Source organism: Pseudoalteromonas sp. bablab_jr011 (genome assembly GCF_016464045.1).
GTDB classification, from domain to species: Bacteria; Pseudomonadota; Gammaproteobacteria; order Enterobacterales; family Alteromonadaceae; genus Pseudoalteromonas; species Pseudoalteromonas lipolytica.
The window spans coordinates 1-57,395 of record NZ_JACDWU010000303.1; the positions used below are offsets into that span (position 1 = coordinate 1).

Sequence of the window (57,395 nt, forward strand, 5' to 3'; positions counted from 1 at the left end):
TCATATCGCCTTTTTCTACAGCGTCGACAACTTGTAATTTAAAGCCTAATGAATAATCTCGTTGTGTTCGTTTGATCGGTGTATTATTTGACTTGGTCATAATAAGTCCTAAATGTGTAAACACATTTCAGGACGAGACAATTTATAAAAACAAAGCGCTAGCTCCTAACTAGCGCTTTTATTACCTTTGTTCTTGCTCCCCCAAAATGCCCTAAACAATCGCATTAACCCAAGAGTTGAAACGGCAATACCAACAATCACAAATTCAAAGTACCAGGGCGCGCCGTTATAGCCCATGGCTTGCCAGCCTTTTTGCATATACGGTTGCATGTCAGGTATAAAATGGCACACAAACAACCCCAAAAAGAATAGAATGATCACTTCATCCATCATTGTTTTGTCGCGGTTCTTCAGCACAAGCAAGTCATAGTCCGCGTCGTTTTGCTCGGCTTGCATGCAGCGTTTTGCTTTAGCATTGAACTGAGCAATTTTAAAGTTGTTCTCAGCACGTGCTACATCGGCGGCCATTTCTGCCGCGATGCGTTTACGCTCAACATAGCCGCCGGTTAAATCGGCTATTGGGTCTGTGATGAATGGAACCAGTGTTTTTAACCATCCCATTATTTTATCCCTCTGATCAATTTAATAAACGCTTTTGGGTCTTTACTAAATGCTTTTATTAGTTTGTCGAACCCTTCAAGCAAGTGCGGGGCCGCGTAGGCGGTTACCCCAATCACGCCTGTTTTTAGGTTTTCATCAAACCCGCGCCATTCACAAAACATGGCTGATAGGTAGGCTGCAAATATGGCAATGAGCACACTCATAAAATAATGAAAAAACGTAAACTGCCGTTTGCTCAAATACATTTGGATTGCGGCAGCTAAAAAACTCAACATAAGTAATCGCCCCCATTGTTTTATAAATTCGATAACATCAATCCAGCTCATGCGCTTTCCTTAGGTGTTGGGTTTAGGTCTGAATACTCAGGCTCTTTAAAATCAATATGCTGTGCAGTAGGCAAGTAATTGTTGATCCCTAAAACATCTTGCTGCAGGGGCACAACTTCGTTGTTGTAATAGGCGCGGGTGATTTTGTCTAAATCACCAAAGCCGGGGCTGTCGCCAGATGATTGGCCGCTCAGTGCTTCTTGAGCACGGTGCATGCTGAGCATGTCGTTAAGGGTAATTTTCTTAATACGCTCAAATTCGTCTTTGGTTGATATGTCGCCCACAGGGGTTATTTTTAACGACTTTTCAGCATCGGCTTTTTGCCCCCTAAAGTTTAAAAATAAACTCCTAAAGTTGCCCGCTGCTTTACTGTCTTGAATGGCTTTTTTAAGTGCGTTTTCATCTTCTAGGCTCATGAACGGGTCGGCCATTGAAAATATAAACCCCATGTGCGCGCCGTTCTTGTAATAGCGGCGGCGAAATAGCGTGGCATCTTCATTGAGTAAAGCTGATTGAATACCACCGTAATATTGCGGTATGCCATAAATGCCTTGGGCAGGGTCATACTCTTTTACGTGTATAACTTCACCGGCATTAAAATAAATAGGCTCGTGGCTGCGGTTACTTAATTGCGCATACACACCGCGCGTATCGGTATAACGCATAGTGAGGGCGGGTAAATGGCGCAGTTTAATGACTTGCCCAAATGCGTTTTTAATAATCTGTAAATAGGCGTTGCCGCTCCACAGTAAATCAAAGGCAAACTTGCTAAGGGCTTGATGGCTCAATAACGGGTTAGGCTTATACCACTTTAAGATCATGTTGCGCTTAAAGTAGAGTATTGGCCCATGCTGGGCATTAACGCGCAGAAGCTTTACTAAACCTTGCAAACTAATGGGCGGTGCATAAATGCCGTTACTGTCACTAAATACACCAACGTAATCAGTCAGCCGGTTGTCTAAACATGGCTCAGGATCACCAAAGCTAAATGAATCGGTCATTGCGGTACGTTGATTGTAGTTAGGCACTTGGCCGTTACTTACTTGTAATCGTGGTTTGGTCATTAAGCTGCAATTCCTACAGAGGTTTGACGGTTAAGGGCGTTGCCGTCGAGTGGTTCAAATAACATGGCGTGCATAATTGCCCATGCAATATCGGCATGGCCTGTGGTGGCGGTGCGGTTTGTGGCATAGGTAATTTGATCGCCAACCACTTTGCGGCGAATATTAATAAACGAGCTGGCAATATTTACCGCGTCCTGGTCAAACTCAAAACGGCGGTTTTGAATAACGTTGATTGCCTTGATCACCATGCGGTTTTTAATAATCGGGTTGTAATGGATAGGCTCTGCATTAGGGTAAAACTTAGTGATAAGTTCCCACACGCCGTAACCAATGCCTGTGGTATCTACGCCAATATGTACCACGTTGTATTTTTCGATGAGGAGCTTTATTTCGTTCGCCATGGCTTCAAAGTCATTACCGCTTAAATCAAGTGCTTCAAGAAGGCGGAATTTTTCGCCGGGTTTCATGGGGGCACTGAGTACGGCAACACTGGCTTTATCGCCAAAGCGGGCAGGGTCAAACCCAATAACGACAGGTTTTAAACCATAGGGGCGCTCATCGTCTAAATCAAAGTCAGTCCATTTGGTTGAATCGCCTACACAGTTCATTAATTGTTTTAAGTTAAACGCGCTGTGTGCATCATCAATAAACTTACACATAAACAAGTTATTAAACTCATCTAGCGAGTATTCGTTTTCAAGTACGCCAATATCAATGCGGTCAAAGCCTGAATTCACCACATCGTGCACAGTGAGCATTTGGCGCCAAATGCCGTCGTCACACAGCAGGCCATGCTTTAAGTTTTTATGGCTAACATCAATGGCAAATTCAGGATCGTTACAGGCTTTGGTTTTACGAAACCATTTACCATTCCAGTGATCATACGCTTCGTGGCTGGTAACACTTGGTGTACTAAAGTAGGTAATACGTAAATGCTTATGCGTGGCCATGGCTTGTGCAAGGCCGCGTAACGTTTTGTATTTAGGTATCCAAAACACTTCATCTATATATAAGTCGCCTGACTCAGATTGCGCAGTTCGTGCATTGGTTGACTTAAATATCAGCTTAACCGTTTTTCCGCCGGCTAAATTAAGCACCATCGGCGAGCCGGTTAATTCAATATTAAAATGCTCACGGCACAGCGCTACAATATTGGCTTTAAATACTTCGGCTTGGTCGCGGCTCGCGGATATAAATATTTTATTGCGGCCATTCACCACAGCATCGTAAAACGCCTCAAATGCAAAGTAGAATGTAGCGCCAATTTGGCGGGGTTTTAATATAAAGCGGGCGCGGTGGTCTTGGTTATCAAACCAATGTTTTTGGTGCGGGTAAAGTAGTTTGTCTTTAAGCGCGTTGAGCATTTCAATGGTAATGCCTGAGCAATCGTTCTTCTTTTTCTTCTTCGATTTTTTATCATTACTGTTATGACTGCCGCCGCTATTATTGTTGGCGGGGTCGTCATTACTTGCGCGTTGTTTAGGAGCGGGTGCCAGTTTGCTTTTATTAAGCGCGCACAACTGGCGCGTGCAAAAATCTAACTCTTTATAGTCGGCATCGGTTTTATTGTCTTTATCGGCCAGTACATTTATGCGTTTGCTATACGCCATTTCGGCATTATAGCTTGGGCACATATCCTCCCACTTACCAGCTTCAGACCAGCGGCGAACGCTACGCGCACTTGGCATATCGTCAAGCTCGGCTATTTCATCCACCGTATAGCCTTCAACAACATACAAGTCTTGTGCTTTTTTGCGTATCTCTGGTCCGTAGTTCGCCTTCATATTGCACCGCTTTTATTAATCCATAGCGGCAGTGTATTCGTTATAAAGCGCTTAATCTGTCAGTCAAAAACCTAGTCATTCCTAAAAGCTTAATATAGGAATTTCAAAAGGTTAAACCGTTGGAAAGGAATAAAAAGAGGGTGCAAACTGCAACTACTTTAAAGCAATACGCTTAATTTGCACATATTTAAAAAGGGTTGTTTATGCCAGGTCAACTACGTACAAAACCGCTATCAATCGCTGCCGTTGGCATGACCGTTGATGGCCGTGAAATATCAGAGCAAGACGTAGCCGACATAGTAGAAACCTACAACCCACGCAAATACGGCGCCCGCATTAATATTGATCACGAATTTAATTGGTCAGGCTGGGCCGCTAAAAACCTGCATAACGTGGATATACCCGGCATGTTGGGCGATGTAGTAAGCGTTGAAGCCTATGAAAACGAAGAAGGCGTTGTGTGTTTATACGCCGTACTTGCCCCCAATCAAGGGTTTGTTGAGCTGAACAAAGCAGACCAAGCGGTTTACTTTAGTATCGAAATTAGCCTTGATTTTATGGGCTCTGGCAAAACCTACCTAACAGGCTTAGCAGTGACCGACTACCCAGCAAGCTGCTACACAGACCGAATCCATTTCAGTAGTAAGAGTAAACCAGACGACAAGGACGTCGCCTTATTAACCGTTGATTTAGGGTCATGTGAGCCAATCGACACATCACCTAAAAAACCCTTTTTTAAACGACTATTCGCAAAGGAAGATCCCGACATGAACGAAACACAATTAGCCAATGCATTAAAAGATGCACTCGGCACACCGCTTAGTGAATTTGGCCAAAAGCTAGATGGGCTTGCCACAAAGCTTGATTCGTTTTCAACCAACAAAGTGGAAGACGAAGAAGCGCCGCCAGAAGGCGAACAAAGCACAGAGCTAAGCCAAGTTAAAGAGGAATTATCTTCAACTAAGCAGCTGCTTACTGAGCTAACCGATAAGTTTGAAAAAGTATTAAAAGCACCTGCGGGTGGTACGACCGACGCCGACGACGAACACGAAGGCGAAGAAGGCAAATACAGCCAATTGCTGTAAGTGAATCACCTTAACATTACTTAGCAACACGCAGGAAAGCAGATGAAGACAAGAACAAGAGATTTATTCGTCGCCATTATGGCAGGCATGGCCGTTAACTACGGTGTTACCTCAATGAGCGAGCAATTTAATGTAGAGCCTACAGTTGAGCAGCGTTTATATGACGCCGTTTATGAGTCAGCTGAATTTTTACAGATGATCAACACCGCACCAGTTGACGACCTTGTTGGTCAGTCAGTGATCATGAGTGTTGACGGTGGCATCACAGGCCGCGCAGGCGTAGAAACCGACGACACCAAAGAGCGTAAAACCCGCGACGTATCAAAGCTCGCTAAGCGTGAATACCGTTGTTACCCGGTTGAATGTGACATTCATATCACATGGGTAAAAATGGATCAGTGGTCTAAGTTCCCTGATTTTCATAATCGCTATCGTAACCACGTTCGCCAAGCAATCGCACTCGACATTATTAAAATTGGTTGGAATGGTACACACGTAGCCGATACAACCGACATTACAGCCTACCCAATGATGAACGATGTAAACATTGGTTGGTTGCAGTTGATCCGCCGCGATGCTCCAGAGCGTGCAATTAGTGAAGGTGCAACCGCTGGCGAAATTCGCATTGGTGCCGGTGGCGATTACGAAAACTTAGACCAAGCGGTGCACGACGCATTGCAAGGTATTCCTGAGCATAAGCGTGCAAACATGGTAGCTATTATTGGCGACGAGTTATTAGCGCACGACAAAAATAAGCTGTATGCCAAACAAGCCCATACCCCAAGCGAAAAAACCAAGATTGAATTGCAACAGGTGATTGATACCTATGGCGGTTTGATGACTTACAAAATCCCGTTTTTCCCCGCTCGCGGCATTTTAGTAACCAGTTTTGACAACTTAAGTCACTACGTACAAACGGGCTCAACGCGTACCAGTGTAGAAAACAACGCCAAGAAAAAGCGCGTTGAGGACTACCTATCACGCAACGATTGCTACTACATCGAAGACCTTGAAAAAGTCATGTACTTCGAGTCTACCAGCATCAAGTTACCAAATGCCGCCGGCGACGCGTGGGCATAGCAGCCTGATTATTTAGCAGCAGTTAGCCGCCCTATATCCCTTATTTCGGGGCGGCTTTTTTTCACCAAATTAAAGAGTGTTTTTAAATGAGCTTAGTCAAAAAATCATTAGCCAAAGCAGCAAGCAGCGTACCAACAAGCACTGACAAAAAAGCGCCAACGGTCGCGGCAACAGCCACGAACACCCATGCGCCAACCACTATCACTACGCAAACTGAGTACCAGCTTTATGCAGCGGCCATCGAATCTGACTTAGCTCAACTAAAAACATTTACAGATATTGCAGATAAAGCGACATACAAATCAGAAGCGTTAGAGCGCCAAGATTATCTAGGTTACATCAATCAATATCGACTCAGCGGCCAGTGTCACCCGAACACGGTTTTAGCATGGGTGTTTATTTGGTTGGTTGATCTTAAACGCTGGGATGCAGTACTGGAATTATTGCCATTTATGGTTGAGCAAAAGCAACCACTGCCAACGGTATTTAATACCAAGCATTGGCCTACGTTCGTTATCGACCAACTCTATGACGATGCAAATTACTACCTAACAGAATCAAAGCAGCAAGGATTATTTGATATTAGCTACGTACTGCGCGGCCTGATCAATACCGTAAAAAATCAAGATTGGAACGGCCTTGAAGTAGTGGGCGGTAAATTGTACGCCATTGCTGCCAAGGTTGATGCAGCCCAGCACAACTATGGTAATGCACTGTTATTTGCAGAGCACGCCCAAGCGATTAACGACAAAGCAGGGGTTAAAGGTTTAGTCGATAAGCTAACGAAACAGTTAAAAGGGATCGTTAGCGAATAACAGCTCCAACGCCGGTGGGCAACTTAGCACTTCGTCAGCATTCGTTGTTTGACGCCCTGTGACTAAGTGGCGCCCACACCCAATTTAACGTGTGTTTTACAGGTGCAATATGAACTTAAGCGGTATGCCACAAGCAGATTTACAAAGCATCAATGTTGATGTGCAAGGTAATGGCTATTACCCAGCACTGAGCACCGCGTATTTTATTGAGCACTACGCAGTTGCTCAAGACTACGCCAGCAAAAGTGAGCTGCTTGTTGAAAAGCTAAAGCGTGCACAGGGTGAAATTAATCAAGAATTAGAAGATGTTCAGCTTACTAATGGCGAACCACTGAACGCGCAACAAGTCATGTTTTATCACGATGCGGTGTATAGCAAAGCTAAGGCGCATTTACTGGTATCAAAACTAGGCAGTACGCACCGTGACAGCGCAACAGCACAAAGCCAAACGGCCATTGATAATTATGATCATTGGCAACGCGAAAGCCTAAACGCCATGCGTTTACTGCAAGCACTGAGCCCTAACTTATCGGTAGCGCTGTTATGAGCCAGAGCAAAATAGCAACGCTTAAACAGCATTTAGCCAGCGCCGAATATCAAGGGCATAAGCTTGCGCTCGATACCCAGTTTGATAGCTGGATAGAAGGCGGGCGCATAGAGCCAAGCAGCAAAACCATTAACGGCAATGGCGTATTAGCCGCGCGGTTTTATTACTCAGGGGTGATCAGTATCAACCCATGCTTTGCACCGGCTGAGCTCATTTGTGCCTTTGCCTCGTTTTGGTTGCAAAACAATGGTGGGCGTTATGACAGCACCGATATTGAATTTAGCGCTGACGTAAACGACGACAACAGCAACGAAGTAGAGCTAACGATTGCCCAGCTTTGTGAAGACATAGAGCTAATACACACACCCAACGGCCCATTTGAATTAAACGGCAACCGTTACGACTTTGGTGAGCAAAGTCTATGGATAGCTGAAGCGTTCACACTTGAGGGTCAAGTAAGCAGTGCTTAACGTCAAATTTGACGAAGGGCGCAGTAAAGAACAATTAGCGTTTTTACAGCTTAAGCCCAATAAACGCCGCAACATATTACGCAGTGCAATACGTGCAGCAAACAAAAGCAGTAAAGAGCGCACTACTGGGCAGCGTGATCTGGTAGGTAAAACATGGCAAGGCAGAGCCAACGGCAAAAAAAAGAAAATGCTCACCAAGCTAAAGCGCAACATGAAAGTACGTTACGGCGCCAATAGCGCAGGAGTTTATTTTACCGGGGGTAACAGCGGCAAAATTGCTCGCGCTCATCAAGAGGGCGTAAGCCTAGATGCAGGCAAACCCAAAGGTCTAGCCGCACAGAATAAAGAAGGGCCAGCCACGCGTAATTTAGCCCGGGCACTAATAGCCGAGGGTTACACAATTCCACGCGGCAAAGGCAAGGGCAGTAAACGCCCAAGCATTAAATGGATAACTGAGCATTTAAGTATTAACCAAGCAGGGTTTTTACTGCGTGATTTAAAGGGCAGCTCAGGCAAGAGCTCATGGCAAATTGATTTGCCTGCCCGCTCTTTTTTAGGGCAAACCGTTGCAGAGCAAAAACAGCAACACAGTTTTATTTTAAACAAAGCTATGCAAGTGGCGTAGCGCAAGCAAAAAAGGAACGACCATGGCACAAGGTAAAGTATCCGTTGCCGCCATTCAAACAGGCAGTGGCGCTACAAAACAAGTAGAGCGCAGCGTATTATTTTTAGGCCAAGCGCCCGAAAGTAATGGCAGCATTTTACCAATCAACGCACAAAGTGATTTTGATGATTTGTTTGGCGCTGCCGACTCACCATTAAAAACCCAAGTAAAAGCATGGCAACGCAACGGCGACGACCTAGTCAGTGGTTATGCCATCCCGCATGGCGCCGGTGATGATGTAATGGGCTTAATTGATGAAGCAATGGATCAAGACATCAGTCCTGAAATCATTGTTATTTGTACGCCCGTCACTGGTAAAGCCGAAATTGAAAGCTACCAAGCAAAAGCGCTTGAAATCCTGTCAGGCCAATCGCGTTACGTGCGCTTTTTATTAGCGGCACCAGGTTTAACGCCTGAGCAAAATTGGTCAGATTTAGTCACTGCATTGCAGCCATTAACTGATGGTGTAGTAGGCGAACGCGTTGCAGTGATCCCGCTTTTATTTGGTGATGAACTCGGCGGCGTAACAGGGCGTTTATGTAAAAGCTCAGTCACGATTGCTGATAGCCCAATGCGTGTACTCACTGGGGCATTGTCACTTATGCCACACCCAACTGATGCAGCAGGCAAACCGCTTACTAATTCAACCACTGCGGCACTGGATGCACAGCGTTTTAGTTGTACGCAATTTTACCCTGATTTTGACGGCGTGTATTTTGGCGACGTAAACATGCTGGATGCTGAAGGCGGTGATTTTCAAAAAATTGAAATAGGCCGCATTGTCGATAAAGCCGCGCGTGCCGTTCGCAACATCGGTATTCAAAACGTTAAAAACCGCCGCTTAAACAATAGCAGCACCGGTATTGAATTTGGTAAACGCATTATGGGTAAACCACTGCGTGATATGGCGCGATCAGTCAACATCGGCGCCGACAAATTCCCCGGTTTAATTGACGCCCCAAAAGACGACAGTATTAACCTCACATTTATGGATGCGACCACGTTGCAAGTTGTGCTTAAGGTTAAGCCAATCGATTCACCCAGCACCATTATTGTTGGGATCATGTTAGATAACGCAGAGTAGGAGCGCGAACATGCAAAAGGTATTAGGCGGTAAAGACTTCGATATTTTTATCGGGGGCTCGATGGTTCACGTTATGGAAGCTACTTGCAAAATTACGGATGGGCGCACCGTTAAAAAAGTGCGTGGTATTCCAAAAGGATTTATTGATGGCGACGTTGAAGGCGAAGTAACGCTAAAACTCGATCACGAAAACTGGTTATTAGTGCAAGCGCAAGCCGAAAAAGCAGGCAGCTGGAAAGGCATTGAACCGTTTGATGTGGCATTTAATGCAGAAGTAGCCGCCGGTAAAAAGAACGTTGAAGCGTTTGGTTGCTTGCCGCAGCTAGACGAGATTTTAAACATTAAAGCCGATGGCGGCGAAGAAGACACCACAACAATCAAGTGTCCGATCACCAGCCCTGATTTTGTAAAAATTAACGGCGTGTCTTATCTAACCGCTGATGAAGTGAGAGATCTGTAATGACTAAAGCCATTCGCACACTGACTGCCACAACATTACTAAGCACCCTGCAAGCATGTGGGCATAAAGTATTTGAGGGTGAATTAAACCTAAACATTATAGGTATTCGCCATGCAAACACCCGCGCCAACACGTTTAACGATGCAATTTGTGTGTTGTATCAGCAAAACAGCGAATGGCAGTTAAAGCAGTTCAAAGCCACAACTGATGCCGGTATTTACTGGCGTAACCACCCAATGAATGTAGATGGTACTGCCGTGCTAATTGCAGGGCAGCATAAAAGCCTGTGGACATTGGGTTATCACCAAGGCAAATACCGTGCCCTTGTACAACATAAACCGGTTGTTGTTCTTCGTGACAACAACCACGACACCGAGCTAGACACGGATGTCACACCCCAAGCAGTACTACAACAAGGTTACTTTGGCATTAATTGCCACCGCGCTAACAGCAAGGTCACATCAACTCAAGTTGATAGATGGTCAGCCGGTTGCCAGGTGTTTGCAAACCCAAATGACTTTGATGAATTTATTGCTTTGTGTGAGCAATCAGCAGCCAAGTATGGCCCTTATTTTACCTACACACTGCTAGAGCAAGCAGATATTAAAGAGAGTATTGATCATGGCGTTTGAGAAACACATCACATTAGAAACCCCCGTTGGCGACATTACATTTAACGTCAATGGCGCTGACTATAACAAATACATTAACTCGACTCAGCCGAATAACAAGGTGCAGCCGGCAACTAACTTTTTGCTAAACACAGTGGTTGAAGCCGATGCTAAAAAGCTCAAAGAGCTGGTACAGCAACCAGGTGCCGCATTGTTTTTAGTGGGTGCCATTGTTGAAGAATATCAACCCGAGTTTAATTTTACGGTAAAAAAATCGAAAGCCGAGCCAAGCAAATAGGCAAAAGCAGGCTTGATCAGTTACTGGCATACCACGCTAAATATTTTGGCAATTTACCAGTAACTGACGAGAGCTTGGCACAGGCGCTTTACCTTGAAACATCACAGCAAGAAAACTTTGTAACCGCCGTAAATAACGGCATTTGCACAGCATTAGGCGGCGAGTAATTAATGGCAACACTCAGCAAATTAGACAAGCTTACTTATTCAATCAGCATCATTGACAAAGTCACTGGGCCGGTTAATAAAGTCATGGCTAAAATTAATCAGCTGAGCCAGCAAACCGCCGCCGCCCAAGATCAAATGATGCGCGGCGCAGCCACAGCCGTCGGTGGTGGTTACGCCCTTGCAAAATCACTTGCGCCCGCTATTGATCACGTTGCCGCTTTAGGTGAAGTGCAATCACTGGGCGTTACTGACGACGCCTTGCAACAACTGACTAAAACCTCCTATAAGTTTGGTTTTCAATTTGGTGGTAACTCTGCCGAGTTTGTTCGCAGTGCTTACGATATTCAATCAGCCATTGCCGGCTTAAATGGGTTTGAGCTATCCGAGTTCACCAAAACATCAAACATATTAGCCGTAGCGACCAAAGCGGATGCGGCCACCATCACCAGTTATATGGGAACCATGTATGGCATCTTTGAAAAAACCGCTAATAAGATGGGCAAAGCGAATTGGGTAAACCAAATAGCAGGGCAAACCGCCACCGCCGTACAGCTATACAAAACCACCGGTGCAGAAATGCAAGCCGCGTTTTCAAACCTTGGGGCGACCGCGACAAACATTGGCTTAAGCTCGGCTCAACAATTCGCGTTAGTGGGCGAACTGCAACTGGTTGCTAAATCAGGATCAGTGGCTGGTACACAAGCGGCTTCATTATTACAAGGGATTGGTAAAGCGCAAGATGCATTAGGCATAAAATTAACCGCTGATAACGGCGACATGCTCGCGATTGATGTGGTGCTAGGGCGTATTAATAACCGCTTATCCTCACTGGGTTCTGTAGCGCGAGGCGATGTACTTACCCAAATATTTGGTAAACAAGGTGCAAAAGCTGTTGATGTACTCAGTACTAAGGTAGACAAATTAAAAGACGGCATCACTGTTTTTGAAAACGTGCAAGACAATTCCAAAGCCTTGGAGATGGCAAACATCATTGCCAGCCCATGGGATCGTTTAGGCGGTTCATTTAATGCAGCGGCTACCGCAATGGGTAACCGCTTATTGCCTGTGGTTGAGCCGTTCGTTGAAATGCTCGCCGCCGGCTTTGCGGGCATTGTGTCACTGACTGAGCGATTCCCATTTTTATCAAGCGTGATCGCAACGCTGGTTGTGGTTATCGTCGCGTTGATCACTGTGCATGGCATCATTATTTTTACGATGGGCCTGTATAAAATGGCGCTCGTTTCAACTGCTGCACTGACCGGTGGTTTAACCGTTCTAACAAAACTATGGCAGGGGGCGTTAATCGCACTGCGTGTACTGGGCTTTTTATCACTCATTGCAACGATGGGCGCGGCGGCCATTGCTATTGGCACATTTAAAGCGGTTATGCTCGCAGGTCAAGCGGCTACGTGGTTATTTAATGCGGCGCTTTGGGCAAACCCAATTACGTGGGTGGTAGCAGGTGTTATTGCGCTCATCGCAGCCGTTGGGGCGCTTATTTATTACTGGGATGATTTAGTCGCTGCGTTTCAAAATACCGCCTGGGGCAAAGTATTAATGGCGGTGTTTGATAGTGTAAAAGCGGCCTTTAATGGGGTAATTGATAGCGTTAAATGGGTGCTTGAAAAACTCGGCCTGATTGACGATACAGAGGCAAAAATAAAAACAGAGGCAACCTCAACACACGAAAACATTAACCGTGCTCAGCCTAGCAATTTAGTCATGCAAAATGCAGATCAAGCATTCAGCCGCGACTACGGCCAAGCCGTGATCAACAAAGCCGCGCAAGTACCAGGCAACAAAGTCAGCGCCAACCATGCTGCAGTGAATGATGTTACATATTCAAATCGAACGCAGTTAAACGCAGGCCAAACGAATAATGCTATTAACTCAGCATTACAAAGTAGTCATGCCATTGAGCAAACAAATAACGCGCTGACACAAATCAACGCGTTAAATAACAGTGCTGTAGATTCAGTTGTAGCAAATGCACACTCCAACCCAGTAACCACAGCCACGAACGATAGCGTAAAATCAACAAGCGCTAAAACGGCCAACATCAATAACAGCGCTATTTACTCGGCTGTTAGCGATGCTGTGTATTCAACAAGCACAGCAATGAATAGTGTAATTAACCCAACATTACAAAACAGTATTGCTACAAACCAAACAAATAGCGCGTTTACTCAAACCAGCGCATTAAATAACAGTGCCATAAATTCAGTTGTAGCGAATGCACAAACCAACGCAGTAACCACAGCCGCGAACGATGGCGCAAAATCAATGAGCGCAACAACGGGCAACATCAAGAACAGCGCTATTAACTCGGCTGTTAACGATGCTGTGTATTCAACAAGCACAGCAATGAATAGTGTAATTAACCCAACATTACAAAACAGTATTGCTACAAACCAAACAAATAGCGCGCTTACTCAAACCAGCGCGTTAAATAACAGTGCCATAAATTCAGTTGTAGCAAAGACACAAACTAACGCAGTAACCACAGCTACGAACGGTGTCGCAAACTCAACTAGTGCAACAACGGCCAACAAAAATAACAGCGCTATTAACTCAGCATTACAAAACAGCTCAGCTACACATAACTATGCTGGTTATATTGCACAATCAACGCCGTTCGCACCGCAATCAGCGCTACAAAATACCGTTGTTAGCACAGCTAACAATTTTACTAACGCTGCCAATTCACCTGTTTCTAGTAGTAAACACGTACAACTTTCCCTTGTTAATCAAGGCGCAGCGCCATTACAGCCATTGCCCGTGGTCAAAACAGATCAGGCAATTACCAACGTAGCCAATGCCAGTGCTTACAAAGTTGATCAACTAAGCACTGAGCAACAACAGCAAAGCAATAGTTATAAAGCCAAAGTGCAAAAATCAGCGTTTTTACAAAACCTAACGAGCAATACACATAACAGCAGTAGTTCAAGCGACAGCGATAACCGTAAGAGCGTGCACATTGAAACCGTGAACTTTAAATCTGACGACTTAGCGCAAAGCTTTGAGCAAATGATGGAGTTAGCCGGCTAATGAATTTTGATATAGCGCTGCATATAGATTTAGAAATACAAGATAACGATTTTGTTCTAAACGACTCGTTAAGCCCAAGCACATTAAAAAAATCCGATGTAATAGGCCAAGACATAAAGCACCGAATTTTAGAAAGTGGCTTATTGGTAAAGCTTATTGGCCTGCGTAATAAAAACGGCATAGCGCCGATTTTAACTGAGATTGAATTACTCACTGAGCAAGACGATCGCATTAAGCCGGGCACAATAAACGTGTACCGCAATGACGACGGTACATTAAGCATCACCGCGCAAACACGTCAATACGGGGGTATAACGAGTGGACTTTAAAACACTGATGCAAAAAGCGGGGTTGCCACTGGATGAGCAAACTGCGCAAACGCATTGGCAAGCACAGCTGAAAGAGCAAAATATCCAAGTTGCTAACAACTCACCGTTTGGCCCGTTCTGGCGAACTGTTGAAGCGCTGATCACTAAGCCTGTTGTACAGCTATTTAACTGGATAGCGACGCAGATAATGCCTGACTTATTTATTATGACCGCCAGCCGAACTGCACTCATTGAGCGTCACGGCCCCGGGCGTAATGTATTTATTCAAGCAGGCGTAAAAGCACAAGGCATACTCACGTTTACGCGACTCAATACCGAAGGAGAAAGCTCTGTTGTTGCCGGCACGCAAGTTGTGACTGATATGCTCGGCGATACAGCGTACACGCTTATATTGCTGCAAGATGTTTATTTTAGCGACGGCCAAAGCACCGCGTATGCACAGGCTGAAGCTACAGAAACAGGCGCAGCTTTTAACTTACCCGCGCATGCTTATCGTTATTTTACAGAAGAACAAGATGGGATCACCGTAACAAACCATCACGATTGGTTAATTAATCCAGGTTCTGACGATGAAAGCACCGAGCATTATCGTTTGCGTATTCGCAATGTATTTGGCACCGCCGCGCGCTGGCATATTAACGCGGTATACAAGCAAATTATTGCCAGCTTTGCAGTTCCAATCGATAACATTGTTATTGAAGTAAACGCCCCACGGGGTCCAGGTACTGCAAATGCCTATATTTATCTAGACGTTGGCCCCGTACCAACGGCATTACTCAGTGCCATTAATCAGCATATTCGCACCGCAGGCCATCATGGCTTAGGGGATGACTTTATGGTCTACGCCATGGCTACCACTGGGTTTAATATTACCGCAACGTATAAATTACATGATAATAGTCCTGCTATTCAAAGCGATTTAACTACGTTTATACAAGCCGCATTTCGTCAAAATGCAGCGTATGCACTCACACGCGTCGCGCATCAAACGGTATTCAGCATTAGCCAATTAATTACAGAGTGCCATGAGCAATTTAGCGAACTTAAATCAATCAAGTTTGATATTGACGACATAACCGCTGCTAACTGGCTACCGGTACTTACATCATTAACCATTAACGAGGTGGCAAATGGCTAATGAAATCGCCACCTGGTTAAATAAAGGCTACGCCGAAAAACTGGTAAAAGCGGCAACCAGCTATTGGGAACAATCACGCGACTATGTTATGTGGGCTGTTAACCAAAAAGACGAGTCGAAAAACGAAGAGCCAGTTCTAGGCTTTTTAGCTTGGGAGCGGTTAACAAATCGCTTAGATGATGAGCCAATCGAGCTATACCGTAAGCGCGTACAGCATGCATTGGTGAATACCATTGATGCCGGTGAAGTTGCATCCGTTAAAAGTATTTTTGAGCGCCTAGGGTTAGAGGTGCTCAATGTACGCGAAAGGCTCGACGGCCGAGACTGGGACATTATCGCTATTCATATGACCGACTCAACACTCGCAGGCAATACCGATTTACTCCCAGAGCTAATACAGCTCTATGGCCGAACATGCCGCCGCTACGAATTAACCGTGAATAACAAAGCCGATGTGTCGCTAAGTGTAGGATTAACGCACGTGCAGTGGGATAGCTGCCACATTGATCACACATTGCATTTAACCGCGAAAAATAAAGCGCAGCAGCAATACAGCCATGGTTTTATTGACTTACAAAACGAAAGTAGCCACGCGCCAATGCATGCAATAACGCACAACGTAAAGCACACACTGCCTACAGAGTTGCTATATCAATTTTTAGGGCTCGATAACTTAGTGAGTAACACCGCACATCAAGCAATAAACACCGATGTACAGCATGTTATTGCCGCACATCATCACTATGGATTTTTAAGTAAAGAGGGCGGTGTCAGTATCGCCAAGGAGATACTATGAGCGAAGCCATCACCGGCATTATGACCAACGCCGGTAAAAACTACATAACAACCCGCGTGCTAGAAAACAAAGGGCTCGACGTAAAAGAGCTGGTATTAGCAAAAATACCAAACCTAAACGAGCAGGCAGAGCGTAATCCAAACGAGCCTATGCCTAGTGATTTGCAAATTGTGCATCGCAGAAATATTGATGTGTCTGGCTATGTTGACGCAAACACAGTTGCATGGGCCGTGGTGCTAGAGCAAGAGATTGGCGACTTTGACTACAACTGGATTGGTCTTGTAACAAACGATGGCACATTATTAGCCGTCGATTACTTACCATTGCAGCGTAAACGCCAAGGCGTGAATAACGTACATAACCGATCGTTTGTACTCAAGTTTGCAGCGGCTGCGGCACTAGCTCGCATTACCATCCCTGCACAATCGTGGATGTTTGATTACAGCCCGCAAATAGATGCGCTAAACGCGCTATCACTAACCACAGCAACCGCGCAGGTAAACAACATGTACCGTACGTTGCGTAACTTTTTCTTAATGTCAGATTTTACAGTATTTACTAAGGAACTATGATGAGCATTGAACAAATCAACGAAATCGTAACAGCGGCAGACCGTGTCGTCACAGCGGTAGAAAACAAAGCTGCCGAAATCGATACCAAAACAGCCGCGCTAAATAGCGATTACAACAGCAAGAAAGCTGCACTTGATCAGCAAGTTGCAGCAAATTCGGCGCAACTTGCAATCGTTGCATCAAGCGGTTACCGCAAGGCAATCGAAGACGCATCTGGCGGGCGCAACACGGTAGTTATTGACGAGCAAGGAAACCCAAATGTCATGGTACGCATCCCGCGCTTTAATTACGAAGATATCAACCAAGCAATACTTGATCGTCTTGGCGTTGACTTAATGCTAGGCACAGGCACGCCTACTATGTTCCAACGCAACGGCGAGCAAATGGGTGAGGTCTTAATTGCAAAATACCTAGCATCATCAGGCGCTAATGGCGGCTGTAGCGTAATTGGTGGTGTCCAGCCGAAAACATCAGTGAACTATGATACCGCCAAAGCACTTTGCAATAATAAAGGTGCAGGGTGGCATATGATGAGCATTCATGAATGGGCAGCAATTGCACTATGGTCACTAGCTAACGACACAGTGCCGCGCGGCAACACTAACAATGGCTGCAGTCACGAAAAAAAATTAGAGACAGCGCGCCGTAGCGATAATGGCATCCCAGGAGATGCGTCAGGGCTTGCAAGAACCGACACAGGTAAAGGCCCTGCAACATGGTCGCACGACCACACAGAATGGGGCATTCAAGACCTAGTAGGTAACGTGTGGGAGTGGCTAGGCCAAATGATGCTTAGCGAAGGACAAGTGAGCACCACGCTAGATAACAACCCAGAAATCGTAGAAGAAAACTGGATCAAGCATTCAGCTTACTTTGATTCACCAGTCGCAAACACGGAAGGAGCCGGCAGCGCTGGATCTCCAGTGCTTAACAGCGCAATCACAAACCGTAACGGCCAAGTCGGCGAAGATGGTAACGACAATCCGTATTTAACAAACAGCCATTTTGCAGCAATTACAAAATCAGAAACGTATCAGAAAGTCGAGATTTTACGCCGCTTGCTTATTGAGTCTGAATCAACCTCTACTGTGCCTGGTGCAATCTACTGCCGAAATTATGGCAGTCGATTCCCGCGACGTGGAGGCATCTGGAACTATGGCTCGGACGCTGGCTTGGGCGCGCTCAGCCTCAGCCTTGGCCGTTCGGATGCGACCATTAGTATCGGTTTTCGTCCCGCTTTCTTTGCGTAATTGATTATTGAAATTTGAACCATTTGTAGGCGCGATTTTATATCGCGCTTTCCAAAAATTTAAAAGGTATTTTTATGTTTACATATATCTACAAAGGTGCAAGCCATAGCAACACAAGCGCTGAGTACATGCAAAACTTAGGCATGGACCAAGAACAAATAGACTCAGTATTAAATCAGCAGCAATTTGAGCTAAGCCAAAATGTTGAAAAGCGCCAAGCGGCATACAAAGCCGAGTCAGACCCTTTGTATATGGAAGCGCAATACGACGGCACACCCGAGTCACTGCAAAAGTGGCAAGACAAAGTAGCCGAAATCAAAGCGCGTTACCCGCTGACTGAAAATGCATAACCTAGCGCTTTGTTACCATCAAACTGCCGCCTCCTGCTCAATGCAAGTGGGCGCGCAGTTGCTTGCATCTGCCATTCAAGACGATTCGCGCACAGATAAACCAACAAGCTATGGTGGTTTATTGTTATCAGTGAGTGCAACCGATCCCGCAACACTTGCCAGTAAGCTGGAATTGATAAACGAATATTGTCCAATTCCTGAGTTTATAGCCTGCACGCAATACGCCAAAAGTCACAGCACGTTAGAGCAAAGCAAACTCTCAACGTATGACGGCCAAAGCTTAGAGTGGCAAATAAACACCCTGCAAAACCTATTACCAATTCGTGAGCAGCTAATAGCGGATGAACTCGCGATGGTTGATGATAGTGGCAAGCAATTAATCACCACCATTGACGATGCATTAACCCAAGCAGCAGAGCTAAAAACAGCCCGAGACGAGCGGATAAATCAAGCACAATTCACCGCTCAAAGTAGCGGGGTAGATGTGCAATTAATTACAGCCGGCACAGCAAAGCAGCTAGCCGACTCAGTTGCTAGCAAAGGCAGTGATCATAGCTACTGGGCACTCTGTTTATTTGTTGGTGAGCAGAGCGAGCTTAATCAAATGAAAGAGGTGTTATGAGCTTAGCAATAGACGGCTGGAACATACCAGGTTTTGAAACCCGTGTTGATGCATCAGTAAAACTCGCCGGTGGTGACATGTCGGGGTTTGGTAGCTTTGCGCTTAGTAGTGACCAAGGCGTTAAGCCAGGTTTAATAACTGTAAAAACAAAAATACCCATGCTGGATGAAAGCGAGCTAGCAGCCCTTATCGCCAAAGCAAAAGCGCTAGACGAAAACGGCGCCCGTGTTGTTTACACAATTACCAATGCACTGGCCGAGGCGTATAAAATTCGTAAAGCAAAGTTTGACGGTGAAGTAAAAGCAACCGAGCTTGAAGAAAAACGCGCATGGCAAGTAACATTTAAACTCGTAGAGGTGCAATCAGTCTCAGAACGTGAGCAACAGCAACTAGACGAACAAGCCAGCACCAACGCCGAGCCACAAGCAACAACTAGTAACGACGATGTGCAAAACAAATTTAACGAGGTAGAAGGGCCATGAGCACCCGCCTATCTAACACCTTAAAAATAGCAGGCCAGCCAGTTACTAGCACAGTAGCTAAAACCGTACAGCTAGACATAGCCAGCACAGGCCGCGCAAAATTTGAAGTAGTCGCAGAGCAGGAACCAAGTGGATTGGTTGAGCTGCATTTAGGCTATACGTTAGATAATATGATCCCGTATTTTCTCGGCGTCATAGAGTCAAAACAACAAGCCAATGGCCGCTGGTATTTAACCTGCCGCGAATTGCTCGGCGCGTTAAGTTTTCCCGCGCCGCTGGCTGTTCGCCACCCAACAATTAAAGTGGTTCTTGATGAACTAACAAAACTGGGTGTTGAATTCGTAACACCTGAAAACGCCGAATATTTAAATAAAATCACACCCGCTTTTTATCACAGCGGCACAGGCATTGAAGCGCTAAGGCAAATAGGCAAAGTATGGGGCATTAATGATTTTATATTTCAGCAACGCCCGGACGGCAAAATATTTGTCGGCAGCTGGCACGACTCGCGCTGGCCACTCGCAGCAATAAACGACTTTCCAGAGCACACAATAACAGCCAAAAGCTCAACCACCGGCGAGCTAATAGCCATTCCAAAATTAAGACCAGGCATACAAATAAACGGCCGGCACATAACCGAAACAACCCTAATCAACGACAGGATGCACATACGATGGTCAAACAAGCCATTAAACGCCTAATACAACGCTACTTTCCAGAGTTGAGCGATCGTAAACACCTGCCGCAATTGGCACGCATTGAAAAAATATATGACCTACCAAGTGACGCCGCAGCCATCAGCACCCCATTCAGGTCGTTAAAAGCAGCCGACGTACAGCTATTAAACCCGCTAACAGGCGAGCCATTAGCCGTGCCCGTATTTCAGCAAGTAACACTCGGCACAGGCCAAGCGTCAGATCACGGATTATTAAACGAACCAGCGCCAGGCATGCACTGTTTAATACAATATATCGACGGCCTAAACAGTCATGCCGTGATCACCAGCTTATTGCCATGGCAAAGCCTTGTGCCCGAGCACAAGCGCACCGACGTAACCTTGCAACAAAATAACCGCAGCAAACTACAAGGCCGCGACGGCAATTGGCACTTAACCACAGATGGCGATATAACCCAAACCAGTGACAAGAGCAAAACAACAGCACGCAAAAACGAACAAAACTACCACGCACGCAGCACCAATATAACTAGCCATGACACAATAAAAATAGACGGGAACCAAATCACCGAAGTCATGGGCGCATTAAAAACAGTGGTCGGCGAAAAAGCCTTAATCGTTGCACTTGAAGGGTTATTACTCGGTAGTAAAAAACAGGTCGATATTGAAGCCACCGAAAACATGAACTTAAAAACACTAAAAGAGTTCAGCGTCCATGCTACCGAAAATATGAATTTAGAAACCTTAAAAACCCTGCATGCAAAAGCGACAGAACTAGCAAAGGTAGAAGGCGCAACAGTGTGGCTAGGTAATAATTCAGTAAACGTGGCTCAAGTACTCCTTGATTTAATAAGCCTGGTAAAAGACATAAACCAAAGCTTAGAAACTCACGGTCATGGGAGTATGGGGGCAGGGCCTCCGATAACAAAAGCAGAATTTACAGAGCATAAATCAACAGCGAGCAGCTTGAAAAGTACACTGGAGCCAGTAGTAGAATAGGTAAATGGATTATGAAACAGAGAAAAGGTGGTGTGTATAAATATGTGTATAAATTGTTTTTTATTTTTTATTGCGGCATTATAAAACAGTTGGTTAGTGTTTTAATCTCATAATCATGCCAGTAAATTGTTGGTTGCTGTTGTTCTTGATATGCCATGCATTAAACCTTGCTAAGCGTATGTGCGCTTACCATTAAATTTATTAGTTAACAGAATTATGGCATAGAGCCTTATTAGTTTATAGAGCAAAGCGTAAAGGTGTTAGGGAATGTCTATTTTACCAACAAGGGTAGAACAAAAAATAGCCTATTGATTGTTTTTTATGCTTATATAGAGATTAAGAGTGTTGTGTTACTAAAATAGCAATATAAGTGGCGCAGTACTTGCTAAGAAACAGCATCTTTAACAATGAAGGAACAAAAAAATGACTTTATCAGCCCTATTACTATCTACTTTAGCATTCGACGCAGCACCAGCAACAAGTTTTGATACTACAAAGCTACAGGGTACTGGCGGTATTGTGATTATTCGTGAAAAGAAAAAAGAAGAACAACAATTAAACGGAACTGGTGGGATTGTTATTATTAGAGAGAAAAAGAAAGAAAACTAAAAATACATAGCTTTAGAGACTGGTTTTTTTCTCCATTACATCTTACCCTTGTGTCTCAGCATAAGGGTAAGAAATGTTTGAATATATTCAAAATTTATATAAAGAATTGATGGTCGCAACGGAGAGCCATCAAGTAATTTCTCTTCAAGCAATCATTGCTGTTATGTATGTTTTAGCTTTTGCTTTGTCACTGTATCGTGCTTTAAAAAATAGTGAACATTTTAGTGATTTTTTATCAATAGCAACAGTGGTGGTAAAGTATGCGCTCACGTCCTTACTTATGGAATATGTATTAATCTTTATCGCTGAGAATCAAAATATTGGTAATACACAGAATATTTACTTAGTAGCAAGCTTGATCAATCTCCTCAGCATATATTTTCTTTACTATTTACACACGAAGTTAAGTTTCAATTTTGGACAATTGTTTCTTTGTGTTGTTAAGCTAACCATTGTTTTATCAATGAGCCATTTTATTTTATGGTTTAAATTTGTTGTCTTGGATATCCAAGCCGAGCACGCCTATATTCATTACATTTACAGTTTTGTCGTCCTTTACATTAGTATTGCCTTAGCTGTGGTGATGCTTTTCCCCAGTTTGCTTAAAACGAAGTTAAAATTTTTGGTGAGTCCAAGTTGGCCACACTAGAGATTGGGCGCGAATCAGATATTTCTTATATATCAGCCTCGTACTATCATTTATAATGCTTTTTCCTGATGTATAACGAACCAAGTTTGGGTGTATAGTAACATTTAGTTTACCGAGGGAACGTGATGCTTGAACTAATTTACAGTGCAATTGCCGTTTTAGCTATCTTGCTTATAGCGAGTACATGGCTAATTGCGCGTAAAAACATATTTGAAGATCAAATAAGAAGCAAATCGGTTGAAGTCGTTTGGTGTACCATTCAGGCTGAAAATGAAACCGATATAAATAAAGCGCTCAAATTATTTAATAAAGCCGAAGCTTTAAAAAGTGAAATTGCGGCTTTACTAGGCGAGTCGCCAAATGTAGCCAACTTTAAATTTGCCGAACCAATCGATTTTACTGATGATACGTTAAAAGATTTATCGCTGGGCGAATTGCAGCGCTACTATGATAAACAAAATAATATTGCCGATATCTATAATGAGTTATACAAAGGCAAGAATTAAAAAAGCCAAGTTATTTAACTTGGCTTTGTATTTTTAACTCGTTTTCAATCTGTTCTACATGAATTTCTGCCAGCTCACCCAGTGTTTCTTGATTGTGATTTTCACCCTTAATTAAGCCAGCCATAGACATTTTTTTGATACTTTTGATAATGCCGTTCTTAATCGCTTTTAATTGGTCATTACTTAATTGCACCGTGTGTTGATTTTGACCATTAAGTAAATAGTCAAAACTCACGTGTGTTGCTTTACTCGTTTTATCAATTAATGAATAAGGGATGGTGGCACTGAAAATACAGTGCTCACTAAATCCGCTTTGTAATGATAAATGGTGCTCAAGTTCTGCATTATTTTGCACATTGTATTCAGCACATAAGCGCTTAAAAATGTTACTCACATGCTGTTGCTCTGTGCTGAGAGATTGATCAAACATATAGCAAGTCCTTGCACATTTTTTCTTTATATTAAACGACTTTAGTCCAAATCGCATTCATAAAGTGATGTTTAAATTCACTTTTTTATGAGATTAGTAATGCCATATGATGATACAAACCTATACCGACTAATACATTAAACGGAAAGGTTATCCCAAGCGAGCTTAACATAGCTAAGCCAATATCTGCATCGGGGATTGCTGCTTTAATCGCAGCAGGTGCTGCAATGTAAGATGCGCTAGCAACTAAGCTTCCTAAAATTACGATTGAGCCAAGCTCAAGCTGCAATGCGGTGCCAACCCCAACACCAATCGCACCTAATAAGTTGGGTGTAATAAGTGCAAACAACGCTAAGCGCCAATGATGCCATGGAATAGGGCGTAATGTTTGTGCTGCCATAAGACCCATTTCAAGTAAAAATAAGGCTAATACAACTTTAAAACTATTGGTTAGTAAGCTCGTAACTTGGCTGCCTTGTTGTGTACCATACATCATGCCGATAATAACGCCACCCACAAGCAGAATAACACTTTTGTTTGTTAAGGTTTCATGCCACAGCGCCTTAAGCGATAGGTTACCTGCAGAGGCTTTATTTCCTAGTCGGCGATAAAGCAATAAGCCAACAATAATGGCCGGCAGCTCAAGCATGACGAGATACAGGGTTACTTCGGCACCTACCACAAGTGAATTTGATTCGGCGTACGCCAAAGCAACAGCAAATGTACCTGCACTCACCGAGCCATAATGTGCTGCAATACTTGCACTGTTTGCGACCGATAAATTAAGTAAGCGTTTGAGCACGGGGTAAAGTAGAAGAGGGATACACGCTCCGAGTAACAATACCGATCCCATTTCAGGTAATAATTGCCAATGTATATTTCCGTGTAGCACCATGCCACCTTTTAAACCAATTGTTAGCATTAACAATAGGCTGAGAGTTTCATAAGTTGCTTGCGGAATTTTTAGATCAGATCGTAATAAACCTGCGGCTAACCCTAAAACAAAAAACATGACAACAATATCAGGCACTTTTTTCTCCTCTTAGTTAAAAGCGCCGCTATTCTAAATAAAAAAGCACATAGTAAATAATTAAATAAATGCTACCATCATATAGGTTTTTATCTATGGGTTGGGTTGTGGACTTACGACATATTTCTTTTCGGCTATTAGAAGTGTTTATGTGTGTAGTTAAAACACGTTCAATTAGTGAAACGGCAAGGCAATTACATTTAACGCAGCCAACAGTATCGCAGCAAATAAAGCGACTGCAAGAAACTGTAAACGAGCCCCTTATTGTGGTTAACCAGCAGCGTATTCATATTACCGAAGCCGGGTTTGCTTTATTTCAAACTTGTCAGCAAGTGTTTGGTCATTTTGACGATTATCAAGATTATTTGGTTGAATTGAGAGGCGGTGAGCGGGGACGTTGCAAAATAGCGATTGTAAATACAGCGCAATACATCCTGCCAAAACTATTAGGGCCATACAGTAATTTACATCCGCATGTAGAGCTTCCGTTAGAAATAGGAAACAGGGCCGAAGTATTGGCTCGGTTTGAAAGAGGTGAAGATGATATTTATGTATTTAGTCATCCACCGTCGCTTGAGCACGCGAAAGCAGGGCGTTTTTTACAAAATCCCTTAGTGTTTATCGCGCCGATGAATCACCCACTGGCTAAATCTTCACACGTAACACTGCATGATTTAATGACTGAGCGCTTTTTATTGCGTGAGCCAGGTTCGGCGACACGCATGTTATTCGAAAGTGAGTTACAAAGCCGTGGCTTTGTACTTAGTGACACCGTGCAAATGGCAAGTAATGAGGCTATTAGGGTTGCCGTCGGTTCTGGAATGGGATTAGGTGTTGTGTCTCGTCATGTATTGCCAGCACACGATAAAAGCTTTTGTATGCTTAATGTTGTTGATGTTCAGCTGGCAAGTCATTGGTATTTTGTTGTTCGGACAGATCGGCATTTGTCTCATGCTGCACGTAATTTTTTAAGATTTGCAGAACTTAATTTAGAACAGTGCTTAGACAAAGAATGGGTTACAAATGAGCTTCATACGCTAAACCACAGTTTAACTATGAAGACGTAGCTACATGTATATTTTGGTACATCACTGGTTTGCCATGATAGTTAGAAAACCTTTACTGCATAACAGCATACAGTAAAGGTTTATACAAATTTAATTTTACTTATCAATGTATTACAGTTTTAAACTTTCCAGCGCAGGTTTTAGCTCAGGGTAATGAAAGCGATAGTTATGCGCGAGTAATTTATTCGGGATGACGAACTGACCATGGATAAGTAAGTCTGACATTTCACCCATCATCAGCTTAAGTAACCAACTAGGCATTCTGAGCATGGCGGGGCGCGAAAGTACCGTCCCTAATGTTTGGCTAAACTCATTATTGTCAACTGGGTTTGGAGCTGTGGCATTAATTGGCCCATGCAAGTCGTCGTGGGTCAGTACAAATAATATCAGCTGAATCATATCGTCAATATGGATCCAAGACATGCCTTGGTGACCATGCCCTAAAGGCCCACCAAAACCAAACTTGAATGCAGGTAACATTTTACTCAGTGCGCCACCTTGTTTGGCAAGAACAACACCCGTTCTCAGCAAGCAAACACGGGTTTTGCTTGATTGCGCTTTGGTGGCAGCATGCTCCCAATCTCGACAAAGAACATGGCTGAATTCTGGGTATATATCATTAAATTCCTCATCTATATGTTTGTCGCCTTGACGACCATAAAAACCAATGGCGCTACCAGAAATAAAGGTATGAGGAGGCGTTTCACACCGGCTAATCGCTTTAGATATTTGCAATGTTAGGTTTATTCGACTGTCGAGCAAACGGCGTTTTTGTGACTCGCTCCAACGTTTGTTAACAATAGGCTCGCCAGCCAAATTTATCACTGCATCTATATCTTCAAAATCAACCTCATCCAACGACTTTACAGCATGCACTTGATGAGTCAGTAATACATTGGCTTGAATAGGATTTCGGCTCAGTACTGTGACTTTGTGATGGTTTAAAAGAAATGGGCACAAATGCTTTCCAATGAGGCCTGTTCCACCTGTTAATAAAATATGCATAGGGCACCTTAATTAAATGAGTGTATGTTTTTTATACATAGCGACTGAGCTTTTTGCAAATTTGTACGTAATTAGCATTGAATAAGTTCAGTTATCTCCCTCAATTCCTTGAAAAATTTTATATGTGTGTAACTGGCTTTGCTTGGCTTCGTACATTGCCTGATCAGCAAATTTTAATAATTGTGTATGGTCAGTTGTGTGATCGGGTGAGACAGCAATACCAATACTTAAAGTGACTTTTAAGTTATGCTGCTCTATCTCAAAGGGGCTGTTGAACTTATCGAGTAAGTGCTTGATCATCGCATCAATATAACTTAGTTTTCTGAGGTGGTGAGCCACAATAATAAATTCATCACCGCCATAACGATATACATCATCATCAGCACGCACAGCGCCAGTTATTCTTTTAGCAGCTTCAACAAGCACTTTATCACCAACGACATGACCGTATTGATCGTTTAATTGTTTAAACTGATTAATATCGATAAATATAACAGCCATCTTATTGTTCTTTGAGCTTGCACTAATGGCGAATTTTAATTGACGGTCAAGCTCTGTTCGGTTCAACACACCTGTAAGGTGGTCATGACTTACCAAAAAACTTAATTTGTTGGTGCGTCTGTAAATAATATTGCTCATACGATGAAAACGTCGAAGTAAATAGCCAATTTCATTGGTGTCACATTTTTCAATAAGATCAGGTATTTCGCCTTTTTCTAGCTTTTCGGTATTTTTAAGTAATCTCTTAAGCGGTTTAAACAGCTTATTGTTAATGTAAAAAGCACAAAAAATGGATAGGAAAATAAATAACGGAATTTGCACAGATACGACTTGCGTAATAAGTAATCGATTCTTCTGAAAATCTGCGTTTCGCTCAGCCAACCTTGTACGCTCAACATTTTGAAATTGTTTTATTAACGCCTCAATTTGCTCCATTAACGCTTTACCTTCGTTGGTGTAAACAATGCTTTTTGCCTCTTCGGCTGCATGGGGCGTATTTTGTTTTATTAAATTAATCGTTAAGTTCAGTTCGGCGAATTTTTTCTCAATCAATGCATCAAGTTGTGCAAGGTTTTGTTGCTGTTTTTTGTCATTCAGAGTCAGCTTATTGAGTATTAGGAATTGTTCTTTCGTTTTTTCTAAACCACGGTAGTAGGGATCAAGATAATTGAGGTTTTCTGTTAAAAGATAACCTCTTTGGCCCGTTTCAGCATTAATAATATGATTATAGAGTCGTTCAGATTGATCAATAATTTCATGAGTATGATTAAGTACATCAAATTTTAAACGGCCTTCTCTGTCGAGAATAAAGACAATAAAAGTGTTTATCAAAACGACAATAAACAAAGTGCTCAATAATAATATTAATTGTGTTCTAAGAGACATTGAGAGGCCAGAGCTGAGAAATGAGTGATTTATAATAATAAAGTATTGTCGATACTTAGGAATTTTCCAATTTTCGCCTCAATTTAGTGGCTTAAAATGACGTAGTTTGCGTGATAAATGACGAAATCACTTTTTATCTTCACTACAAGTTAATTGATTTTTATAGCGTGTATTGTGTCGTGTTTAAAATTACATACATTGTTAAAGCTCAATACAAAGGGGATCTAAAGTGCTTTCATTTACGTATTTATAGGATGATATATAAAATACATGACACGCTATGACTATTAAACAAAGTGCAGTGCCTACATCAAGGTTTTCAAGGGCTGCAAGCCTTGGAGCCTTAGCCTCAAAAGTAGCGGGAAATATGCTGTTTTCAGGCGCAAAAGCATGGGTCGCTGGCAAGGAAACCTCTCGTCAAGAATTATTATTACAGCCTAAGAATATTCAGCGTCTTACCGAGCAGCTTGCCCATTTACGTGGTGCAGCAATGAAATTAGGCCAACTGTTGTCGATGGACAGTGGTGAGTTACTTACGCCCGAATTGTCGGCTATTCTCGCTCGATTACGTGCTGAGGCGACACCTATGCCACACAAACAGCTCGTACAGGTAATGCGCAACCATTGGGGGGATGCGTGGCTAGAGCACTTATCACACTTTGAATTACGGCCGTTCGCTGCTGCGTCGATAGGGCAAGTGCATATTTCCTACACTGAAATGGGGATAAAACTGGCGGTGAAAGTTCAATACCCAGGCATTGCAAAAGGGATTGCCAGTGATGTTGATAACCTTGCTTATCTACTCAAAATAAGTGGCCTGCTCCCAAAAAATGTGGACCTGCAACCCCTTATTGATGAAGCTAAACAGCAATTGATAAATGAAGCAGACTACGAACTTGAAGCACGATACCTAACACGTTATCGCGCTTGCTTAGCCGATGATGAAAACTACGTTATTCCAAAAGTGGTTGATGAGCTCAGCTCAAAGCAGATACTAGTCATGCATTTTGTTGAAGGGCAAGAGATAGAGGCACTTGTAGATGCACAGCAAGCGTTAAGAAACAAAGCGGTAGAACAGTTACTGCGTTTGTTTTTGAATGAGCTATTTACCTTTAAGCTGATACAAACAGACCCGAACTTTGCCAACTATCAGTATCAAATGGACCAGCAGCGTTTAGTGTTATTAGACTTTGGCGCAACGCGTGAATTACCTCAACATATAAGCAATGGTTATTTGCAATTATTATCTGCAGCCGCCAAAAATGACAGAGCAGAAGTTGCAGCAGCAGCCAAGCGTATCGGGTATTTTGGGCAAGAACTAGCGCAAGAATACATTGATAACGTTGTCGATATTTTTCTACTCGCGTGTGAGCCACTTAGCTGCCAAGGCGAGTACGATTTCGCTAAAAGCGATTTACCAAAACGCATCAAAGAACTCGGTCTTGAAATGAGCACTGCATCGCAATACTGGCATGCACCACCAGTTGACGCACTATTCGTACACAGGAAGTTAGCAGGGTTGTTTTTAATCGCTGCAAAGTTAGGCGCAAAAGTAGATGTGAACCAAATATTCACTAAGTTTAAACTGCAACGCAATAAAGAAAGCGATTAGAGATACAGTGGGGGAGGAAAATGGTCGGCATAGCAGGATTTGAACCTGCGACCCCTGACACCCCATGACAGCTAAGAGCATTGTTTTGTAAGCTCTAAAAATAATAAGTTATTGTTTAGTATTATTTTTAGTTTTCACAAGGTTTCAGCAAATTTCTAAAAATTAAGTTATACTGGCTACACATTGGCTACACGCTCGGTTTCAATATGGCAGATTTAACTTCAATTACTCAGGCTAAATTATCAGCATTTAAAAAAGCAGCTTCACCACGACAGCAGTTAGGGTGCGATAAAATAGCTGGTTTCTTTTATCTTAAACTTTCCAGTGGTGGCGCGTGGCGATTGCGTTATACAGATTTACTTGGTAAACGAAGAACTGCAACAATTGCAGACGCAAACATAAAACCAAACCAAGCGGCACAAGAAGCTATTTCTTGGAAAGCTAAACTTAGGGATGGAATAGATCCACTTTCGCATAAAGAAGAACTAGCACAAATACAACGTGAAGAAGAACAATTAAAAGCGGCAAATGTTTACTTAACTGTGGGGGCTTTTTTTGATGCTATTTATTCACCCCATAAATTAGATAACTACAGATACGGTTCTGGCACTTTAAAAGTGATTAAGCATAACTTTGAGCACTTGTTTGGCCGAGATATGGATAAACTAAATAGTGCTGATATTTTACAGTGGTACAACAAACGCAGAGCTAAAGGCATAAAGCGCTCTACGCTAGTAAGAGATTTTGGCGCATTTAAAGCCATGCTTAATTATGCCGCCCAGCCATTAAAGGGTATAAGTGAGCCTATTCTAAAAGTGAACCCAATTAAGAGCCTTACTTTGCCAGCACTAACAATTAAAGAGCAAGACGAGTTAGAAGCCCATAACGAAAAGCTAAGCCACCAGCGCGATATATTCAGTAGTGAAGTTAAACAGCAAATACATAAAGGGTTAACGCTCTATGCTGATAAGTTGAAAGAGCAAAGGCGTTCAAGCATAGCCCACGGCAAAAGCCATTTAGTAAATTTAGATAACTTAAATTACCCACATTGGTTTATTCCTTTTTGCCATATAGCTCGTTTAACAGGTATGCGCCCAGCCGACATTTATAATCTGAAATGGGAAAACTTACTATTTAATCAATTCAATGATCAGACGACATTAACCTTTACACCTAGCAAAACTAAAAAGGCAGAAAACAGCCGAAAGGTAAAGTTTCCTGTTACAGGTGAATTAAAGTTTGTATTCGATAGCTGGGCAGCACAACAAGAACAGGCTAAACATGGCTTAATATTCAAATCAGAACGCACTAATAATAGTTTAGAGCGCAAAGCCCATCTGAGACACTGGAAGCATGTTAAAGCGCTTGGTGGTGTGCCTGAGAGTTTAGATTTTTATTCATTTAGACATAATTTTATATCTGAGCTGGTGGCTCGTGGTGTGCCTGTATTAACAATTGCAGGCTTAGTCGGGCATAAAGATGGTTCGATGATCGCGGCTAACTATTTAAGGCACGATGAACAAGATATGGCAAGTCACTTAGTGAGCTTGGAGCAAGGCTGGAATGATATCGACAAGGATTACAAAATTGGATCGAAATAACATGACGATTAAACAAGACTTATTAAAAAAGTTTTTAGAAGATTGTGTTTTATTGCCGATAGCTAGTAAAAATCACAGTTTCATTTTTAGAGAGAGGCAAATTTTAATTGATTACCTTTCAATAATTGCTTATCCAAATTTTGATCAGCAAGGAGCTAAAAAAAGAAAGGACTTTGTTGATGCGATTTACACTGCAATATTAAGAGAATATGGGCTAACTAACAAAACTGGCCTAAAGAAATATACCAATGGTAAATCATGGACATCTATAGATAAGTCAATAGCTGCGGCGATGAAGAAAATTTATAGAGCGTTTGTTTTATTTCAGTGCTTTGAGCACTTTACAACGCATAAGGAACATAATCCTGATTCTTATTATTCATGGAATGATTATCTGATTCGGGGGCTAGCATTCTATCAAAGTTACGAGGGAGGGTATGTTTTTGATCGGACAGAAATTAATTTTCAAGAATTGAAAGACGATATAATCATGTATCCAAAATCTAAAGACAAAAGATTTGATGATTACACATGTGGACTGAGATCAATTAAAGGGCATTGGAAAGAAGTAAGAAAAGTCCTTCACTTGATAGAAGGGATAGTTAGTTGCTATCGAGTAAAGGGAATCTATTCACTGCCACATATAAAAAGCATGATCGATAAACCTTTATGGATTTACGATGCGATTGAAAAGAGCAAAGAAGTAGCAGTCAAGTATAGCTTTGCTAGTAAAGAGAAAAGTCACAGAATAAACATAGACTATTCCGATTTTATTTTGATTGATTCAAGCTATTAGCTGGAATGCCTCTAAAGATAAATTAGAAGTCGCAACTTTTAACTCACCATTCAATCATCACATCTCGAATATTATGAAACTTCTATTAACAACAGAGGTTTCATTCATGAACTTTACTAACACAAATGACAACTTACGCTTAAAAGATGCGGCTGCTTATATAGGTGTGAGCAAGCCGACATTGTGGCGTTTGGCTGAACAAGATCCAACTTTCCCTAAAAAAATCCGCATAAGTAGCCGTTGCTGTATCTATAGGCGTTCTGACCTTCAATCTTGGTTAGCGAGTAAGGAGATATAGCAATGAGAAAACTTAACGATTTTAACCCTTGTTATATACCTAAAGAAAATACACAAGCTTACCAATTGCTTTTATTACTTTTAGATGATGATGAAGTATCAGAAGCCGAATTAACCCGCATCTTTAATGGTCGCCAGCGAAGCCCAATACAAATTTTAGGAGGCGATAAGTATTGCTGGAACATCATTAACCATACAAATGATAGAGGTGTTATTTTTGCGCGTAGTTTAGACCCAAGACATAAATCAGGTTCAAAGCTTGAAGATGCAAAAGCAAGAGCTGAGCGGAAAAGCGAATATAAACAAGATTCGCACAAACAGGCTAAGCGAGGTCGAATTAGAGAATCTAAAGCCTTTATTGAATCTATCAGAGCAAAGTCAGAGCTTGCCGACTTAGTAAGTGATGCTGCAAATGATGATCACTTCAATCAACAAACCGAAAATGAAAAAGCCCCTACAGCGCCAACTGTACAGGCTTCTAATTCAAATGCTGGTGGAGAAAGTTTGACGACTAGCCACCAGAAAAATAAGGAGTCAAAAGAATGAGCCCTTTTAAAAGTTACAAACAATTAAAGCTTGCAGTTGATAAGTTACTCAACTCAGAGGTAAGTGTAAAGCTTAGTGATGTTTTATTTTTACTATTATGTTTAGTTTTGCAGTTAATAGTATTAGTCACACTATCGATCACTTTGTTCAAATCGGGGGCTTTATGATTTTACAAAAAAAAGCCCTCTTAAAAGGGCTGATTACATTAGCAGATTGCACGTTTAATTATACTCGATATGAACAGCAATTGCTCGCTGATATTACAGATAGAAACTCAGTAATAAATAGTGCTCTTTCAGATCGAGGTGACAACTATGCTTAATTTTTTACACGCTAAAAGCCACAATGTAACCGCTGATTTTACGTATATAAATTGGCATGAGTTAAAGCTAAAGGTTAAAAGCCCTCAAGACTTGGGCGCATTAACACCTAAAGAAGCTAAAGCTAAATCGGCCGTTATAGCGGCTACCGATGCGCCTAACAAAACAAAAGAGTCGATTCTATTACATGATAACTTTACGTTACTTAGGCTTGATTTAGACGATACCAATTTAGAGTTAGCTACTATTGCCGATATGCTAGAGAGCATATGTATAGAGTCATACATAATTCATACCACTGCAAGCCACCAGCAACAGGCCATAACAAACCGTTATAGAGTTTATATAGAACTAGCCGCTTCTGTTACTTATGAGGTATGGGCTGTAATGGAAAGCTATTTGAGCTATGTTTTTATGGCTGATGATTGCGCTAAGCGCCCACAGCAAATAATGTATTTACCTGTACGTTTAAAAGGTGATAGTTACCAATTTAAAATTGCAGAGGGAAGGGCGCTTGATGTTGAAAGCTCTCAGCTATACAAAGACGCATTGCTATTTGAAACTGAGCAAAAGAAACAGCTAGAAAAGGCTACTAGTCTGCCCATAAAGCCAACTTATCAAACTCAGTTAATAGGTAATCAGGTTTCTATTATAGATGCTGTAAACAGTGCTTACGTATGGCATGAGCTACTTTTAAGTTATGGCTATAAAGCACAAGGTAAAGCTTATTTGCCGCCAGAGTCCACCAGCAAACAAGCAGGGGCTTACATATTAACAAGTCATACCGATGGTAAAGAGCGTTATTATTCGCACCATGAAAATGACCCCTGCGCTAATGGCCTGTGTATAGATAAGTTTGATTTTATGGTAATGCGTTCATATCAGGGGGATTATAAAAGAGCGTTAAAGCAAATTGCAGAAACGTACTTTCCTGACTTGCATAAACACAACCTAAAAGAGTACAAAATTAATAAGCAAAACCAACGTAGCCAGACATTGTTTTTAGGTGAAGGGGGTAAGCTATGATTGATACTATACCAGCACCACATAACAAGTACGAAATAGATTTACCTCAAAATACAGTACTAGACAGGCCACGTTTTACTGACCTAAAAGAAGATAACAAAGGCAATGTGAGAGTTTTGAATACTAACCAAAACTTAGCCGATTTAGGTAACTTTTGCGGTTTAGGATTTAGGCTTAATATGATGACGTTTAATAATGAAGTGTGTGATATTTTTGGCGACTTGATAGCCGATTCTTATGACAGCATTAATAGTAAATTAATTTCTGCTGCAAACATTTATGGCTTACCTGAAAAAGCTGTGAATACACATTTAGTCGCTTTATGTGAAGAAAGTAAGTATCACCCTATAAAATTATATCTTGATGATGGACAATGGGACGGTAAAGAGCGCGTAAGTGCGGTTATTAGCTGTTTAAATGCTAAACATGAAACGTTAGCTGACACTATACTAAAACATTGGCTGGTGGGCTGTGTGGCTTCTCTTTATGAAGGTAATTTTAACAGTAAACTTGTGCCAGTGTTGCAAGGTGATCAATCTTTTAGAAAAACAGCGTTTGTTTCTCGCTTTGCTGAAATAATCCCATATGCTTTTTTAGAAGGAGCGGCATTAAATCCCGATGATAAAGACAGTGTTTTATCGTGTATTCGCTCTTTCATAGTTGAACTAGGGGAGCTAGAGCGTACCAGTAAAAACTCGCAAGGTAGTTTAAAAGCGTTTATCACTAATAAAGTCGATACAGTAAGGCCACCTTATGCAAGGCTCGATATTAAAAAGCCAAGGCAAACACATTTTATTGCTACTGTTAACGGTAACGAGTTTTTAAAGGATGAAACAGGCTCAAGTCGATTTGCAGTTATTGAAATGGAAAAAGCCGCTAATATGGATAAGCTAAACGAGTTGTTAGGCTGGCACTATGACGGTACAGGCTCACTTAAACAGGTTGATGAGTCACAGCTAAAACAGTTTTGGCTTGAGGTTAAACAGCTTTATTTAGATGGTCATGGCTGGATGTTGAAAGATCAGTATCTAGAGCAAATTGCTCTAGTAAATGATAGCTATCAAGATAAGGGCTTTGCTTATGGATATATATACGATAATTACATAGCACCAGCCAGTAAGATCGATTTTGCAAACGAAATTGATAGGCCACAATGTATTAATGGCTGGTTTACGGCTGGTGAGTTAAGTTATGAAGATAAAAAGCTTAGCTCTTATGCAAACGGTACTATTGGTAAAGCGCTAAAGCAGTTATACCGAGAAGGTTATCTACAAGCTAAAAAAGCAGGGGGGAATCGAACGCGATATAAGTTAAGCGTTTAATAGCCGCTTCTTTTTTTATTAGTGGTTAGGTGGTTAAGTGTGGTTAAGTAGATTTTATTTTTACTTAACCACACTACACCCCTTTATATACAAGGGCTTTAAGTGTTTTTGGTTAAGTGGTTAAGTAAAAACGCTAACTTTAAATTTTTATACGATAAATAGTAATAGGGTATAACCCACAAAAAGCAGCGGCTAAATTCCTAAAGGTGGGCAAAGTTACTTAACCACCTAACCACTTTTAGCGCAAAGCCCCACCAGCAAAGGGCTGTAGGCTGGTTAAGTGGATTTTTTTCACTTAACCACACTTAACCACACTTAACCACTTAGTTTGTATTTTATTCACGCCATTAGTATGTTGCACCAACTACCGTCCGCTTAACTGCAATCGAGTATGCTGGAATATCGTACAGATTCACATTTTTTAATTCAAATAAGTTACCGTACTGATACAACTTAACATTATTTGATTCAATGTTTTTCCTCTTAAATGTCTCAAATACTATGACTTCACCCAATTCTTTCAGGGTTTCATCCGTTATTACAGGAGTGCTTGTTATACCAGATGTAGATCCTTTGATAACACGGAGTGAGTTATTGTGCGAACAATAAATTACGTTTTTTTCACCATATTCAGATGAACTCATGAAAAATAAGCAGGCATCACTATTAAGAGCAATGTCCTTTGCTCGACTTTTGATAGAGCTATCAGTGAAGTAATAACTAATTACGCTGATAACAATAACAATAGCAATAAAAAAGCCCAATAGAATTTTTTTCATTTACAATACCTTATGGTTTTAGAAAACCAGTTTAATCCATTAAATATTCGCTTTTTAGCGATGAGTTTCAAGTCGTTAACAATAGTGTTTGTAACACCTTTTTAGTTAACTTTAAAATAATTTCTTTGTACAGTTTTAATTTTTAGCTCTTAACCCTCCAAAATTCATTTATGTAACCATCAGATAACCTAATTCTTCAATGCCATTGCAAACAGAAACTCAACGTTTAATTTCAAGATAAAAATCGACTTAAAAAGGGTATAATTGAAACTCATAGCAGGGGGATTTATGAAACGAACAGATAGGCTTAACAACGATAGGAAAATTTTTAAAGCGTTAACGGTAGCGCTTAGTGAGTCACATAGATACAGTAATCCAAGCTATAAGAGCTTGGTTAATTACTTAAATAGCAAAGGCTTAAAAACTAGCTGGGGAAACACTTGGACTCGTAAAAGCCTATTTAGATATCTACAAAGAAACGGCTTTTCTGGTGTGTGGGGCTTACGGAATAGCTTAGAGCAATATACAAAGCTAGCTAAGTTTATTTAGGGTATTTTCAGACATCGTAAAAAGGGAGTTTCGCAACCAGTACGTTATAAAGCACTACGCTTACATATGTGTAACGGCATTCACTTTGATCATTCGATCGAGTTGTTGTATAGCATTGTGACGCGTTTTAAAATTGAACCTACAATACTGCAAGCTATCCAAGATATCAGTACAGCGAGAATTCCAGCAGGGTTAATCATGAATTCCCAAGATGTTGAGGTCGTCGTAAAATAAGTGCCCATCGTCTTGGTTTGTTGATGAAGGTTGACTCCAAAAAGCGCTAAAAAGTGAATGATGTGAAGTAATACCATGCGAGAGCTAGACTCACTCAATTTTACTTTTTCACTATTTATTTGTACTTTTTTTGGGTTATTGTCGTTATTCTTTTGACTGGCGAGTTTTGTTGTTAGGTGCTTATTCAAAGCTTCCTGCGAATTATCGGCCTCATATGTTCCATAAACAATCCTATTACCTGCCTTACTCGATTCAATAGCTATTGTTTCGCCAACATTGTTTTGAACAATTACGAATTTCATTAAAAATCATCCCTAATTACTGTATATGTATTTAGTTTCAGCCTAGAAGATAACATAACTAATTTATGTTGGAACTGCAAATTAATAGATACTTGCTATTTTTGATGTATCTAAGGGGAAGTCTTTAGTGGCTACAGATTGGCTACACGATAAGTTTTAAAAGAAAATTAATTATATTTAAATGGGGGTAAGTTATTGAATTAAATGGTCGGCATAGCAGGATTTGAACCTGCGACCCCTGACACCCCATGACAGTGCGCTACCAAGCTGCGCTATATGCCGACATTTGAGGCAATAGTACGTCTTTTTTTATAAAAATCAATACACCTGTGGTCTGATTGCTTGTTTATTGTTCATTTTAAGCAATAAAACAGAGGCTAGGTGTTAATCTAGCCAATCATTGATCGTTTTATACATGAAATCACGTATTAATGGTTGGGCATCAGCGTTTGGGTGTAAATTGTCGTTTTGCATGAGCTCCGGGCGACCTGCTATGTCTAACATAAAGAATGGCATAAGTTCGCTGTCGGTTTCATTGGCAATACTTTCAAAGCTGTCGGTAAATAACTTAGTGTAGCGGGGGCCATAATTTGGTGGAATCTGTACTTCCATCACGGCAGTTTTGGCACCTGCTTGTTGGCTTTTGTTAATTAAATCACGTAAGTTAGCGTGTAAACGTTTGATTGGAAAACCACGTAAACCGTCATTTCCACCAAGCTCAATAAGTACATGAGTGGGTTCAAATTCGGCTAGCAGGGTATCGAGTCGTCTAAGTGCTCCGCCAGTTGTTTCACCGCTAATGCTTGCATTAACTAAGTTAACAGGTTGGCTTTTTTCATCGTACTTATCTTGTAACAATTTAACCCAACCTTGCTCTTGTTTGAGGCCGTAAGCGGCGCTTAAACTGTCACCTAAAATTAAAATTGTGTTGTCAGCTGCTGCCGTAAGTGGTTTGATTACTAACAGTAAAACGAATATAAAACGTAGGATTGGATGCATCATATGTCAGCGCTTTCTCAATTAAACATCATTCAAGTTAATGGACTTACTAAAACAGTCACCACAGTGGAGGGTGACCTAACCATCCTCAGTGACATCAGCTTTAATGTCAAGTCGGGCGATTCTGTTGCCGTTGTTGGCACATCGGGCTCGGGTAAGTCTACGTTACTGAGTTTATTAGCAGGTCTTGACCAGTCAACCAGTGGCAGCATTCATTTAGACGGCGCTGCATTGCACGATTTAGATGAAGAAGCCCGCGCGGCATTACGCGCTGATAAAGTGGGGTTTGTGTTTCAGTCTTTTATGCTTGTGCAAAGTTTAACCGCGCTTGAAAATGTGATGCTACCGGCAGAGCTTGCAGGTAGTAAAAATGCAAAACAACAAGCCCTAGAGTTACTCGAAAAAGTGGGTCTTAGCCACCGTGTGGGGCATTATCCTTCGCAACTTTCTGGTGGTGAGCAACAGCGTGTTGCAATTGCGCGTGCATTCATTGGTACGCCTAAAATTTTGTTTGCGGATGAGCCCTCAGCAAACCTTGATAGCAAAAACGGTAGATTGATCGAATCTTTGCTTTTTGAACTGAATAAAGAACACGGTACCACGCTTATTTTAGTAACTCATGATGAACAGCTTGCTGAAAAATGCCAACAAATTTTACACATTGAAGCAGGTCAATTAGTAACAGTAAAAGAGAGCGAAGAGGTGCAAGCGAATGTGGGCTAAGTTAGCACTTAAACTGTTTTCACGTGAGTTTAAACGGGGTGAATTAACGGTGATCAGTGCGGCTATTGCTTTGGCTGTGCTCACCGTATTAACGCTTTCTATGGTAACAGACCGAATTGGTCAAAGTATTGCGCAAAAAAGTAGTGCCTTTATCGCTGCGGATCGTGTGTTGGCCAGTAATCATCAGCTACCAACAGAGTATATGCAAAAAGCGCAGGAACAGAGCTTACGCACTGCAAAAATTACGTATTTCGATACCATGCTATTTGCAGGTGACGAAATGCAACTTGGCTCAGTAAAGGCGGTTTCTGATAGTTATCCATTAAAAGGCGAGCTTAAAGTAAAAACACGCTTAACTTCAGATGCTATTGTTACTGACGAAGTGCCAAAAATGGGTGAAGTATGGCTTAGTGAGTCGGTGTTTTATGCGCTTAATATTCAGGTTGGTAGTCAAGTTGAGCTGGGCGCTGCAACGTTTACAGCAAGTCGAGTGGTTGCCGAAGAACCCGATGCTCCTTTTAATGTTTTTTCCAGTAGTCAACGCATTTTAATTAATGAACGTGACATAGACGCGACACAGGTGATCCAGCCGGGGAGTCGTGTGTTTTATCGTCAATTGTATGCCGGTGAGCAAAGTGACTTAGACACCTTTTATGCATGGCTTAAACCCCAAATGAAAGAAAACCAACAGTGGTATGGTGTTAAAGACAGGCAATCACCTATTGCGAACAGCTTAAATAGAGCGGAGAGCTTTTTATTACTGGCAGGTTTGTTAGGTATCATTTTAGCGGCAGTGGCAATTGCGGTATCGGCAAAACGCTACTGTGAAAGGCAATATGACCCAGTCGCAATGATGAAAACTCTTGGTGGCAGTAGGGCAACTATCCGTAAAATTTACTTATTACATTTAAGTTTAGTTTGCACAATGTCGGTCATTTTGGGGTTAGTGATTGGTTATTCTTTACAAATGATAGCCAGTGATTACCTTGCTCAGTCAATGGGCACAGAGCTGCCAAGCGCATCGGCAAAACCTTGGCTTATCGCAGTCAGTACAGGCGTGATTTGTGCCGTTATGTTCTCGATTAAGCCACTGCTGGATTTATTTGATATTCCCCCATTGCGTGTACTTCGTCGCAACTTGGGTGACCGTTTATTAGTGAGCAAAATTCACCTTGCAATGTCGGCGCTAACGGTGTTTTTGTTAATGTGGTTGTTCAGTAATAACATTAAAATTACGGCCATTTTATTTACCTCAACAGCGTTTTTAATCGTGGTGCTATTTGGTCTATCGAAGCTTATTTTTGGTGGGGGTCGTAAGTTAGGCTTAAGTCCTGGTAATAGCTGGTCTTTAGCGATTGCTTCAATTCAAAAGCGAGCGAACGTAAATGCGGTGCAGCTTATAAGCTTTGCGCTTGCAATTAAATTACTGTTGTTTTTAATCGTACTTAAAAACGACATGATTTCAGATTGGCAGTCACAATTGCCAGCCGATGCGCCAAACTCATTTTTAGTGAATATAACAGAAGCTGAGCTTGAACCTATAACGTCGTTTTTAGCAGAGCGTGACATGCCTACGTCAGATTTTTACCCGATTGTTCGTGGTCGTGTTAATGCCGTTAATGGTGAGCTGGTGGCTCGCGAGGTATCATTAGAAGACAATGAGAAAAAAGATGAAGAAGCACGTTCAGGTATTGGCCGCGAGTTAAATCTTACATGGCGCGCTGAGCTACCCAAGCAAAATGAGTTAATTGACGGTACATGGTTTACCGAGAACTCAGTGGCAGAGGCGTCATTAGAAGAGTCAATGTTAGCGCGTTTAGATGTAGAGTTGGGCGATACACTCACCTTTTTAATTGGCGCTCAGTCATTCGATGCCAAAATTACCAGTATACGTAAAGTAAATTGGAACACCTTAAAACCGAATTTCTTTATTATTTTGAGCCCCGATGTGCTGCAAAGTTTCCCTGCGACGTACATTTCATCGGTGCGTGTAAATAAAGATCAAAAGCGAGAGTTTAGTGAGTTATTACGTCAATACCCAACGGTGAATGCGATTGATGTTGAAAGCTTTATTAAGCAAATACGCTCAACAATAGAGCAAGTATCGTTAGCGATTGGCTTTGTACTCGCGATTGTTGTTGCGTGTGGTGCTTTAGTGCTTATTTCGCAAGTGCAAGCCAGCCTAGGTGAGCGTATGCAAGAAATTGTTATTTTGCGTACGCTGGGCGCTAAAGGGCGATTAATTAAAAACGCGACCTTGTATGAATTTTTATTATTAGGCTTTACGGCCGGTTTAGTCGCGGCTGTTGTCAGTGATGTTGCTTTGTTAATTGTACAAAAACAAATGTTCGAATTAGCAGGTAAGTTGCATCCACATATTTGGTTAATAGGCCCTGCAGCAGGTGGGTTATTTGTTGCGTGTTTAGGGTATTTAATGATAGCGCGCACTATGCGAAAAAATACTCAAGGTTTACTGCGGTCGCTAGGATAAAGACGATGTTTAAAAAATGCTCGCAATTGCGGGCATTTTTTATGAACTGTAATTAGTTACTGGTAATTTATACAGTGCTCTGGCATTATTAAATGCAGATGATGATTTTATAGATGGGTCAGTTAGTTGGCGATTATTTTAGGGATTGATCCTGGTTCACGATTAACAGGTTATGGGGTAATAGCCCACCAAGGTACTAAATTTACTTATTTAGGGAGTGGCTGTATAAAGCTTGCTGATCACGACTTTCCTATACGATTAAAAATGATTTATCAAGGTGTTAGCCAGTTAATTGAACAGTTTTCGCCTGATAATTTTGCCATTGAAAAAGTGTTCATGGCACATAATCCTGACTCAGCACTCAAACTTGGTCAAGCCCGAGGGGCCGCCATAGTCGGTGCGTCAATGGCAGAGTTGCCCGTATTTGAGTACTCAGCCAGACAAATAAAACAGGCGGTCGTGGGGAATGGTGGTGCCGATAAATCGCAAGTACAGCATATGGTTAAAAATATTCTAAAACTGCCGGGAACCCCGCAAGCCGACGCTGCCGATGCGTTAGCAATTGCCATTTGCCATGCTCACTCAGAACAAAATTTAATTAAACTTGCGGGCAGCGCGAGCAAAACCGTAAGAGGACGATTAAGGAAGTAATATGATAGGTCGATTAAACGGGTTACTTGTTGAAAAGCAGCCACCAGAAATACTTATAGAGGTAAGTGGTGTCGGTTACGAAGTGCAAATGCCAATGACCTGTTTTTATGATTTACCCAATGTGGGTGAACAAGCGGTTATTTATACTCATTTTGTTGTTCGCGAAGACGCACAGTTATTATTTGGTTTTAATAATAAAACTGAGCGTGCTTTATTTAGAGAGCTGTTAAAAGCAAATGGGGTAGGCCCTAAACTTGGCCTTGCCATTTTGTCGGGCATGTCGGCGCAGCAGTTTGTTAGTTGTGTTAACAATGAAGATGCGACAACCTTGGTTAAACTTCCTGGGGTGGGCAAAAAGACTGCAGAGCGCTTGGTACTTGAAATGAAAGACAGGCTAAAAAATTGGGGTAATGACTTATTCACACCATTTAGCGATAATGCCATCATTGAGCCTGCAAGTAATGATACGCTAGTAGCGAATAATGCTGCGGATGATGCTGTATCGGCACTTGAATCTTTAGGCTATAAACTACCGCAAGCGCAAAAAGCGGTTAAAGCTGTAAATAAACCAGGTATGACAACAGAGGTTCTTATTAAAGAAGCTCTAAAGTCAATGTTGTGAGTACACCATGATTGAAGCAGATCGCTTAATTGATGCGAGTGAACAAAGTAATGAAGACAGTGTCGATCGTGCAATACGTCCAAAACTATTAAACGATTACACAGGCCAGCCGCATGTTAAGCAACAAATGGAAATTTTTATTGAAGCCGCTCGTCATCGTGGTGAGGCGTTAGACCATTTACTCATTTTTGGTCCGCCGGGTTTGGGTAAAACAACACTGGCTAATATTGTAGCGAATGAGCTTAATGTAAACATTAAAACGACTTCAGGGCCGGTTCTTGAAAAAGCGGGCGACTTAGCCGCGCTATTAACTAACCTTGAAGAAGGCGATGTACTGTTTATTGATGAAATTCACCGCTTAAGCCCGCAAGTAGAAGAAATACTTTACCCCGCAATGGAAGATTATCAGCTCGATATTATGATTGGTGAAGGTCCTGCGGCACGATCAATTAAGCTCGATTTACCGCCTTTTACATTAATAGGGGCTACAACGCGCGCTGGCTCGTTAACATCGCCATTACGAGATCGTTTTGGCATTGTGCAACGCTTAGAGTTTTATTCGGTTGAAGATTTATCAAAAATTGTTGCCCGCTCTGCTCGATATTTAGATTTAATCATGTGTGACGAAGGCGCCGTTGAAATTGCTAAACGCTCACGCGGTACACCACGAATAGCAAACAGACTTTTGCGCCGAGTACGAGATTACACGCAAGTTAAATCAGACGGTAAAGTAAATGCCGAAGTCGCTGAACAAGCACTTGATATGATCGATGTTGATAAAAGCGGTTTTGATTACATGGACCGAAAATACCTTCTTGCCATCATTGAAAAGTTTATGGGTGGCCCCGTGGGTCTCGATAATTTAGCGGCTGCCATTGGCGAAGAAAAAGAGACTATTGAAGATGTCATTGAGCCATTTTTAATTCAACAAGGATTTATTCAACGCACGCCCAGAGGGCGACTCGTTTCTGATATTGCCTACCTTCATTTTGGTCTTACCCCAGATAAATAACACCACCCCGCTTAGCGGGGTTTTTAGTTTTTAGACGTTAGATATTAGAAAGAAAGTAGATACTAGAAGGTAGACCGAGCGGGGGTTACTGTAGCGATTAAATATAAAAAAGCTTGCCTGAGGTTAATGTGGATTTATTTTGCACAAACCACAAACCACAAACCACAAACCACAAACCACAAACCACAAACCACGATTGATGGTCTCATTTTAACATCTGTAATTCACATGCTGTTAAGTTATCTGTAGGTATTCTCATTGACGTTTGTGCAGGCAAAAAAAAGCCCGCATAAGCATGCGGGCAAACAACAAGTTGAAGGAAGTAATCCAGGGAACTACGGTTTTCTTAAAGAGGTTTTATCCTGTTTAAGTCAACCAAGTGCAATACGAAACTTCATATTGCAAAAAACGGAGCTTAATGAAAAAACTTTCAAAGGTTGCAGCTCGGTATGGGGAAATGATACGCAATGGTTGATTTTTCTTCAAACTAGAAAAATTTAATTTTCAGATAAAAAAAACTAATGTGAGTGAATTGTTGGTTTGTTTTCTTTTTGTTCACTTATTGAGTGTTTTTACTCTAAGTTTATGAATAAAATGATTTTTATAATATCAACAAACATTGTTCAGGATTAGTTTAAGTATTCTGTAGTAGATTTGCAAAACATGTTTTGGGTGTTTATGCGTAAAATATGAATAAATGCCGTGTTTTATGAGGTTTTGCTATATTTTTAGTTGCCTAATGGTGGTACTCATTTTTGCAGTGAAAACATAGCAAAAATAAGTTTTTAAAGGATTGTGAGCAAAAAATAGCTAAGCTGAGTGCTTTTCACCGTTATTTGCCGCTATTTCACAGCAAGAGCGTTGTCAGTTCATTATTGACTAGATACACTAGATGTAACTTTTGGCCAAGTTTGTGGTCAATAAATGCAAGTGTAAAAAATATAACAAATTATATAGAAATCTATTTTAGGAGTTTAACGTGGGATCAGGGCTTAACTTTTTAGATCTTATTCTAGAAGCCAGTGTACTTGTCCAATTAGTGATGTTGGCATTAGTGGGTATGTCGGTCATGTCATGGGCAATTATTTTTCAACGTAAAAAAGCGATTTCTGATGCATTAAATGGCGCAAAGCGTTTTGAGCAAAAGTTCTGGTCAGGTGTTGATCTTAGTAAATTATATAATGAAGTGTCTGCCCGCCCAGGCGGAGCTTCGGGCGTTGAAGCTCTTTTTGTTGCCGGTTTTAAAGAATTTGCACGCCACAAAAAAAATACGTTCCAAAGTGCCAGTATCGTTATGGAAGGCACGCATCGTTCAATGCGTGTTGCTTTGTCGCGTGAAGTTGAAAAATTAGAATCTAGTTTATCGTTTTTGGCGACCGTTGGTTCTATTAGTCCTTATATCGGCTTATTTGGTACTGTATGGGGTATCATGAATGCATTTATCGCACTAGGTGAAGTGAAACAAGCTACATTACAAATGGTTGCACCGGGCATTGCCGAAGCACTTATTGCAACTGCAATGGGCTTATTTGCGGCAATTCCAGCCGTTATTGCTTACAACCGTTTTGCAAATAAAGTAGAAAAGCTGGAAGGTAATTATATTAACTTCATGGAAGAGTTCGCCAATATTTTACACCGCCAAGCAGCTACGCAAATAGAGGCAAAAGCGAATGTATCAGCGTAAAAAACGTCGCCCAGTAGGGGAGATAAACGTAGTACCTTACATTGACGTTATGTTGGTACTACTTATTATATTTATGGCAACAGCCCCATTAATTACTCATGGGGTGAAAGTAGATTTGCCAAAAATGGAAGAATCTGATCTTGTCGATACAAAAGATACACCGCCTATCATTGCGTCAATTGACGCTGAAGGTAAGTATTATGTCAGTATCGGCACTGACCCAGAAGCACCGATGGAAGCATTAGATGTCGCTGCTGTGATTAAATTACAGTTGCAAAAAAATCCCGATACTCCGGTTATGATCAAAGGTTCAGGTCGTGTATCTTATCAAGAAGTATTGTTGTTAATGGATTTTCTTAAAAATGCAGGGGTGCCTTCAGTTGGCCTTATGACCGAATCGTTTGAGGGGAATAAAGGCTAGTTATGGGTGCATCAGTAATAAAATCAGTTCTTTTGCACTTGGCAATTGCAGGTTTATTAGTGGCGACAGCCAATTTTCATATGCCAGCACCAAAAGTAATGGAGGTGACTTTAAACCCTGCATTACCTGAGCCTGAAAAAGCGGTGTCAGCTGTCACGGTTGATCAGCAGAAGGTTGAGCAAAAGATTGCCGAGCTAAAAAAGCAAGAAGAAGCTAAAAAGCAAGCAGAAGCAAAACGTATTCGTGATTTAGAGCGTCGTGCTAATGACGCGCGTAAGCAACGTGAAGCTGAAGACCGCCGTCTGAAAAAATTAGAACAGCAGCGTCGTGCGAAAGAGAAAGAAAAAGCCGAAGCTGAAGCTCAAGCAAAGAAAGCGCGTGAAATTCAAGAGAAAGAACGTGCTAAAGCGCAGCAAGCTGAAAAGCAAAAGCAAGAAGCCGAAGCAGCAGCAAAAGCCGCGGCACAGAAGCGTAAAGCCGAAGAAGAAGCATTGAAAAAAGCGGAAGAAGAGCGCAAGCGTAAAGCTGCCGAAGCTGAAGCTGAACGTAAACGCAAAGAGGCTGAAGCAGAGCGTAAGCGTCAGCAGGCATTGCAAGAGCAAATGCTCCAAGAGCAACTGGCTGCAGAACAGGCTGCACGTGATAAAGTGCGTCAGCAGCAGGTTGTTGGCGAAGTTGAGAAATATAAAGCGTTAATTATGGCGCGTATTCAGCAAAACTTCTTAAAAGATGAGAAGATGAAAGGCAAAGAATGTCGCCTTAATATTCGCCTTGGCTTTAATGGTTTGGTGACCCAAGTTAAATCATTGGGTGGAGATACGTTAGTATGCGAAGCTGCGATGCGCGCAGTGCGTATGGCCGACACGCTACCTGTTTCACCAGATCGTGAAGTCTTTGAGCAATTAAAAAATATTAATTTAACAATAGCGCCTCAATTTTAAAGGAATGATATGTTTAACCAGATAAAAACAGCATGTTTTATTGTATTACTGGGCTTTCATGGCATTGCCAGTGCTGCATTAGAAATCGTGATCACCGATGGTATCGATGGTGCGCGACCAATTGCGGTTGTGCCTTTTAAATATCAAGGTGTGGGTCCTATCCCTGAAAAGTTAAGTTCAGTGATTGCTGCCGATTTAATGCGCAGCGGAAAATTTAAGCCGATCGACGTTAATACCATGCCTCAGCTTCCTGCTAAAGATTCAGATGTTGATTACGGCGCGTGGGTTAATAAAGGTGTTGAGGCTGTGTTAGTGGGTGAGGTAGAGCAACAACCTAATGGCCGTTACCGTGTTAAATATGAACTTATTGATGTGATTCGTGGCCAAATTACGGGCGGCGAAACACAATTAATGAGCAACGGTAAATTGGTTAAAAGCCAAGATCATATTTTAGATGCACGTGAAAGTGTTATTGGTGAAAATGGTTTTCGTCGATACGCACACCGTATCAGCGACGTGGTTTACGAAGCTCTTACGGGTGAAAAAGGCGCATTTTTAACAAAAATTGCCTATGTCATTGTGCGTGAAAATGACGCTAAACCTTATCAATTGGTGGTTGCTGATTATGATGGCTTTAATGAGCAAGTGTTGCTTCGCTCTAAAGAGCCGCTTATGTCACCAGCGTGGTCGCCAGATGGGACTAAGTTAGCGTATGTAACGTTTGAAAATCGCCAAAGCCAAATTTACATTCAAGACTTATATACAGGAAAACGCGAACTAATTACCAGTCACCCTGGTATTAATGGTGCGCCTCAGTTTTCTCCTGATGGTAAAAAACTACTTTTAGTGTTATCAAAAGACCGTAATGGCGCAACAGAAGTGTACTTATTAGACCTTGCAACACGCAAAGAAACTCGACTTACAAATCACCGCAGTATAGATACTGAACCATCATGGTTTCCAAATGGTCAAGATATCGTGTTTACCTCTGAAAGGGGTGGTAATGCTCAGATTTATAAGTTAAATTTGCAAACAGGTAGGTCAAAACGAATGACCTTTGATGGTGACATGAACTTAGCAGGTTCGGTTTCACCGGATGGAAAAGAATTAGTGATGGTGAACCGTACAAACGGTCAATACCATCTTGCTAAGAAAGAGCTAGCTACAGGTGCGTTCCAAGTATTAACGAGAACACGCCTAGATGAATCGCCGAGTATTGCACCCAATGGCTCGATGATTATCTACAGCACGCTTCATAATAATAAACAGGTGTTAGCGTTAGTTTCTATGGATGGTCGCTTTAAAGCACGCTTACCTGTGCTAGACGGACAAGTTAAGGCACCGGCTTGGTCGCCTTATTTACAGTAATTTTACTGGTTTACTCAATATAGGAATCAATTCAATGCAACTTAATAAAACTTTAAAAGGCCTGCTAATTGCTGTGCCAGTGATGACTTTAGCAGCATGTAGCTCTTCTTCAGGTGTTGACGAAGGTGCTGCAAACCAAACAAACCAAGGTGCGGTTGAGCAAGCAAACAACAATGATACAGTTGAAGTTGCAACGCTTACTCCAGAGCAACAAGCTGAAGAAGCACTTCGTGAAAAATACGAAGCGTTACGTCAAGAACAAATCATTTACTTTGGTTTTGATAACGCTAAAATCCAAAGCAAATATGCTGAGCTTCTACAAGCACACGCTGAGTTTTTAGTACAAAACCCTTCAGTTAAAGTACTAATCGAAGGTCACGCAGATGAGCGCGGTACGCCTGAATACAACATCGCATTAGGTGAGCACCGTGGTCAAGCAGTAGAAAAATATCTACAAAGCTTAGGTGTTTCTGCTAGCCAAATGTCGGTAGTGAGCTATGGTGAAGAGAAGCCAATGGTTAAATCTCGCACTGAAGAAGCGTTCGCTAAAAACCGTCGCGCAGTATTAGTTTACTAAGAAAGAGACATTATGAAGCCGAAAATTATTTTGGCAGCAATGATCTTAAGCGGGAGCACCCAGTTATGGGCTGCTCCCGCTCCTGTTTCAGAAGCTGCAAGCTCGCAATCGAGCATAGAGAAGCGTTTAATCGCATTAGAAAACATGATGAAGTCACGTAATTTATTGCAAGCTGAGCTTCAGCAGCAGTTGAATATATTACAAGACGAAGTGAGTCAGGTTCGTGGCATTACTGAAGAGCAAAGCTATAAGCTTGAAAAAGTACTTCAACGTCAACGTGAGCTTTATCAAGAAATTGAGAATCGCGTTAGTCAGGCCTATTCTCAGCCTGCGGCAGCAACTCAGCCAACGAACACTTACACAGATATAAATGCATCACAGACTATCAGCTCAGACTTATCTGAAAATGAAGCCTATGAGCGTGCTGTGGCGCTAATTATGAAAGATAAGCGTTATGAGCAAGCAATACCTGAGTTCCAAACATTCTTAACGACTTATCCAAATTCAGTGTATGCGTCAAACGCGCATTATTGGTTAGGGCAGCTTTTAACAATTCAAAACGATCCCGCTGCTGCAACTAAACACTTTAAAGTGGTTGTGAATGAATTTCCGAATTCGAATAAACGTCCTGATGCTATGTTGAAGTTAGGCAACTTACTTGTTGATCAAGGTTTAGGCGAACAAGCCCTTAAAACCTTTAATGATTTAATTAATCAGTACCCAAGTACAACCGCTGCTAAATTAGCCACAGAACGTCTGTCGCAACTGTAGATTTGACCTGATTAGACTGCTTTTTGACTTAAGCGGTCTAAAATTAGGCAACTAGACATAAAAACTTAAAAAAAGAGATATTTTCTGTTGCGCTCAGCATTTAAATAAGTATTATAAGCGCCCGCAGCAGGCGATTGGTAACAACAGCCAAAATGCGGCTAAAAGAGCGGGTCATTAGCTCAGTTGGTAGAGCAGTGGACTTTTAATCCATTGGTCGATGGTTCAAGTCCATCATGACCCACCATTATTTTTAATGGTATACTTTTAGATATCGGCGGATTTACGCAGCTTTAATAATGTAACAGAGCGGGTCATTAGCTCAGTTGGTAGAGCAGTGGACTTTTAATCCATTGGTCGATGGTTCAAGTCCATCATGACCCACCATTCTTTGAATGGTACAGTTACATATCGGCGGATTTACGCAGCTTTTAATAAGCAGCAGAGCGGGTCATTAGCTCAGTTGGTAGAGCAGTGGACTTTTAATCCATTGGTCGATGGTTCAAGTCCATCATGACCCACCATTCTTTTTGAATGGTACTGTTAATATCGGCGGATTTACGCAGCTTTTAATAAGCAATAGAGCGGGTCATTAGCTCAGTTGGTAGAGCAGTGGACTTTTAATCCATTGGTCGATGGTTCAAGTCCATCATGACCCACCATTCTTTTTAGAATGGTAATCTAAAATCGACGGATTTACGTATAGCTTTTAGTAAGTAATAGAGCGGGTCATTAGCTCAGTTGGTAGAGCAGTGGACTTTTAATCCATTGGTCGATGGTTCAAGTCCATCATGACCCACCATTCTTTTGAATGGTTATTTATATCGGCGGATTTACGCATCACATATCAAGAGCGGGTCATTAGCTCAGTTGGTAGAGCAGTGGACTTTTAATCCATTGGTCGATGGTTCAAGTCCATCATGACCCACCATTCTTTTTGAATGGTCATGCATATCGGCGGATTTACGCATTACATATCAGAGCGGGTCATTAGCTCAGTTGGTAGAGCAGTGGACTTTTAATCCATTGGTCGATGGTTCAAGTCCATCATGACCCACCACGCTTAATTTATCTTTTTTATCTAAGTTATCCCTTAATTATCTTTAACAGCACTCAGCAATACTGTTCTTTAGCGTTATATTCTCGTATAATTCGCGCCATGAATGCACTGTGGACTAAGTGGTCGAGAAATGAGTCTAGCTGAACAAATTATGCCTGAGGATTATATCTTTCCTCCAAAGCCAGCGCCGTTATCAAAAGATGAGCAAGCTGAGTACAAAGCACGTATTAAACAATTACTAATAGACAAGAATGCAGTTCTTGTTGCCCATTACTATACGGATCCTGAAATTCAAGCACTTGCTGAAGAAACAGGCGGCTGTGTGGCCGACTCGTTAGAGATGGCACGTTTTGGTGCTAAACACGATGCGGATATTATTGTTGTCGCCGGCGTGCGTTTTATGGGCGAAACAGCAAAAATCTTAACGCCAAACAAAACAGTTGTAATGCCAACTTTGGCTGCGACCTGTTCATTAGACGTAGGGTGCCCAATTGAAGAGTTTTCTGCGTTTTGTGATCAACACCCAGATCGTAAAGTAGTGGTGTACGCTAACACCTCTACGGCGGTAAAAGCACGTGCCGATTGGATTGTTACCTCATCATGTGCGCTTGAAATCGTTGAGCACTTAGATGAGCAAGGCGAAAAAATCATTTGGGGTCCAGACAAGCACCTTGGTTCTTATATTCAAAAGAATACCGGTGCCGATATGATTATGTGGAATGGCGCGTGTATCGTTCATGACGAGTTTAAAACCAAAGCGTTAAAGGACATGAAAGCCCTACACCCAGATGCAGCGGTGTTAGTACACCCAGAGTCACCTGCTGAGATTGTTGCCCTTGCTGATGCTGTTGGTTCAACAAGCCAACTAATTAAAGCTGCGCAAACCATGGACAACAAAAAGTTCATCGTGGCGACAGACCGCGGTATTTTTTATAAAATGCAGCAGTTATGCCCAGAGAAAGAATTCTTTGAAGCACCTACAGCCGGTGAAGGCGCAACATGTAAAAGCTGTGCACATTGCCCGTGGATGGCTATGAACGGCTTAAAAGCGATTGAAGAAGCCCTAACAGACCCACAAGGCAAAGAAGTGTTTGTTGATATGGACTTACGCGAAGGCGCGTTAAAATCGCTTAATCGCATGTTAGAGTTCTCTGCGACACTACAACGCTAAGAATTGTTGCGATAGAAATGAAAGGCAAGGTGTACATACCTTGCCTTTTTTGTTTGTTTACTAGCCACTTAAGTTAGCTATTTTAAAAACCCCTTGCGTATGTAGGGTTGTTTTCATACTATAACGCCGCGTTAATCAGTTAACGCTTTAGGTGACGTGTCCGAGTGGCTGAAGGAGCACGCCTGGAAAGTGTGTATACGGCAACGTATCGAGAGTTCGAATCTCTCCGTCACCGCCATTTCCTTTCAATATACTTGTCTATTTTTATCAAATTTTCTTTATAAAAAAATAAACCCCGCAATTGCGAGGTTTATAGCGTAATGCGAAATGCACTATTGAATGCTTATTTCATCCAATGTGATAGTCGCTTCACTTTCCGTTCTTATGGTGATGAATGAAGTGCTGGTTGCAACGAGTCCATCCACAGTATAAGTTTGGCCTGCTGTTAAGTCAGACAGCGGCACAGAATAAAACTTAGACGCAGTGCCATGAATTGAATTGCTACTACCCGAAGTATTGTTATCGACATAAATTTGAAAGTTTTTGGCTGTGTTTCCAGCCACCGCTGCAACTTTGAACGTTACTTGGTAGTTGTTTGATAAATCAAGCAAGCCTGTTGTTTCGGTGTCATTTCCTGTCGTACTGGTACTTGGGGTTGTGTTAGCAATGCTAATTCTAGCGCCAGTCATTGTTAACTGTCCGCCTGCGACGTCAACATTACCTGTTACACGGTAGAACAGCGCTTGTTCGTTACCCGCAGCTCCTGAAATATCACGATAGCTGTTACTAAAAAACTCATCAGTATTAGCAGCAGAGAAGTTTTCAGTAAAAGGCAATCCAAGTGGTTCTTGAATAGGAGGCTCCGTTGGAGACTGAATATCAGGAATGTCTAAATCACTTTGATCCAGCTTACCAACACCTGCATGAGCAAGTACATGTGCTTTAACATCCATTACAGGCGTAAGCGTATATTCATAAGGTGCTTTATATGAGCTGGTTGGCGTCATGCCGTTTTCAGTCACTTCTGCTCGTACATCCCCATCTGCCGCATCACTCCATGTAATGCCTTCGCCTAGATAATTACCTGATGTGTTCCAATAACCAACCTGTGCTGAATAAAAAGAAACCACAGGGTTCTTGGTATTTTCAAAGTAATTATTCTCTATGTGTAGCTCAGCTCCCATGCGTGAATTAATTGCACTTGAAGTGATATTGTTATAGTAGTTATTGAAAATATGACCATTACCGAACCTAAATAAAGGGACCCGAGAGACAATATTTTCAAAGCGGTTGTGATGGAAGGTGATATGACGGTTTTTATTACTGCTGTCGTCATTGTCACTATGGCCATGTAATGAAGTTTTCCAACTATCATGTATATAGTTGTAAGAAATGGTAATGTTCTCAGCACCCGACTTAGAATCAATTAAGCCATCATAATAGTCTTGATCCACGGAGAGCGAAGAATACAACTCATTATGGTCAATCCAAATGTTTGCTGTTGTTTCGTTTTCATCACCTTCAATTGAAATTCCGTCTTTACCACCAGTGAGTACTTCATGAATTTTTAAGTTTTGGATGATAATGTTGTTAGCGCGGCGAATAGCAATGCCAATCCCATTAAACTCACCTCTATCAGCCACACCGATAATTGAGACATTATTCATATCTTTAATTTCAATAGATTTATTATCACCGCCACTGTTAGCATCTGTGATTACACCATCAACATAGATAGTAATAGCGGATGCTGAAGACTTCGCTTGTGCTAGGGCTGCTTTTAATGAAGCCCCATTATCAACAGTAACAACAGTACCGCCTTCACCTCCGGTGATATTATAGTTATACCCTGCAAACCCTCGACTAGGATTGATTGGCGCAATGCTGACAGGCTCATCCGGTAGTTGAGGAATAGCAAGTGGTTTTGGACTCCATCCTTGACCGTCGTTATAATCTGCAAAAATGTTTTCGCGGTCTAGCAGCTCGCTGACTTCTGAATCTGAAAGAATATAGCCACCTTCGCGTTCAGATAAATCAAGTGGATTACCGTCTAAATCCATACTGCCATATTCGCGCCAACCACTGGTTGCTGTGGCAACGCTAGGGTTAGGAGCAGGTTGATTATTTACACCTTGAACAGCCCAGCCAATTTTAGCGATATGTGTATCAAACCTATTGTTTATTAAGGTTATATTATCAAAGTATGTATCGCTGCCTCCACTTCTTGCAATGTATGTTGAGTTATCTAAAACATCATTGCCAATGGGGCCAGGACCATGTGTGAATCGACTATTCAAGAAAATAAAACCAGGGTCTGTTTCTACAGGTACACGCGCTTGTAAAACATAGCCACCCGCTGAGTCAGTTAAAGGATCACCGTCTTTTGAATCACCGATTGTACGGATCTCTGAACTCTCGAATAACGCCGTTGTTGGGTAACCCCAAATAAAATCAACATTCCCTGCAACAAGCGTGTTGTAGAACCATGAGTATCCTTTTAACAGGAGGGTATCTTGTTCACTTTTAAAGCGGGCATTGTTCGCAACTAGGCGGTACGGGCTATTGAAATAAATAGTTTCTGCTTGGTTTGAATCCACTTTATTACGAATATGCGTATTTTTAAGGGTGAGATTATTAAGGGTCAGCATGTCGACACCTTCTACTAAAAACACACTTCTACCTCCGTTAGGTGTTCCTGTGCTAATAGGTGCACTGCCACCCGTGCCGCCATTCATAGACTCGTAATTCTCATATTGAATAACGGTGTTTTCTTGGCTTTCACCTTGAATAGTGAGGTTGTTTTTATCGCGTAAAAATAACAGTTCGTTATAGATGCCGTCTTTTATGGAGACAGTGGTGTGCTCATCTTTGCCCAAGTACTGCATAGCAAAATTAAGTGCACCTTGCACAGTTCTAAAGTCTGCCGCACCTTCATCATCAACGAGCAGCTGATTACCTGCAGGCATGCTTACTTTAGTGACAAAGTCCCATTGACTGTTATCACCTAGGCCACTAAATTCTTGACCATTTAGCATTGCACCAACCACGACATCATCACCAATTACAACACGGTATGTATGTCCATACTCAAGGGTATTATTGCGTGGTTTAATGGTGAGCGTGTTCCCATTTAGCTGTAGTGGATAGTAGTAAACAGAGCGAACTTTAGCTTGTCCAGCAAAACCAATGTGGTCAATGTTTTTACCAACGGTAAGGGTATCGACTAAACTGTTATCGCTGACTTTATAAATACGTACTTCACCTAAAGCGCCTAAACTTGGTTCATTATCAAATGTAAGGCTAAATTGCGTATCAATAAATTGATTGGCACTGTTTTTTTCAGGAAATAATTTTCCAGCTAAGTCGCCATAGTCAGTTGTTGGCATGACAAAACCTTCAGCCACACTCACCTCTATTGTTCGGGTTATGGTACTATCAGAACCAGAGACGAACGTAATCGTGGCATTACCGGCCGCCATTGGGGTGAGAGTAATTACACTCCCATTGATATCGACACTGACAATTTTGTCATCAGTTGAAGTCACTGTGAATTTATCAATTGTTACCCCATCATTTTTAATGGCGGTGACATTAATTGTTAATGGTTCAGCTGTCGTTGAGGTGTCCCAGTTAGGGTCCTTGTAATCCAGTGTGAGTTGAATGGGTTTGATAGTCGGATCGCCAACTTTTAAGTCATCCAATTCAAATGAACGGTTATTAGTAAATAAACCTATTAGCCCACGTGCGCTGTAATTTGTATCACTCAATGAGCCTAAGTTTTCACCATTTAAGTAAATGGTTAATTGATCATTGATTAATTCAAAACGGGTGGTGTACCAAACACCGTCTTCTGTGCCACCTTTTTCGCCGAGTAAAATAGGTGTACTTGCCTGAACAGGGCGTGCAATAGAGCCCTCGGTGCTGACAGCAACTTCTACTCGCGTGCTACTAGATGAGTTTTGTACATTTAAACCGCCACCGTACCAGTTTCCTGTATCTTGATAACGGGCCATCATGTACAACTGTTTGTTTGCTGTTGTACTGTTTTGACGAGGACGAATTTTCGCTTCTACAAAATAATTACCTGTTTGTGGGATATTTTGCATTGCTTCGTCTGTGGCTAAAATAAGTTCACCGCCTGCGTTGCCTGCGGTGTATCGCATCATGTTATTACCGTTGATATTTAAAATATCGAATTCACCCATGGCACCGTCTACGTTAGTAGGCGTTGCTAAAATTTTCCAGTTGCTCAAATCACCACTTTCAAAATCATCACAAAAATACAGTTCAGGTGCATCTGAACACTTAAAGATACTTGGGTCTTCAACGTACTCAATGCGTAAATTATTAATCACTACTTTACCGCCTGTCTCGGTACGCAATTGTAAAAAAGAGTTCTTGGTAGCGAGTTTTCCGGGTACGACTAAGGTTTCGCCAACAACTAAGTCATTGATTAACTCGTTGAAGAATCGAGATTCACCACCGTGCATCGATTTAGAGCTACTTGATGTATTGTTGTCGACATAGATTTGGAACTTGTTGTCACCTTCAGGATCGCTGGCACTGACAATATCCATGACGACTTGGTAAGGCCTTGATAAATCAAATACCCCCGTTGAGTTTGTATCATTTTCGCTGGTTTCCACGCCCGCAGTGGTATTACCTAAAGTGAATCGGCCCCCGTCCAGTTCTAAGCCGTTTTCGACGACGGTGACGGATCCTCCAGTTTTTGAAAACATCGGAACTTCATTACCTTGACTATCAACTATTTTTTGATAGTCGACAGAAAAAATATCACCAGTAACAGTCGTAAAATCGTTTGTGTAAGGCAGTTCAACAGTGGGAATCTCACCTGTTGCTGGTGGATCAATTGGCGGTTCAACAGGTGGCTCAACTTCTGGCACATCTGTCGCAACTGTTTCTATTTTTAGATTATCTATGACTAATAAGGCGGCTGAATCGGTTCTGATTTGAAAGTAAGAGTTTTTAATATCTGCGCTCAGGATACCGCGTGCATCTGGGTGCGTTAATTCAGTTCCTGTATTAACATCTTGCCCAGGTATATAAGTATAAGAGAAGCGTTGTCCGACAGGCAGGTTGGTTTCATCAATCGATTTTCCATAAAACTTTGATGCATCAGCATGCACAGAGTTACTTTGGCTTGTTGTATTGTTATCAACGTATAAAGAAAGAGAGCCTGCACCATTATGGCTAATGACGTCAAAGCTAATAGTGAAGCCTTCGCTTAAATTGTATATTCCCACACCCGTTGTATCGCTTGGCGATGATTCTTTACCAGGCAGGGTATTACCGATTGTGAAACGGTCACCTTCCAAAACAAGCTGACCCAATTCATTGATAATGGCACTGCCGCCAGATTTAAAATAAAGAGGCCCACTTCCTTGCTCATCAGAGAGGCTCTTATAACTGGATGAGAAGAATGTATCAGTGTCAGTATCGAATTCTTCGTTTAACGCAAGACCGGTTTGTTCAGCAAGTTCAC

59 protein-coding genes and 9 tRNA genes (1 of these 68 running past the window's edge) are annotated in these 57,395 nt (G+C 41.9%); 54 read left to right on the forward strand and 14 right to left on the reverse strand.

Going from position 1 to position 57,395, the window contains the following annotated elements:
- From JIG41_RS18910 to JIG41_RS18930, 5 genes are all read right to left on the reverse strand, one after another.
- The coding region (locus JIG41_RS18910; RefSeq protein WP_199524622.1) for a valyl-tRNA synthetase at positions 1-100 on the reverse strand (100 nt) is incomplete at its 3' end.
- A gap of 65 nt (positions 101-165) precedes the next feature.
- Positions 166-621, reverse strand: coding sequence for a hypothetical protein (locus JIG41_RS18915; protein ID WP_199525262.1), 456 nt, complete (start codon positions 619-621; stop codon positions 166-168).
- Positions 621-947: a phage holin family protein gene (locus tag JIG41_RS18920; RefSeq protein ID WP_064435750.1), complete on the reverse strand. Its 327-nt coding sequence runs from the start codon at positions 945-947 to the stop codon at positions 621-623. Before JIG41_RS18920 ends, JIG41_RS18915 begins: the two co-directional genes overlap by 1 nt.
- Positions 944-2,011 carry a phage portal protein gene (locus JIG41_RS18925; protein ID WP_199525263.1) on the reverse strand — a complete coding sequence of 356 codons (1,068 nt, stop codon included), beginning with the start codon at positions 2,009-2,011 and terminating at the stop codon, positions 944-946. Before JIG41_RS18925 ends, JIG41_RS18920 begins: the two co-directional genes overlap by 4 nt.
- Entirely contained in the window at positions 2,011-3,795 is a 1,785-nt protein-coding gene (locus JIG41_RS18930; RefSeq protein ID WP_199525264.1) for a terminase large subunit domain-containing protein, read from the reverse strand. The genes JIG41_RS18925 and JIG41_RS18930 overlap by 1 nt, the downstream gene beginning before the upstream one ends.
- Before the next feature lie 203 nt (positions 3,796-3,998).
- Here JIG41_RS18930 and JIG41_RS18935 point away from each other — a divergent pair, with 203 nt between their 5' ends.
- The 25 genes from JIG41_RS18935 (at position 3,999) to JIG41_RS19050 (ending at position 23,102) form a co-directional block, all read left to right on the forward strand.
- The gene (locus tag JIG41_RS18935; protein ID WP_199525265.1) at positions 3,999-4,880 is read left to right on the forward strand and encodes a GPO family capsid scaffolding protein; all 882 of its coding nucleotides are present in this window, start codon (positions 3,999-4,001) and stop codon (positions 4,878-4,880) included.
- A 42-nt stretch (positions 4,881-4,922) separates the two neighbouring features.
- Complete coding sequence (locus JIG41_RS18940) at positions 4,923-5,960, forward strand: phage major capsid protein, P2 family (RefSeq protein ID WP_199525266.1); 1,038 nt, start codon at positions 4,923-4,925, stop codon at positions 5,958-5,960.
- Between the two features lie 86 nt (positions 5,961-6,046).
- The gene (gene gpM / locus JIG41_RS18945; protein ID WP_199525267.1) at positions 6,047-6,775 is read left to right on the forward strand and encodes a phage terminase small subunit; all 729 of its coding nucleotides are present in this window, start codon (positions 6,047-6,049) and stop codon (positions 6,773-6,775) included.
- Positions 6,776-6,884: 109 nt separating this feature from the next.
- Entirely contained in the window at positions 6,885-7,322 is a 438-nt protein-coding gene (locus tag JIG41_RS18950; protein WP_199525268.1) for a head completion/stabilization protein, read from the forward strand.
- Positions 7,319-7,792, forward strand: a complete 474-nt coding sequence (locus JIG41_RS18955; RefSeq protein WP_199525269.1) for a phage tail protein — start codon at positions 7,319-7,321, stop codon at positions 7,790-7,792. The genes JIG41_RS18950 and JIG41_RS18955 overlap by 4 nt, the downstream gene beginning before the upstream one ends.
- The gene (locus JIG41_RS18960; protein WP_199525270.1) at positions 7,785-8,417 is read left to right on the forward strand and encodes a phage virion morphogenesis protein; all 633 of its coding nucleotides are present in this window, start codon (positions 7,785-7,787) and stop codon (positions 8,415-8,417) included. Before JIG41_RS18955 ends, JIG41_RS18960 begins: the two co-directional genes overlap by 8 nt.
- 22 nt (positions 8,418-8,439) lie before the next feature.
- On the forward strand, positions 8,440-9,540 hold the full coding sequence (locus tag JIG41_RS18965) for a DUF2586 domain-containing protein (protein WP_199525271.1): 1,101 nt from the start codon (positions 8,440-8,442) through the stop codon (positions 9,538-9,540).
- A 10-nt stretch (positions 9,541-9,550) separates the two neighbouring features.
- Entirely contained in the window at positions 9,551-10,000 is a 450-nt protein-coding gene (locus tag JIG41_RS18970; RefSeq protein ID WP_199525272.1) for a phage protein, read from the forward strand.
- Positions 10,000-10,632: a hypothetical protein gene (locus JIG41_RS18975; protein ID WP_199525273.1), complete on the forward strand. Its 633-nt coding sequence runs from the start codon at positions 10,000-10,002 to the stop codon at positions 10,630-10,632. Before JIG41_RS18970 ends, JIG41_RS18975 begins: the two co-directional genes overlap by 1 nt.
- Entirely contained in the window at positions 10,622-10,909 is a 288-nt protein-coding gene (locus JIG41_RS18980; RefSeq protein WP_064436107.1) for a putative phage tail assembly chaperone, read from the forward strand. Before JIG41_RS18975 ends, JIG41_RS18980 begins: the two co-directional genes overlap by 11 nt.
- A 23-nt stretch (positions 10,910-10,932) precedes the next feature.
- The gene (locus JIG41_RS23335; protein WP_409076818.1) at positions 10,933-11,076 is read left to right on the forward strand and encodes a DUF6890 family protein; all 144 of its coding nucleotides are present in this window, start codon (positions 10,933-10,935) and stop codon (positions 11,074-11,076) included.
- Positions 11,077-11,079: 3 nt separating this feature from the next.
- Entirely contained in the window at positions 11,080-14,124 is a 3,045-nt protein-coding gene (locus JIG41_RS18985) for a phage tail tape measure protein (RefSeq protein ID WP_199525274.1), read from the forward strand.
- Positions 14,124-14,453: a DUF2590 family protein gene (locus JIG41_RS18990; RefSeq protein WP_199525275.1), complete on the forward strand. Its 330-nt coding sequence runs from the start codon at positions 14,124-14,126 to the stop codon at positions 14,451-14,453. Before JIG41_RS18985 ends, JIG41_RS18990 begins: the two co-directional genes overlap by 1 nt.
- Complete coding sequence (locus JIG41_RS18995) at positions 14,443-15,591, forward strand: baseplate J/gp47 family protein (RefSeq protein WP_199525276.1); 1,149 nt, start codon at positions 14,443-14,445, stop codon at positions 15,589-15,591. Before JIG41_RS18990 ends, JIG41_RS18995 begins: the two co-directional genes overlap by 11 nt.
- Entirely contained in the window at positions 15,584-16,387 is an 804-nt protein-coding gene (locus tag JIG41_RS19000; protein ID WP_199525277.1) for a hypothetical protein, read from the forward strand. Before JIG41_RS18995 ends, JIG41_RS19000 begins: the two co-directional genes overlap by 8 nt.
- Positions 16,384-16,959, forward strand: a complete 576-nt coding sequence (locus JIG41_RS19005; RefSeq protein WP_199525278.1) for a phage tail protein — start codon at positions 16,384-16,386, stop codon at positions 16,957-16,959. Before JIG41_RS19000 ends, JIG41_RS19005 begins: the two co-directional genes overlap by 4 nt.
- Positions 16,959-18,209, forward strand: coding sequence for an SUMF1/EgtB/PvdO family nonheme iron enzyme (locus tag JIG41_RS19010; RefSeq protein WP_199525279.1), 1,251 nt, complete (start codon positions 16,959-16,961; stop codon positions 18,207-18,209). Before JIG41_RS19005 ends, JIG41_RS19010 begins: the two co-directional genes overlap by 1 nt.
- Positions 18,210-18,283: 74 nt before the next feature.
- The gene (locus JIG41_RS19015; RefSeq protein ID WP_199525280.1) at positions 18,284-18,559 is read left to right on the forward strand and encodes a hypothetical protein; all 276 of its coding nucleotides are present in this window, start codon (positions 18,284-18,286) and stop codon (positions 18,557-18,559) included.
- Positions 18,552-19,181: a hypothetical protein gene (locus tag JIG41_RS19020; protein WP_199525281.1), complete on the forward strand. Its 630-nt coding sequence runs from the start codon at positions 18,552-18,554 to the stop codon at positions 19,179-19,181. Before JIG41_RS19015 ends, JIG41_RS19020 begins: the two co-directional genes overlap by 8 nt.
- The gene (locus JIG41_RS19025; RefSeq protein ID WP_199525282.1) at positions 19,178-19,663 is read left to right on the forward strand and encodes a hypothetical protein; all 486 of its coding nucleotides are present in this window, start codon (positions 19,178-19,180) and stop codon (positions 19,661-19,663) included. The genes JIG41_RS19020 and JIG41_RS19025 overlap by 4 nt, the downstream gene beginning before the upstream one ends.
- Positions 19,660-20,364 (forward strand): hypothetical protein, encoded by a 705-nt coding sequence (locus JIG41_RS19030; protein WP_199525283.1) that lies wholly within the window; start codon positions 19,660-19,662, stop codon positions 20,362-20,364. The genes JIG41_RS19025 and JIG41_RS19030 overlap by 4 nt, the downstream gene beginning before the upstream one ends.
- A complete protein-coding gene (locus tag JIG41_RS19035) occupies positions 20,337-21,338 on the forward strand; it encodes a hypothetical protein (protein ID WP_199525284.1) in 1,002 nt (333 codons plus the stop codon). Before JIG41_RS19030 ends, JIG41_RS19035 begins: the two co-directional genes overlap by 28 nt.
- Before the next feature lie 423 nt (positions 21,339-21,761).
- The gene (locus tag JIG41_RS19040) at positions 21,762-21,947 is read left to right on the forward strand and encodes a hypothetical protein (RefSeq protein WP_199525285.1); all 186 of its coding nucleotides are present in this window, start codon (positions 21,762-21,764) and stop codon (positions 21,945-21,947) included.
- Between the two features lie 73 nt (positions 21,948-22,020).
- Positions 22,021-22,596, forward strand: coding sequence for a hypothetical protein (locus JIG41_RS19045; RefSeq protein WP_199525286.1), 576 nt, complete (start codon positions 22,021-22,023; stop codon positions 22,594-22,596).
- A gap of 125 nt (positions 22,597-22,721) precedes the next feature.
- Complete coding sequence (locus JIG41_RS19050; RefSeq protein WP_036967741.1) at positions 22,722-23,102, forward strand: hypothetical protein; 381 nt, start codon at positions 22,722-22,724, stop codon at positions 23,100-23,102.
- 10 nt (positions 23,103-23,112) lie between these two features.
- On the opposite strand, the gene JIG41_RS19055 is transcribed toward JIG41_RS19050, so the two are convergent.
- Complete coding sequence (locus tag JIG41_RS19055) at positions 23,113-23,532, reverse strand: hypothetical protein (protein ID WP_065978526.1); 420 nt, start codon at positions 23,530-23,532, stop codon at positions 23,113-23,115.
- A gap of 85 nt (positions 23,533-23,617) precedes the next feature.
- Positions 23,618-24,562, reverse strand: a complete 945-nt coding sequence (locus tag JIG41_RS19060; RefSeq protein WP_065978525.1) for a sodium-dependent bicarbonate transport family permease — start codon at positions 24,560-24,562, stop codon at positions 23,618-23,620.
- Positions 24,563-24,669: 107 nt separating this feature from the next.
- Here JIG41_RS19060 and JIG41_RS19065 point away from each other — a divergent pair, with 107 nt between their 5' ends.
- Positions 24,670-25,629, forward strand: a complete 960-nt coding sequence (locus tag JIG41_RS19065; RefSeq protein ID WP_036967747.1) for a LysR family transcriptional regulator — start codon at positions 24,670-24,672, stop codon at positions 25,627-25,629.
- A 111-nt stretch (positions 25,630-25,740) separates the two neighbouring features.
- Here the strand turns inward: JIG41_RS19065 and JIG41_RS19070 are convergent, their stop codons facing one another.
- Together JIG41_RS19070 and JIG41_RS19075 are read right to left on the reverse strand one after the other, a co-directional pair.
- Complete coding sequence (locus JIG41_RS19070) at positions 25,741-26,634, reverse strand: TIGR01777 family oxidoreductase (protein WP_199525287.1); 894 nt, start codon at positions 26,632-26,634, stop codon at positions 25,741-25,743.
- A gap of 87 nt (positions 26,635-26,721) precedes the next feature.
- A complete protein-coding gene (locus JIG41_RS19075; protein ID WP_199525288.1) occupies positions 26,722-28,020 on the reverse strand; it encodes a diguanylate cyclase domain-containing protein in 1,299 nt (432 codons plus the stop codon).
- Positions 28,021-28,300: 280 nt separating this feature from the next.
- On the opposite strand from JIG41_RS19075, the gene JIG41_RS19080 reads away from it, so the two are divergent.
- From JIG41_RS19080 to JIG41_RS19110, 7 genes are all read left to right on the forward strand, one after another.
- The gene (locus tag JIG41_RS19080; RefSeq protein ID WP_199525289.1) at positions 28,301-29,632 is read left to right on the forward strand and encodes an AarF/ABC1/UbiB kinase family protein; all 1,332 of its coding nucleotides are present in this window, start codon (positions 28,301-28,303) and stop codon (positions 29,630-29,632) included.
- Between the two features lie 206 nt (positions 29,633-29,838).
- The gene (locus JIG41_RS19085) at positions 29,839-31,233 is read left to right on the forward strand and encodes an integrase family protein (protein WP_199525290.1); all 1,395 of its coding nucleotides are present in this window, start codon (positions 29,839-29,841) and stop codon (positions 31,231-31,233) included.
- A gap of 1 nt (position 31,234) precedes the next feature.
- On the forward strand, positions 31,235-32,029 hold the full coding sequence (locus JIG41_RS19090) for a hypothetical protein (RefSeq protein WP_199525291.1): 795 nt from the start codon (positions 31,235-31,237) through the stop codon (positions 32,027-32,029).
- 106 nt (positions 32,030-32,135) lie between these two features.
- A complete protein-coding gene (locus JIG41_RS19095) occupies positions 32,136-32,327 on the forward strand; it encodes an AlpA family transcriptional regulator (protein WP_199525292.1) in 192 nt (63 codons plus the stop codon).
- 2 nt (positions 32,328-32,329) lie between these two features.
- Positions 32,330-32,872, forward strand: coding sequence for a hypothetical protein (locus JIG41_RS19100; RefSeq protein ID WP_199525293.1), 543 nt, complete (start codon positions 32,330-32,332; stop codon positions 32,870-32,872).
- Between the two features lie 314 nt (positions 32,873-33,186).
- Positions 33,187-34,218 carry a hypothetical protein gene (locus JIG41_RS19105; protein ID WP_199525294.1) on the forward strand — a complete coding sequence of 344 codons (1,032 nt, stop codon included), beginning with the start codon at positions 33,187-33,189 and terminating at the stop codon, positions 34,216-34,218.
- On the forward strand, positions 34,215-35,540 hold the full coding sequence (locus tag JIG41_RS19110; protein ID WP_199525295.1) for a VapE domain-containing protein: 1,326 nt from the start codon (positions 34,215-34,217) through the stop codon (positions 35,538-35,540). The genes JIG41_RS19105 and JIG41_RS19110 overlap by 4 nt, the downstream gene beginning before the upstream one ends.
- A gap of 347 nt (positions 35,541-35,887) precedes the next feature.
- Here the strand turns inward: JIG41_RS19110 and JIG41_RS19115 are convergent, their stop codons facing one another.
- The 4 genes from JIG41_RS19115 to JIG41_RS19130 form a co-directional block, all read right to left on the reverse strand.
- Complete coding sequence (locus JIG41_RS19115) at positions 35,888-36,319, reverse strand: hypothetical protein (protein WP_199525296.1); 432 nt, start codon at positions 36,317-36,319, stop codon at positions 35,888-35,890.
- Between the two features lie 638 nt (positions 36,320-36,957).
- Positions 36,958-37,404 (reverse strand): hypothetical protein, encoded by a 447-nt coding sequence (locus tag JIG41_RS19120; RefSeq protein WP_199525297.1) that lies wholly within the window; start codon positions 37,402-37,404, stop codon positions 36,958-36,960.
- Between the two features lie 205 nt (positions 37,405-37,609).
- Positions 37,610-37,686 (reverse strand) — tRNA-Pro (locus JIG41_RS19125).
- 102 nt (positions 37,687-37,788) lie between these two features.
- Positions 37,789-38,406: an arylesterase gene (locus tag JIG41_RS19130; RefSeq protein ID WP_065978522.1), complete on the reverse strand. Its 618-nt coding sequence runs from the start codon at positions 38,404-38,406 to the stop codon at positions 37,789-37,791.
- Here JIG41_RS19130 and JIG41_RS19135 point away from each other — a divergent pair, their 5' ends adjacent.
- The 21 genes from JIG41_RS19135 (at position 38,407) to JIG41_RS19235 (ending at position 52,130) form a co-directional block, all read left to right on the forward strand.
- The gene (locus JIG41_RS19135; RefSeq protein ID WP_036967761.1) at positions 38,407-39,126 is read left to right on the forward strand and encodes an ABC transporter ATP-binding protein; all 720 of its coding nucleotides are present in this window, start codon (positions 38,407-38,409) and stop codon (positions 39,124-39,126) included.
- Positions 39,116-41,617, forward strand: a complete 2,502-nt coding sequence (locus tag JIG41_RS19140) for an ABC transporter permease (RefSeq protein WP_199525298.1) — start codon at positions 39,116-39,118, stop codon at positions 41,615-41,617. Before JIG41_RS19135 ends, JIG41_RS19140 begins: the two co-directional genes overlap by 11 nt.
- A 126-nt stretch (positions 41,618-41,743) precedes the next feature.
- Complete coding sequence (gene ruvC, locus JIG41_RS19145; protein ID WP_036967765.1) at positions 41,744-42,268, forward strand: crossover junction endodeoxyribonuclease RuvC; 525 nt, start codon at positions 41,744-41,746, stop codon at positions 42,266-42,268.
- Between the two features lies 1 nt (position 42,269).
- Positions 42,270-42,890, forward strand: a complete 621-nt coding sequence (gene ruvA, locus JIG41_RS19150; protein WP_036967766.1) for a Holliday junction branch migration protein RuvA — start codon at positions 42,270-42,272, stop codon at positions 42,888-42,890.
- Positions 42,891-42,897: 7 nt separating this feature from the next.
- The gene (gene ruvB, locus JIG41_RS19155) at positions 42,898-43,902 is read left to right on the forward strand and encodes a Holliday junction branch migration DNA helicase RuvB (RefSeq protein ID WP_036967767.1); all 1,005 of its coding nucleotides are present in this window, start codon (positions 42,898-42,900) and stop codon (positions 43,900-43,902) included.
- 258 nt (positions 43,903-44,160) lie between these two features.
- The gene (locus JIG41_RS19160; RefSeq protein ID WP_075594353.1) at positions 44,161-44,403 is read left to right on the forward strand and encodes a hypothetical protein; all 243 of its coding nucleotides are present in this window, start codon (positions 44,161-44,163) and stop codon (positions 44,401-44,403) included.
- A 478-nt stretch (positions 44,404-44,881) separates the two neighbouring features.
- On the forward strand, positions 44,882-45,586 hold the full coding sequence (tolQ, locus tag JIG41_RS19165; RefSeq protein WP_036967773.1) for a protein TolQ: 705 nt from the start codon (positions 44,882-44,884) through the stop codon (positions 45,584-45,586).
- Positions 45,573-46,007, forward strand: a complete 435-nt coding sequence (gene tolR / locus JIG41_RS19170) for a protein TolR (protein ID WP_036967776.1) — start codon at positions 45,573-45,575, stop codon at positions 46,005-46,007. Before tolQ ends, tolR begins: the two co-directional genes overlap by 14 nt.
- Positions 46,008-46,009: 2 nt before the next feature.
- Complete coding sequence (gene tolA / locus JIG41_RS19175; RefSeq protein ID WP_036967778.1) at positions 46,010-46,948, forward strand: cell envelope integrity protein TolA; 939 nt, start codon at positions 46,010-46,012, stop codon at positions 46,946-46,948.
- A gap of 9 nt (positions 46,949-46,957) precedes the next feature.
- Positions 46,958-48,316, forward strand: a complete 1,359-nt coding sequence (gene tolB, locus JIG41_RS19180; RefSeq protein ID WP_036967780.1) for a Tol-Pal system beta propeller repeat protein TolB — start codon at positions 46,958-46,960, stop codon at positions 48,314-48,316.
- Positions 48,317-48,350: 34 nt separating this feature from the next.
- On the forward strand, positions 48,351-48,893 hold the full coding sequence (gene pal, locus JIG41_RS19185) for a peptidoglycan-associated lipoprotein Pal (protein WP_036967784.1): 543 nt from the start codon (positions 48,351-48,353) through the stop codon (positions 48,891-48,893).
- A gap of 12 nt (positions 48,894-48,905) precedes the next feature.
- Complete coding sequence (gene ybgF / locus JIG41_RS19190) at positions 48,906-49,664, forward strand: tol-pal system protein YbgF (RefSeq protein WP_036967786.1); 759 nt, start codon at positions 48,906-48,908, stop codon at positions 49,662-49,664.
- Positions 49,665-49,832: 168 nt separating this feature from the next.
- Positions 49,833-49,908 (forward strand) — tRNA-Lys (locus JIG41_RS19195).
- 64 nt (positions 49,909-49,972) lie between these two features.
- Positions 49,973-50,048: transfer RNA gene (locus tag JIG41_RS19200), tRNA-Lys, on the forward strand.
- Positions 50,049-50,109: 61 nt separating this feature from the next.
- Positions 50,110-50,185 (forward strand) — tRNA-Lys (locus JIG41_RS19205).
- 62 nt (positions 50,186-50,247) lie between these two features.
- Positions 50,248-50,323, forward strand: a tRNA-Lys gene (locus JIG41_RS19210).
- A 64-nt stretch (positions 50,324-50,387) separates the two neighbouring features.
- Positions 50,388-50,463 (forward strand) — tRNA-Lys (locus JIG41_RS19215).
- A gap of 53 nt (positions 50,464-50,516) precedes the next feature.
- Positions 50,517-50,592: transfer RNA gene (locus JIG41_RS19220), tRNA-Lys, on the forward strand.
- 53 nt (positions 50,593-50,645) lie between these two features.
- Positions 50,646-50,721, forward strand: a tRNA-Lys gene (locus JIG41_RS19225).
- A 130-nt stretch (positions 50,722-50,851) separates the two neighbouring features.
- A complete protein-coding gene (gene nadA / locus JIG41_RS19230) occupies positions 50,852-51,892 on the forward strand; it encodes a quinolinate synthase NadA (protein ID WP_036967789.1) in 1,041 nt (346 codons plus the stop codon).
- Positions 51,893-52,042: 150 nt separating this feature from the next.
- Positions 52,043-52,130: transfer RNA gene (locus JIG41_RS19235), tRNA-Ser, on the forward strand.
- A gap of 94 nt (positions 52,131-52,224) precedes the next feature.
- On the opposite strand, the gene JIG41_RS19240 is transcribed toward JIG41_RS19235, so the two are convergent.
- Positions 52,225-57,395, reverse strand: the 3' portion of a protein-coding gene (locus JIG41_RS19240; protein WP_199525299.1) for a pectinesterase family protein. The gene runs 997 nt beyond the window's last position; 5,171 of the gene's 6,168 nt are visible here — the last part of the coding sequence; its start codon lies beyond the right edge, outside the window; the stop codon is at positions 52,225-52,227.

What these genes read in the sequence shown, in the direction of transcription:
- ruvB (WP_036967767.1), top strand. Translation starts at nt 42,898, where the DNA reads ATGATTGAAGCAGATCGCTTAATTGATGCGAGTGAACAAAGTAATGAA.
- tolB (WP_036967780.1), top strand. Translation starts at nt 46,958, where the DNA reads ATGTTTAACCAGATAAAAACAGCATGTTTTATTGTATTACTGGGCTTT.
- JIG41_RS18985 (WP_199525274.1), top strand. Translation starts at nt 11,080, where the DNA reads ATGGCAACACTCAGCAAATTAGACAAGCTTACTTATTCAATCAGCATC.
- JIG41_RS19055 (WP_065978526.1), bottom strand. Translation starts at nt 23,532, where the DNA reads ATGTTTGATCAATCTCTCAGCACAGAGCAACAGCATGTGAGTAACATT.
- JIG41_RS18915 (WP_199525262.1), bottom strand. Translation starts at nt 621, where the DNA reads ATGGGATGGTTAAAAACACTGGTTCCATTCATCACAGACCCAATAGCC.
- JIG41_RS19030 (WP_199525283.1), top strand. Translation starts at nt 19,660, where the DNA reads ATGAGCACCCGCCTATCTAACACCTTAAAAATAGCAGGCCAGCCAGTT.
- JIG41_RS19100 (WP_199525293.1), top strand. Translation starts at nt 32,330, where the DNA reads ATGAGAAAACTTAACGATTTTAACCCTTGTTATATACCTAAAGAAAAT.
- JIG41_RS18990 (WP_199525275.1), top strand. Translation starts at nt 14,124, where the DNA reads ATGAATTTTGATATAGCGCTGCATATAGATTTAGAAATACAAGATAAC.
- JIG41_RS19135 (WP_036967761.1), top strand. Translation starts at nt 38,407, where the DNA reads ATGTCAGCGCTTTCTCAATTAAACATCATTCAAGTTAATGGACTTACT.
- ruvA (WP_036967766.1), top strand. Translation starts at nt 42,270, where the DNA reads ATGATAGGTCGATTAAACGGGTTACTTGTTGAAAAGCAGCCACCAGAA.
- JIG41_RS18930 (WP_199525264.1), bottom strand. Translation starts at nt 3,795, where the DNA reads ATGAAGGCGAACTACGGACCAGAGATACGCAAAAAAGCACAAGACTTG.
- JIG41_RS19075 (WP_199525288.1), bottom strand. Translation starts at nt 28,020, where the DNA reads ATGTCTCTTAGAACACAATTAATATTATTATTGAGCACTTTGTTTATT.
- JIG41_RS19110 (WP_199525295.1), top strand. Translation starts at nt 34,215, where the DNA reads ATGATTGATACTATACCAGCACCACATAACAAGTACGAAATAGATTTA.
- pal (WP_036967784.1), top strand. Translation starts at nt 48,351, where the DNA reads ATGCAACTTAATAAAACTTTAAAAGGCCTGCTAATTGCTGTGCCAGTG.
- ybgF (WP_036967786.1), top strand. Translation starts at nt 48,906, where the DNA reads ATGAAGCCGAAAATTATTTTGGCAGCAATGATCTTAAGCGGGAGCACC.
- nadA (WP_036967789.1), top strand. Translation starts at nt 50,852, where the DNA reads ATGAGTCTAGCTGAACAAATTATGCCTGAGGATTATATCTTTCCTCCA.
- tolA (WP_036967778.1), top strand. Translation starts at nt 46,010, where the DNA reads ATGGGTGCATCAGTAATAAAATCAGTTCTTTTGCACTTGGCAATTGCA.
- JIG41_RS18980 (WP_064436107.1), top strand. Translation starts at nt 10,622, where the DNA reads ATGGCGTTTGAGAAACACATCACATTAGAAACCCCCGTTGGCGACATT.
- JIG41_RS19010 (WP_199525279.1), top strand. Translation starts at nt 16,959, where the DNA reads ATGAGCATTGAACAAATCAACGAAATCGTAACAGCGGCAGACCGTGTC.
- JIG41_RS19045 (WP_199525286.1), top strand. Translation starts at nt 22,021, where the DNA reads ATGTTTGAATATATTCAAAATTTATATAAAGAATTGATGGTCGCAACG.
- JIG41_RS18955 (WP_199525269.1), top strand. Translation starts at nt 7,319, where the DNA reads ATGAGCCAGAGCAAAATAGCAACGCTTAAACAGCATTTAGCCAGCGCC.
- JIG41_RS19130 (WP_065978522.1), bottom strand. Translation starts at nt 38,406, where the DNA reads ATGATGCATCCAATCCTACGTTTTATATTCGTTTTACTGTTAGTAATC.
- JIG41_RS19140 (WP_199525298.1), top strand. Translation starts at nt 39,116, where the DNA reads ATGTGGGCTAAGTTAGCACTTAAACTGTTTTCACGTGAGTTTAAACGG.
- JIG41_RS19085 (WP_199525290.1), top strand. Translation starts at nt 29,839, where the DNA reads ATGGCAGATTTAACTTCAATTACTCAGGCTAAATTATCAGCATTTAAA.
- JIG41_RS19050 (WP_036967741.1), top strand. Translation starts at nt 22,722, where the DNA reads ATGCTTGAACTAATTTACAGTGCAATTGCCGTTTTAGCTATCTTGCTT.
- JIG41_RS19005 (WP_199525278.1), top strand. Translation starts at nt 16,384, where the DNA reads ATGAGCGAAGCCATCACCGGCATTATGACCAACGCCGGTAAAAACTAC.
- JIG41_RS19120 (WP_199525297.1), bottom strand. Translation starts at nt 37,404, where the DNA reads ATGAAATTCGTAATTGTTCAAAACAATGTTGGCGAAACAATAGCTATT.
- JIG41_RS18950 (WP_199525268.1), top strand. Translation starts at nt 6,885, where the DNA reads ATGAACTTAAGCGGTATGCCACAAGCAGATTTACAAAGCATCAATGTT.
- JIG41_RS19035 (WP_199525284.1), top strand. Translation starts at nt 20,337, where the DNA reads ATGGTCAAACAAGCCATTAAACGCCTAATACAACGCTACTTTCCAGAG.
- JIG41_RS19070 (WP_199525287.1), bottom strand. Translation starts at nt 26,634, where the DNA reads ATGCATATTTTATTAACAGGTGGAACAGGCCTCATTGGAAAGCATTTG.
- JIG41_RS18935 (WP_199525265.1), top strand. Translation starts at nt 3,999, where the DNA reads ATGCCAGGTCAACTACGTACAAAACCGCTATCAATCGCTGCCGTTGGC.
- JIG41_RS19080 (WP_199525289.1), top strand. Translation starts at nt 28,301, where the DNA reads ATGACTATTAAACAAAGTGCAGTGCCTACATCAAGGTTTTCAAGGGCT.
- JIG41_RS19095 (WP_199525292.1), top strand. Translation starts at nt 32,136, where the DNA reads ATGAACTTTACTAACACAAATGACAACTTACGCTTAAAAGATGCGGCT.
- gpM (WP_199525267.1), top strand. Translation starts at nt 6,047, where the DNA reads ATGAGCTTAGTCAAAAAATCATTAGCCAAAGCAGCAAGCAGCGTACCA.
- JIG41_RS19015 (WP_199525280.1), top strand. Translation starts at nt 18,284, where the DNA reads ATGTTTACATATATCTACAAAGGTGCAAGCCATAGCAACACAAGCGCT.
- JIG41_RS18975 (WP_199525273.1), top strand. Translation starts at nt 10,000, where the DNA reads ATGACTAAAGCCATTCGCACACTGACTGCCACAACATTACTAAGCACC.
- JIG41_RS18965 (WP_199525271.1), top strand. Translation starts at nt 8,440, where the DNA reads ATGGCACAAGGTAAAGTATCCGTTGCCGCCATTCAAACAGGCAGTGGC.
- JIG41_RS19020 (WP_199525281.1), top strand. Translation starts at nt 18,552, where the DNA reads ATGCATAACCTAGCGCTTTGTTACCATCAAACTGCCGCCTCCTGCTCA.
- JIG41_RS18925 (WP_199525263.1), bottom strand. Translation starts at nt 2,011, where the DNA reads ATGACCAAACCACGATTACAAGTAAGTAACGGCCAAGTGCCTAACTAC.
- JIG41_RS19040 (WP_199525285.1), top strand. Translation starts at nt 21,762, where the DNA reads ATGACTTTATCAGCCCTATTACTATCTACTTTAGCATTCGACGCAGCA.
- JIG41_RS19025 (WP_199525282.1), top strand. Translation starts at nt 19,178, where the DNA reads ATGAGCTTAGCAATAGACGGCTGGAACATACCAGGTTTTGAAACCCGT.
- JIG41_RS18940 (WP_199525266.1), top strand. Translation starts at nt 4,923, where the DNA reads ATGAAGACAAGAACAAGAGATTTATTCGTCGCCATTATGGCAGGCATG.
- JIG41_RS18920 (WP_064435750.1), bottom strand. Translation starts at nt 947, where the DNA reads ATGAGCTGGATTGATGTTATCGAATTTATAAAACAATGGGGGCGATTA.
- JIG41_RS19090 (WP_199525291.1), top strand. Translation starts at nt 31,235, where the DNA reads ATGACGATTAAACAAGACTTATTAAAAAAGTTTTTAGAAGATTGTGTT.
- tolR (WP_036967776.1), top strand. Translation starts at nt 45,573, where the DNA reads ATGTATCAGCGTAAAAAACGTCGCCCAGTAGGGGAGATAAACGTAGTA.
- JIG41_RS19000 (WP_199525277.1), top strand. Translation starts at nt 15,584, where the DNA reads ATGGCTAATGAAATCGCCACCTGGTTAAATAAAGGCTACGCCGAAAAA.
- JIG41_RS19115 (WP_199525296.1), bottom strand. Translation starts at nt 36,319, where the DNA reads ATGAAAAAAATTCTATTGGGCTTTTTTATTGCTATTGTTATTGTTATC.
- JIG41_RS19105 (WP_199525294.1), top strand. Translation starts at nt 33,187, where the DNA reads ATGCTTAATTTTTTACACGCTAAAAGCCACAATGTAACCGCTGATTTT.
- JIG41_RS18970 (WP_199525272.1), top strand. Translation starts at nt 9,551, where the DNA reads ATGCAAAAGGTATTAGGCGGTAAAGACTTCGATATTTTTATCGGGGGC.